Origin of the sequence: Streptomyces sp. PsTaAH-124 (genome assembly GCF_000373685.1) — a bacterium.
Classification (GTDB): Bacteria; Actinomycetota; Actinomycetes; order Streptomycetales; family Streptomycetaceae; genus Streptomyces; species Streptomyces andamanensis.
Map to the genome: position 1 here is coordinate 1 of NZ_KB892159.1, position 57,009 is coordinate 57,009.

Genomic DNA, 57,009 nt, shown 5'->3' on the forward strand with positions numbered 1-57,009 from the left:
GAGCGGCTGTCCGACGCGCGGCGCAACGGCCACCCCGTCCGCGCCGTCCTGCGCGGCACCGCCGTCAACCAGGACGGCGCCTCCAACGGACTCACCGCACCCAACGGCCGCTCACAAGAAGCCGTCATCCGCCAAGCCCTCACCGACGCCCACCTCACCCCCCACGACATCGACGCCGTCGAAGCCCACGGCACCGGCACCCGACTCGGCGACCCCATCGAAGCCCAAGCCCTCATCAACACCTACGGAACCGCACACACCACCGAACAACCCCTGTACCTCGGCTCACTGAAGTCCAACATCGGACACTCACAAGCGGCAGCCGGGATCGGCGGACTCATCAAAATGACCCAGGCCATGCGCCACGGCATCCTCCCCCGGACCCTGCACGTCACCGAACCCACCACACACGTCGACTGGAACGACGGCAGCGTCGAACTCCTCACCGAAGCCCGCCCCTGGCCCCACACCGACCACCCACGCCGCGCCGCCATCTCCTCCTTCGGCATCAGCGGCACCAACGCCCACATCATCATCGAGGAGCCGCCCGCGCCCGGCCCCCGTCCGGCCCCCGAGTCCCTGCCGGTCACCCCCTGGGTCCTGTCGGGCCGTACCCCGCAGGCGCTCCAGGACCAGGCCGAACGCCTCCACGACCATCTCACCCGCACCCCCGGCTGGCACCCCGCCGACATCGGACTCTCCCTCGCCACCACCCGCACCCACTTCGAGCACCGCGCCGTCGTCACCGCCACCGACCCCGACACCCTCCTCGACCACCTCACCCGGGTGCAGGCCGACGAGGCCGCCCCGGCCCCGGCGGCGCGCGGCCGGGACAAGGTCGTCCTCGTCTTCCCCGGGCAGGGGTCGCAGTGGGCGGGCATGGCGTCCGAACTCCTGGGCCAGTCACCGCGGTTCGCGGCGGCGATGGCCCGGTGCGAGCGGGCCCTCGCCGCGCACACCGACTGGAACCTGACCGATGTGGTGCGGGGCGCGCCCGGCGCGCCGGGTCTGGACCGGGTCGACGTCGTCCAGCCCGTCCTGTTCGCGGTGATGGTCTCGCTCGCCGAGACATGGCGGGCGCTGGGTGTCACGCCGTCGGCGGTGGTGGGCCACTCGCAGGGCGAGATCGCCGCCGCGCACGTGGCGGGTGCGCTCTCCCTCGACGACGCCGCGCGCATCGTGGCGCTGCGCAGCCGGGCCCTGCACTCGATTACCGGGCGCGGCGGCATGCTGTCCGTGCCGCTCCCGCGGGACCGGGTGGACACGCTCCTGAAGCCGTGGGCCGGCCGGCTGTCGGTGGCGGCGGTCAACGGACCGGCCGCGACCGTGCTGTCCGGTGACGCCGACGCGATCGAGGAGGCGCGCGCGCAACTGGTCGCCGACGGGGTGCGCGCCCGGACGGTGCCGGTCGACTTCGCCTCGCACTCGTCCCATGTGGAGGCGGTGCGCGAGGAGTTGACGTCCCGGCTGGCCGGAGTACGGCCGCGGGCCTCGCGGATCCCGTTCTATTCGACGGTCACCGCGCAGCGCCTCGACACCCGGGAGCTCGACGAGGAGTACTGGTACCGCAACCTGCGCGGTACCGTCCGTTTCGAGGAGACCACACGGGCGCTGCTGGAGAGCAGGCACACGGTGTTCGTCGAGGTGAGTCCGCATCCGGTGCTGACCATCGGCATCCAGGACACGGTGGACGCCGCGGACGCCATGGCCGTCGTCTCGGGCACTTTGCGCAGGGACAAGGGCGACCTGGCCCAGCTGTTCGCCTCCGCCGGGCGGTTGTTCGCCGCCGGTGTGCACGTCGACTGGGCCGGGGTGTTCGCCGGGACCGGCGCCGCCCCGGTCGAGCTGCCGCCGTACGTCTTCCAGCGTGAGCGCTACTGGCTGGACCGCGACGGCGTCCACGTCCCCTCGGGCGCACCGCGGGGCGCCGGGGCGGCGCGGCGGTTCGCGGAGCTTTCCGGCGCCGAGCGGGCCGGGCTGATCTCCGAGGTCATCACCGAGGAACTGGCGCTGGCGCTCGGCCGGGGCGAGGGCGGCTCCGTGGCGCCGACGGAGACGTTCACCGAGTTGGGGCTCAACTCGCTGTCGGCCATGGAACTGCGCGGCCGGCTCGCGTCGGTGACGGGTGTCAGGCTCCCGGTGACCGTCCTGTTCGACCATCCGACGGTCGAGCAACTGACCAAGGTCGTGGACGAGTTGATGGAGGAGGCGGAGACAGAGGCGGAGACGGAGGCGGGGCAGGGCGGAGTGGTCTCGGCCGGTGCCGCCGTGCGGAACGTCCCGGTGCCCGCCTCGGCGACCGCCGCGCCGACACCGCTGATGGCGCTGTTCCGCTCGGCCTGCGCGTCCGGCCGGATCAGCGAGGGGCTGCGCCTCCTGGGCGCCGCCGCCCACTTGCGCGAGGAAGCGGCTTCCCCTGCCGCGCCCCGGCCGCCGATCCGCTTCGCGCGCGGCGCCGGGCAGGCCGCCCTCGTGTGCCTGCCGTCGTTCGTGGCCCCGGCGAGCCCGTACCAGTTCGCCCGGTTCGCCTCAGCGTTCCGTGGCGAGCGGGACGTGTACGCGCTGACCGCCGCCGGATACGCCGACGGCGAGCCGCTGCCCGGGACCGTCGCGTCCCTCGTACGCGCCCAGGCGGACGCCGTACGCGCCTGCGCGGACGGCCGGCCGTTCGTCCTGGTCGGCTACTCCTCGGGCGGCTGGCTCGCCCAGGCGGTGGCGGAGGAGCTGGCCGCGGGCGACCGGCCCGAGCGCGTCGTGCTCCTGGACAGCTATCTGCCCGACGACCCGGAGATCCTGCGGATCCAGTCGACGCTCTTCGACGAGCTGGCCACCAAGCCGGAGGTCGCCGACCTGGTCGACGACGCCAATCTGACCGCCATGGGCCGCCATCTCGACCTGTTCCGGGGCTGGACGCCCCGGCGGGCCGCCGCCCCGACGCTGATGGTCCGGGCCGAGGAGCTGCCCGGCGGCGACGACGGCGCGCGGTCGCGCTGGCCGCTGGCGCACACCGAGATCTCCGTGCCGGGCAGTCACGTCTCGATGATCGACGCGTTCGCCGACACGACGGCGCGGGCGGTCGCGTCCTGGCTCCGCCCGTCGCGCTGATCCGGTGCGCCGTGCCTCGCCGCCCCTCCGGACGGCGGGGCACGGCGCGCGCTGCGAACACCGGCGTACGGAGGGCGCGTCGGCCCGTTCCCGTACGCGGCGGCACACGATTCCCGATGCTCACGATGCCGGAAGGAGCAGATGCATGCTGATCGTCCAGAAGTACGGCGGGTCCTCGTTGCAGGACGCGGACCGGATCAGGCAGATCGCCGCACGTGTCCTCAAGACCCAGCGCAGCGGTCACGAAGTCGTCGTCGTCTGTTCGGCGATGGGGGACAGCAGCGACGAACTGATCGACCTGGCCGAGGAGGTGAGCGGCAACCGTCCGGCGCGGGAGATGGACATGCTGCTGACCTCGGGGGAACGGGTGTCCAACGCGCTGATGGCGATGGCCGTCCACGATCTGGGCGGCAGCGCCCACTCGCTGTCCGGCGCCCAGGCGGGCATCTTCACGGACGCCGACCACGGCGCGGCCGGCATCGTCGAGGTGGCGCCGGTCCGGGTGCGGGAGGTGCTGGCGCGGGGCGCGGTGGCGCTGGTCGCCGGGTTCCAGGGGCTGTGCAGGGAGACCGGTGACATCACGACGCTGGGGCGGGGCGGCTCGGACGTGACGGCGGTGGCGCTGGCCGCCGCGCTCGACGCCGATGTGTGCGAGATCTACACGGACGTCGACGGGGTGTTCTCGGCCGACCCCCGGGTCGTGGCCGGGGCGCGGCTGCTGGAGACCGTCAGCTCCACCGACATGCTCGAAATGGCGGCCACCGGCGCGAAGGTGCTGATGCCGCGCTGTGTGGAGTACGCCCGGCGGCACGGGGTGGAGATATGTGTCCGTTCCTCGTTCACGGACGGCCCCGGGACACTCGTCTCGCGGACGCCGCCGCCCGCCGGGACGGGGCCTCGTGTCACGGGTGTGACCCACACCGGGGCGATGGAGCTGGTCACGGTGGCGGACCCGGCCGCCGGTCCCGCGGCCGGAACCCGTTTCTCCGTGCTGCTCGCCGAGGTGTCCACGCTGCTCGCCGAGGCCCGGACACCGGCCGACATGGTGCAGGCCGTCGCGACCCCGGCGGGGAGCGAGGTCGCCTTCACGGTGCCCGCAGCGGACGCCCCGCGCACCGTCGGTCTCCTGGAGCGCCATCGTGACCGCCTCGGGTACGGGCCGGTGCGCCGCCTGTCCGGCTTCGGCCGGGTCTCTCTGGTGGGCGCCGGGCACCCCGGCGCCGCCGGGGTGGCGGCGGCGCTGGCCGGGGCGGGCATCGGCGTCCGGCTGACCGCCGCCTCCGGGCTGCGCGTCTCGGCGCTGTGCGCCGCCGACCGGCTCCACGACGCGGTGCGCGCCCTGCACAGCGCCTGTGACCTCGACACCGCCACCGAGGCCGTCGTCCACGCCGGGACGGGACGTTGAGCGCGCCGCGCTCCCCGGCGACCGCGAAGAAGGCGACCGCTAAGAACCACCGAGAACCACCGGAAACCGCCCGGAAACCGCCCGGAACCGCCGGGAACCACGAAGACCACGGAGTACCCCGGAAATGAGGCCCTGATGAACACCGCCCCCCTGAAGGTGGCCGTGCTCGGCTGCGGAGTGGTGGGAACCGAAGTCGTACGGCGTCTGCACACCTCGGCGCCGGACCTGGCCGCACGGATCGGCGCCCCCGTCGAACTGGCCGGTGTCGCGGTGCGCGACACCCGGCGGCCCCGCGGTCTCGGCCTGGACCCCGGCCTGTGGACCGACGACCCGCTGGCGCTCGTCAAACGCGGCGACATCGACATCGTCGTCGAACTCCTCGGCGGCACCGAACCGGCGCGCTCGCTGGCCGTCGCCGCCATGGAGCAGGGCGCCTCGGTGGTGAGCGCCAACAAGGCGCTGCTGGCCGAGCACGGGCCGCTGCTGCACGAGAGTGCCGCCCGCCACGGCGTGGACCTGCTGTACGAGGCGTCCGTGGCCGGGGCGGTCCCGCTGCTGAGACCGCTGCGCGACTCGCTCGGCGGTGACCGGATCACCCGGATCACCGGTGTCGTCAACGGTACGACCAACTACATCCTGGACCGGATGACCGAGACGGGCGGCGGCTTCGGGGCGGCGCTGCGCGAGGCCGTCGACCACGGGTACGCCGAGGCCGACCCGACCGCCGACGTGGAGGGGCTGGACGCGGCGGCCAAGGCCGTCGTCCTCGCCGCGCTCGCCTTCGGCGTCCGGGTGCCCCCGGCGGACGTGCGCCGCGAGGGCATCACCGGGGTGACCGCGGCGGACGTGGCCGACGCCCGCGCCCTCGGCCGGGTCGTCAAACCGGTCACCGTGCTGGAGCGGCCCGCCGGCCGGGACGGCGTGCTGCTGCGGGTCCATCCCGCGATGGTGGCCCGTGCGCATCCTCTCGCCGAGGTGCGCGGCGCCGACAACGCGGTGCTCGTGGAGGCCGCCGACGCCGGGCCGCTGCTGTTCCGCGGCGCCGGGGCCGGTGGTGTGCCCACCGCGGGCGCGGTCCTCGGCGATGTCGTGGCGGCGGCCCGCAGGAGGGTGCTCGGGCACCGCGGCGCCGCGCCCCAGACCTTGGTGGCGCGGAGCGGCGCCGTCCCGGGCGCCCGCTCCCGCCACCACCTGCGTGTCCCGGTGACCGACACCGCGGCGGCGCTCGCCGACGTGGCCGCCGCGCTGCGGGACGGGGGCGTGCGCGTCGACGGCGCCCACCGGCGGCGCGCGGCGGGGCGGGAGGCGCTCGTCCTGCTGACGGAGGACACCGACGACGCGGCGCTGAGCTCCGCGCTCGCGGCCGTCGCCGCGCTGCCGTGTGTGAGCGGCGCACCGCGCGGCATGCGGCTGCTCGACGCGGAGGAGCACCGGTGACCGCCGGGCCCGCGTCGGCGGTCGTGGACTCCTTCGCCCTGTACCGGATCGTCACCGGTCACGGTCCGGAGGCCGCCGCCGTCCGCGTCGCGGCGCTGACCGGAAGGCTGAAGCTGCTCGCGCCGTCCGTCGCGGTGGCGGTCACCGCGGGGATGCGCGACTGCTGGGACGAGACATGTGTGCAACGGCACGGCTTCCTCGGCGGCAAACTGACGGCCTTCTGCCGGCGCAGCTCGCTGGACAGCGCCCCGCACGACGCCTCGGCGGCCGTCGAGGCGGGCCGGCTGTACGCGGCGTCCACCACGCTGCGTATCGACGGGCCCGAGGTGCTGGCCGCCTGCCACGCCGCCCGGCTGGCCGATCGCAGCGGCTGCGAACTGCTGACGGCGGCGCGGGCGTCGTACTGCTACCGGGCGGCGCGGGAGGCCGGACTGCGGGTGTCCCTTCGCACGGTCTGAAGCGGTCGGCGCCATCCGGTGCGACGGCCGGTCCCCGGGTGTTCGAATTTCCGGGCAAGAGGCTCTCAGCAGCCGGTCAGAGGCAGTACACATTTTGTCCCCAGGGACAAGAAATACCGTACTTGTCCTGCCCCGTCGGCGATCTGCACGATGAACTCATGACAGAAGATAAGTCGGACCCCCGCCGCTGGGCAGTGCTTGTCGTCCTGCTGGCCGGAATGCTCATGGGAGGCATGGACCTCACCATCCTCAATGTCGCGCTGCCCACGGTGGGCCGGGAATTACTGCCGTCCAGCTCCGAACTGCTCTGGATCACGGACGGTTACGCGCTCACCGTGGCGGCGACGCTGGTGGTCTGCTCCACCCTGGGAGACCGGCTGGGGCGCAAGCGGATCCTGATGGCGGGGCTGGCCGTCTTCGCGCTCTCCTCGCTCGCGGCGGCCGCGTCCTCGGCGCCCGGTCAGCTCATCGCGGCCAGGGCCGTGCAGGGCCTCGGCTACTCGATGATGCTGTCGAGCACCGTGGTCATCATCCGCGTCGTCTTCCCCGTCGCCCGCGAGCGGTCGCTGGCGTACGGGCTGTGGGTGGCCAGTTCCAGCACCGGCGCCGCGCTCGGGCCGGTGCTCGGCGGCGTCCTGGTGGAGCGGTACTCGTGGGGGGCGGTGTTCCTGGTCAACGTGCCGATCGCGGCGCTCGCGCTGCTGGCCGGCGGGGTGCTGGTCCCCGAGTCGCGCAATCCGGCGCCGCGCCGCTTCGACGGCGTCAGCGCGCTGATCTCGATCCTCGGCCTCGCGGGGGCCGTGTACGCGCTCCAGCACATCGGGCAGCCCGGGGCCGTCTCGCCGGTCACCGTGGCGGCCGGTGTCCTGGGCGCGGCGCTGCTGGTCGCCTTCACCCTGCGCCAGCGCCGCATCCCGAACCCGCTGCTCGACATGCGGCTCTTCGCCGACCGCCGGTTCTCGGTCTCCACGGTGGCGATCCTGCTGTGCTACGGCGCCTACACCGGGCTGCTGTTCCTGCTGACCCAGCAGCTCCAGCTGGTCGACGGCTACTCGCCGCTGAGAGCGGGCCTGTCGCTGGTGCCGGTGGCGGTGGCCAGCGCGATCGGCGGGGTGCTGGCCCCGCGGCTGGCCTCGGCCGTCGGCAACCGGTGGGGGGTGACGGCGGGCGTGTGCCTGCTCGCCCTGGCGCTGCTCGCGCTCTCGCTGTTCGGGGCGGCCGGGAACCTCGCGGCGCTGATCGCGGTGGGCCTCGGCGCGGGCACCGTCATGACGCTGGGCGCGGACTCGATGATGAGTGCGGCGCCGCCCGAGCGGGCCGCGGAGGCCGGTGCGGTCCAGGAGGTCGGGTTCTCGCTCGGCGCCGGGCTCGGCGTCGCGGCCATGGGCATCATCACGACGGTGGCGTACGGCGCGTACATCGAGCCCGTCGACGGGCTGACGCCCCCTCAGTCGGACGCGGTATCGGGGTCGTTGAGCGCCGCGACGGACCTGGCGGCCCAGCTGTCGGGCAGGACGGGCGAGGCGCTGCGCGACAGCGCGCAGCACGCCTTCGAGCGGGGCTTCTCCGTCAGTACGGCGACAGTGGCGGCGGTCCTGCTCGTACTCGCCGGACTGACCGCCCTGCTCCTGCGCCCCGGCAAAGCGCGGCCCGCGGCGGACACCCCGCGGCACGCCCCGGCGGAGAACGAGCCGTCGGTCTGAGGCCGCGGCCGCGCGGGCGTCCGTGGCAGGCGGACGTCCGGGAACCGGCCGTCTCGTGGAGCGGCGTACGCCCCTACGAGACGGCCTTCACGCGTCGGTCCGGCGGCTCGCAGGCCGCCACGGTGTCCGGGACGGTGCTGCGGATCTGCTCCCGGTAGTAGTTGCCCCACTCCTCCAGCTGGGTCACCAGACCCCGCAGGCTCATACCGATCTCGGTCAGCGAGTACTCCACGCGCGGCGGGATCTCCTGGTAGACGGTGCGCCGTACGAGGCCGTCCTCCTCCAGGTCGCGCAACTGACGGGTGAGCATCCGCGGAGTGATATCGGGCATCGCCCGGTTCAATTCACCAAAACGTAACGTTCCACCGAAGAGGTATTTGAGAATGCTGAGCTTCCACACACCCCCGCAGACGGTCATCGCGACCTCAAGAGTGCAGTAGTCGAGCATCTCATCCACGCGCGGCCGCATGTTCCTCCTACTATTCGCCCGCCGGTCTCTGCTCGGCATCCTAATATCCCCATGCTAACCACACCTGTCTGAACGGGCATTGACCGAATCAGACATCTTGTCGCACCGTGAAAAGCTGTCCGCCGGGGCCGACGGGTCACGCCGAGGCGGTCGCGGCGCGCGGGAGGAGGACGGTGCGGTCGAACGGGCCGCTGTGTACGGCGGCGTACGCGACGGCGTCGTTGACGGCGTCGAGGCCGAACGACCGGACGCGTTCGGGGGCGAGGTCCAGCGTGCCCGCGGCGAGCAGCCGGATCAGGCCGGTGTTCGCGGTGCGCGGGTACATCCACTGGCCGCGCACGGTCACCGAGTTGCGCATGATCCAGCGGTACGGGAGCGCGAGCGCGGCGCCGTCGGGCATGCCGACGCCGCCCATGAGGACGACGCGTCCGTACTCGCGCACGGTCATGGCCGCGACCCGCACCGCGGAGACGGGCGCGCTCGGCGGGAGCAGGTCGATCACCATGTCGATCGGGCCGTCGGCCGCCGCGCACATCGCCGCGCCGTCGGCCGCCTCGTCGCCGGTCAGCGGCACCGGGCGCACCCGTGGGCCGAACCGGTCGGCGAGCAGGCCGAGCGCCGCCCGGTTGCGGCCCGGCGCGACCACGCGGCCCGCTCCCAGCGCGAGCGCGACGGCGACGGCGCTGCTGCCGAGGTTGCCGGTGGCCCCGCTGACGAGCAGCGTCTCACCGGCCGCGAGTCCGCCGGCGAGCAGTCCGCCGTAGGCGATGGTGTGCACGGAGAGCGCGGACCAGCGGGCCGGGTCGTCCCCGGCGGCGGCCGGGAGCGGGAAGACGTTCTCCGTGGGCACCCGCATGAGTTCGGCGAACGCCCCGTCGTGCAGGTGCCGGGCGAGCTTCGCGCCGCCCTCGCCGCGGGAGCTCCAGCCCTGGAGGGTGATGTCGGGCGTCAGCGCGTCGTCGCGCGAGCGCACCGTGCAGTCGCACCACACCAGGTCCCCGGCGCGCAGCCGGGTGGCGTCCGGGCCGACGTGGACGATCCGGCCCACCGCGCCGACCCCGGGCACGACGGGCGGGACGAGGGGGTAGTTCCGTGCGCCGCCGAAGACCTCGGCCGCGTACGGGGCGACGCAGGTGGCCAGGACCTCGACCAGCACCTCACCGCCGCCCGCCTCGGGGTCGGGCAGCTCGCGCACCGTGAGCGGGGCTCCGAACCGGGTCAGTACCGCTGCTCGCATGTGAGGGCCTCCAGGGTCGTCGGGACCGGTCGGCATCGACACTAGGAGTGCGCGCGGTCATGCGGGAAGCGACGATCGGGCATATGTGGTATGCGTAGGCCGCATGGACATCTCCAGTACGGGGCTGCGGGTCCTCCGGCAGATCGCGGAATCCGGCAGCTTCACGGCGGCCGCCGCCCGGCTCGGCTACACGCAGTCGGCGGTCTCGCGGCAGGCCGTCTCGCTCGAACGGAGCGCGGGCGTCACGCTGTTCGACCGGCGTCCCGACGGGGTGCGGCTCACCCCCGCCGGGCTGACCCTGCTGCGCCACGCCCGCACCATGCTGGACTGCCTTGCGGCGGCCGAAGCCGACCTCACCGGCACGGTCCCCCGGTCCACGACGGTGCGGCTCGGGCTGTTCCTGAGCGCGGGCGCGGTCGTCCTGCCCGCGGCGCTCACCCGGCTCGCGGCGACCGACCCGCAGATCACGGTCACCACGACCGAGGGCACCTCACCGGCCCTGGTCCGGGCGCTGCGGGCGGGCTCGATCGACCTGGCCGTGCTGAGTTCCCGGCCGCCGCACCGGCCGTTGGACGGCGAGTCACCGCGCCTGCACGTGGAGACCGCCGTGGACACCGAACTCGTCCTGGCGACGGCTTCGGCCGGGACGTTCGCCGGGCGCACGGCGGTGCATGTCGACGAACTGGTCGACGCCGCGTGGATCGCCGCCCCGTCGTCGCACTCCGAACCGCTGCTGGGTGTCTGGCCGGGCCTGCCCGGACGGCCGCGTATCGCCCACCGGGCACGCGACTGGCTCACGAAGCTCCACCTGGTCGCGGGCGGCTTCGGGGTGACGACGGTACCGTCCCGGCTCGCGCCGGTGCTCCCGCCCGGGGTGAGCCTGCTCCGCGTCGAAGGCGCGCCCGCGGAGCTCCGCCGTGTGCTCGTGGCGCGCCTTCCCGGCCGCTGCTCCCCGGCGGTCACGGCCGTCACCCGGGCGATCACCTCGTCCGTCTGACCCCGGCCGCCGGGGCGGGCGGGCGCCGTGCGAAGAGGTTGGCCCACAGGCTGCCGTCGCCGCCGACGTCGCTGATGCCGAACTCGAAGTTGCCCCGGCCCAGTTGTCCGACCCTGATGCCGCTCTGCCACTTCCCGCCCAGCGAGGACCAGTTGCTCCAGGTATCGGTGGGGTTCCGGGTGCGGGCATCGGCGGCGCGGTCGGTGCCGATCTCGCAGTAGCTGAGCGCGTGCGCCGGGGTGGCGGCGAGGGCCGTGCCTGCGACGACCGCGGCCGTCAGGACGGCAGCCTGATTCTGTTCATGGTGGGGTTCTCTCTGCACGTGGACGATTGCACGGATGCTGCGCCCGCCCGGCCCGGAACGGGGTCCGGACCGGATCCAGGGGCGGTCCCCACCTTGGAACAGGCCGCTGCCGTCCCGCTGGCGTCCCGCTGGCGTCCCGTTCCAGCTGCCGAGACGTGATGTGACGTACTGTCATGTAACGCCAGGAGCCGCGTGCCGCGATGTGATACGGCTGCGCGTGCAATGGTGCGTTCCTGGTTCAGGGTCGGGCAGGGGATTCGGGTACGGGGTTCGGGTCCGACGCCGGTCCAGATACCTGGCTGGGGCTGCGACCGCACGACGTCGACGCGGTCACCCGCGCCCTCCCCGGGCACTGCCGTGTCGTCGCGGTCGATCTCGCCGAACACGGCGGGTCGCGGTCCGCGCGGGACGTCCGGCGGCTTCCCGGCACGGTCTCCCAGGTGGCCGCGCTCGACGCCCTGCACCACCTCGGCCTCTTTCCCGCGCAGGACGCGCGGGACATGGCCGCCGCGCTGGCCGACACCGCCCCGCCGGTCCCGGTGTTCGCGGTGCGCTCGGTCCTCGCGCGGACTCCGAGGCGTGCCGCGCTCGGGACTGTTCCGTCCTCCCGCCCCGGCTCCGGTCGCCTCCGGGCGACCTCCGCCTCACGGGTTCACGGGAAGGCCGCCGGATATGGGTATAGGCCGTACACCGGCCCGGTTCCCGAGGGCCGGTGAGCAACTCGTCAGCCGGACCGAGGGCATCGGTGAGATGCGCCGGACATTCGTCCGCACAGGAGGACCGACATGGGCATGCATCGGCTCACCCGGGTCACGATGGGCGTCCCGAACGTCGCGGAAACCATCGCCTACTACTCCGATTTCGGGCTCACCCACCACGGCGGCGGGTCCTTCGGCACCCGCGACGGCGGGGAGCAGTTACGCGTCCGGTACGCCCCCCGCCGCCGGTTGACCGAACTCGGCGTGGGAGTCGACGACGCCGACGACATCGCGCGGACGGCGTCGCGGCTGGAGCGCCTCGGCGTGTCCGGCGGCCCGGACGGCTCCGCCGTCACCGCGGTCGAGCCGGTCTCCGGCTTCGTCGTCCGCGTCGAGATCGCGCCGCGGATCACCCAGCGGCCCGTCCCGGCCACTCCGTACAACGGGCCCGGCCGCGTCGAGCGGCTCGGCCGCGCGCCCGGCGTGCTGCGCGCGGACCCGATCCGGCCCGCCAAGCTCGGCCACTGCGTGGTGGGCACCACCGATCTCGCGGCCACCACGCGGTTCTTCACCGAGGCACTCGGTTTCCGGATCAGTGACCACATCGGGGACCGGGGCACCTTCATGCGCTGCTCGGTCGACCACCACAATGTGCTCGCGCTCGCGGCACCGGTGAACTTCCTGCACCACACGTCCTGGCAGCTCGACGACATCGACGACATCGGACGGGGCGCGGCGGCGATGCTGGACGGCCATCCCGACCGGCATGTCTGGGGCCTCGGCCGGCACCACGCGGGCTCCAACTTCTTCTGGTACCTCAAGGACCCGGCGGGCACCTTCAGCGAGTACTACGCCGACATGGACTGCATCCCCGAGGACGAACTCTGGACCCCGGAGGTCTTCGACGCCGCCCGGGGCCTGTTCAGCTGGGGCCCGCCCCCGCCACCGTCCTTCCTGGAACCGGACGACCTGGCCGCCCTCATGACCGGCCAGCACGCACCGTCCCGGTGACAGCGGCCGCCCGTGCCCGCCCGGTCGGCACCGGGGGGCACGGGCGGCCCGCAGCACAGGGTGCGGTTTGACTTCGAGTGTGCTCCAGCTCGTAGCGTCGCGGATGTCCGGCGTGCCGGGGGCCCCGGAGCGGGTCGGCTGGCGGAGGATGCAGGGGGCGGCAACCGTCAGCGGACGGGAACAGCCCTCGTGCCGGACGGACGGCGAACGAAAGTGCGAGAAAGGACCCTCATGCAGGAACGCAGTCTTCGGGACCTCACGGTATCGGCCATCGGGCTCGGATGCATGGGGATGTCCGCCTTCTACGGCACCACCGACCAGGACGAGGGCGTCGCGACCATCCGGCGGGCCCTCGACCTGGGCATCACGTTCCTCGACACCGCCCAGATGTACGGCCCGCTCACCAACGAGTCGCTGGTCGGCGAGGCGATCAGGGGGCATCGCGACGAGTACGTCATCGCAACCAAGTTCAACTACCGGATGGACAACGCCGTACCGGGCGACATGGACAGCATCGGCCGCCAGGACGGCTCGGCCGAGCATGTGCGCAGCTCCGTCCACGGCTCGCTGGAGCGGCTGGGCACCGACCACATCGACCTCTACTACCAGCACCGGGTCGACCCGGACGTCCCCATCGAGGAGACGGTCGGCGCGCTCGGCGAGCTGGTCGCCGAGGGCAAGGTGCGGCACATCGGGCTGAGCGAGGCGAGCGCGGCCACGATCCGGCGGGCCCATGCCGTGCACCCGGTCACCGCCGTGCAGAGCGAGTACTCGCTGTGGTCGCGGGACGTGGAGGCCGAGGTACTGCCGGCCTGCCGGGAGCTGGGCATCGGCTTCGTGCCGTACTCGCCGCTGGGCCGCGGCTTCCTGGCGGGCCGCTTCAGCTCCCCCGACGAGCTGGACGAGAACGACTTCCGCCGCGGCAACCCCCGCTTCACGGACGCCAATCTGGAGGCGAACCTGCGGCTGGCGGCGAAGGTCAAGGAGATCGCCGCCGAGAAGGACGTCACCCCGGCCCAGCTCGCCATCGCCTGGGTGCTGGCGCAGGGCGAGCACCTGGTGCCGATCCCCGGCACCAAGCGCCGTACCTATCTGGAGCAGAACGCCGCCGCGGTCGGCATCGAGCTGACCGCCGAGGACCTGAGCCGTATCGACGCGGAGCTGCCGAAGGTGGCGGGCGAGCGGTACGACGAGGCGGGGATGCGGTCGGTCAACCGCTAGGCCGGTCAGCGGGGCCACTCCCAGAACATGCCGTGGACACCGGGCGGGCACTTGTGCAGCAGGATGTGCGCGGCGTGCGACACGTCCAGGGCGATACCGCGCTCGTAGCGCATGGGTGCGTCGATCCGCTCCTTGAAGAAGCGGTGGCAGCTCGTCGGCAGCGCGTCGGGGTGGAAGCAGATGTGGAGCAGGTACTCGTGCGGGCTGGTGCGCATCCGCCGCTCGTAGTGCGGGCACTGGGCCGGTTCGGGACCGTACTCCAGTGTGTAGGCGATCAGCGCGGTCTCGTCGCGGGCGAGCGGCCGTCCGAACTCCATCTCGGCCACGACGGTGCGCAGTTCGGGGATGCGGCGGACCGTGCCGAGGCGGCCGAAGTGAGGGGTGACGGTGGCGTGCTCGGCGGATATCTCGTCGTGCACCACCGTGATGTGGCGCGCTCCGTCCCGGGTCGCCCGCATCACCTGCTTCACGGCGACGGCCCGGCAGCGGCGGCGCGCGTCGATGCGTACCGTCTCGTGGATGCTCAGCGCGACGAGGTCGTTGTTGAACTGGGCGAAGTCCGTGCCCAGGGCGAGTTCGACGTGGGAGCGTTCGCCGAACACCTGCCGTGAGTCGTCGAGTCCGGGGCCCTCGCTGGTGATCCGGCCGCGCGGACGGCTCGGTCCGATGAGGGAGCGCAGGGCGCCGGTCGGGAGGTCGAGGATGCTTTCGAGGGCGTCCACGGCGCGCAGGGAACGCGCCTGTTCCGGCTGGCTGCGTCCGCGCTGCCAGTAGCTCAGGGTGGCGAGGCTGACGCCGATGCCCTGGGCGGCCAGCCGTTCGCGCACCCGGTCCAGGGAGAGTCCGCGGCGCTGGACGGCGTCCCGGAAGACGGCGGCGAAGGGCCCGGTCGTGTCCGGCGCCGCGGTGCGCCGGGAGGAGGGGCGGCCGTCGTCGTCGGGTTCGGCCCGGTGGGGTCCTCCCATGGCTCCTCCTCGTCGCTGCCGGGCGGCCGGGGACGCGGGTGCGTACGCCCGGCGGGGCGGGCCCGCCGTCGGCGGACCCGCCCTCTTGGTCCAGGACCCGGTGGTCAGTTGGTGTTCAGGGTCAGACCGTAGTACGACAGAGCGTCGTCGAGGGGCTGGAAGTACGAAGAGCCGGAGGAGTTGGTGCCTGAGCACTGCTGGCCGATGGGACCGCCCGAGGTCATGCCCTGCGCCTGGTTGCCGGAGATGTACGCGCCGCCGCTGTCACCGCCCTCCGTGCACACCGACGAGGTGGCCAGACCGGTGACCACCGTGTCGGGACCGCCGTGCTCGTCCTTGTAGGTGACGGAGACGTTGTACGACTTCACCGCGCCGCAGGTCCACCCGGTGGTCTGGCCCGACTTGCACAGCGAGGCGCCGGAGGCCGCGCGCTTGCTGCCCTTGACGGCGACGTTCGAACCCTGGCCCCAGGTGCCGACCTGAGTGGCGACCGAGTCGTCCGAGTCGACCTGGGCGATGCCCATGTCGACGCTCTGGCGGCCCAGCGCGTAGCGGCTGTGGACGCCCTTGGCGAAGTGCGACTTGTTGACGTACAGATCGGTGAGGTCGGCCACGCAGTGTCCCGCGCTCACCAGGTACTGACGGCCCGAGGAGTCATGGGCGCCGTAGCCGACGGAACAGACCCAGCTGCCCGAGTTGTTGGTCCAGGACATGCTGCTGCCCGGGTACACGGTCGCCTGCGTGGTGAGGCCCTGCCCGTCCCGGACGATGCGCACGGCGCTGCCGTGCGCGGCGGCCGACTTGAGGAACGACTTCGCCGCGGCGGAGGTGCGGTCCGGGTCGACGTGCACGGTGACGGTGTCGCTCGGCAGGTCCACCGACCACGAGGTGACGCCGTCGGGGGCCTCGCGGAGGGCCTGGGCGTCGAGCGACGCCTTGACGCGGTCCAGGGCGTGCTCGCCGCGCTGCGGTACGCGGGCCGCCAGGCCGTGCTGTCTGACCTGCGCGGCGGCGGCAGCGGAGGAGACGTTCACCGTCAGCCTGCCGTCCGCGGTGAAGTAGGCGCCGTCCGTCGCCACGCCCGCGCGGCCGAGGTCGGACAGCTCGCCTTCCTGGGCGGCCTGCCGGTCGAGCCGGGCCACGGCGGCGTCCTCGCTGACGCCGAGGGAGTGGGCCAGCGCCGTGACCATCTCCGGCTGGTACCGGGCCGCGGTGGGGGCGGCGGTGGCCTGGGCGGCGCCTGTGACGACAGCGGCCGAGAGCAGCGTGCCGACGGCGGTGACCACCATGGATATACGGGAAACGCGCACAGCTTTCCTTTCTGCATGGGCATGACACATACGCGGCTGGGGAAGCCGGCAGATCTCCTCAAGGCAGGAGACAGCCGTCCGCGGTATGGGGAATGCCGGTCCAGCGGCGTATTGGGGGGTGCGCCGCTGCCCGAACTCTGGCCCGGCCCGGCCGGGTTGTTCAAGGTGCGTTCACCGTTCCGTTTTCCACAGAGGTACGCATAACTGTTGACCTCGGCGGGCGGACGCCCGTGCCGCCACCGGGTTCCGGTCCGGCTGCCGGAAGCGGGCGGCGCGGGAGGGCCGGCGTCGGCTCGCGCGGCGGGGCCGGGGCAGGACGCGGGCGGACCGGGGCAGGACGCAGGCGGGACCGGGGCAGGCGCGGAGGGGGGCCGACCTCAAGCGCGGCCTTGGGCGGGCGCGAGATCACCGATGTCCCGCATCGGCGGCGGGACTCCGCGAGCGGCGGTCGCCGTCCGGCGGCGCGCCGCTGTGACCGGGCGGAGCATCGGGTCCGCCCGGGTCACGGCGCCGTGTAAGGCGCCGTGTCATGAGCCGTATCACGCCGTCGCCCTGCTCCCCCCCGAGGGGAAGTCCAAGAGGGGCCGACGGGGAGGCGGGCGGGCCTGCCCGGGTGAGGTGCCGAAGGGTGGTCAGGTGCGGGTCGGCACCGGGCCGCAGAGTTGGTTGCCCGGGTCGGACGGGTCGGCGCTGGTCCAGAACTGGATCCAGAGGATGGTGAACTCCGCGCGGCTCAGCCAGCCGTCGCCGTCCTGGTCGAGGCGGTCGAAGACACCGGCGGTGTCGACACTCTCACCGTGCCACGTGTCGACCAGCCGCCGGTGCTCGGCGGGGGAGATGCGGCCGTCGCCGTTCTCGTCGACGGCGTCGAAGACGGTCTCGGCGGTCGCGGCGACGACCTCGCGCATCGTGGGCAGCAGGTCCACCATGGCGAGGACCCCGTCCAGATCGACCTTGCCGTCGTGGTCCGCGTCCACGTGGGCCGCGAGCAGGTCCCACCAGCCCCGGACGACCGTGTCCACGCGCATGGCCAGTTCGGACCCCTCCCGCACCCGGGGCAGCTCCTTCCAGCGTTCCGCGAGGGCCTGGAAGTCGCGCTCGTCGAGGTAGCCGTTGTCGTCGGCGTCGAACGCGCGGAACACGTTGGCGAGCTTGTCGCGCTGGAACTCGGTAGCCACGGCCGGCCCTTTCTGCCAGTGGTCGGGGACCCACGGCGATCCTGCCCACGGCCGGGCACGCTCCAACGGCGCCTGGTGGCTCGGGACGGCGCGCCCCGAGCCCCGTCGCGCTCCCCGTGCTTCGCGCGCCCCGCCTGTTCCCGATCGACCGATTGTCGCGGACACAGAAAGCGGTTCCCGTGGCACACTGGCTGTGGCGCCCGCCTCGCATCCCCCGTCGAGGCGGGCGCTGCCGATCGTGGACGCACGGGTTCCGGAAGACGGGAGGGATCCGGGAAGAGCCGACGCCCTCGACGCTCCCGTACCGAGTCGGCCCTCTCAGCGGCGTCCGCTCGCCTCGTTCCGCTTCCTCGCCTCGCCGAGGATCCGGCCGCGCTCCAGGAAACCCGTCCCGCGCTCCCGGAGCATCCGGTCGGCCGCGCCCTGTCCACGGCCTGCGGCGAGCAGCCGCGCCGCCTCCGCCACCAGCTCCTCCGGCGGCGGTGCGGGCGGCGCGGACGGGCCGCCGGTGCGGTTCGAGGGCGTACGGTCCCGGGCGAGGCGTACCCGCACGGGACCGGTCCCCGCCCGGACGCGCCTGCCGCCCCGGGTGGCCAGCAGATACGCGCCCACCAGCCAGCAGGCGGCCAGGATGCCGACGAACTTGAGCACGTCCAGGGCGGGCGGCCCGGTGTACGTCTCCTCGTCGCCGATCGAGCCCAGCGGGGCCATCAGCAGCAGGACCCCGGCGACCACCCGCCAGTTGCGCCGCCAGAAGCCCCGGTCCGCGGCCGGGGCCCGCCCGGAGCGCCCGGCGGCCGGTGGGGCGGCGGCCGGGCCGGGGACACGGGCGGCGGCGGTCCGGCGGTGGACGCGGCGGGCGGTGTCGTTGGCCGGGGTCATCGTGCCGTCGAGTCGGTAGCGGAACAGGGCGATGTCCCACTCCTGCGCGTAGGCGAGGGCGGTCGTCGTGTAGTCGCTGCCCGTGAAGAAGATCAACTGGGCCGTCGACCCCTTCGGCCGCGCGCCGACGAACCGTTGCAGCTCCGGCCGTCCGGCCTGGGCGGCCTGGTACTTCACCTGGCCCAGCGCACCTCGTGCCCGGATGTCGATGCCCGCGTCGGGGCCGCCGGGACGCGCGACGGCGTCGGCGTACCCCCAGTGCCGCATCCAGCGGGCCGCGTTGTGCTCCGCCTGCTGCCACGACGAGATCCGCATCGGCCGGGGTGTCCCGGCCCCGCGCTCCGCCCCGCTCACTTCGTCCCCCTGTGTCCGTACCCGCCGCCTCATCGTATGCCGCGCCCGAGGACGTACGGACGCCTCGGCGGCCCGCACCGCGTCACGGGCGGCCGGACGGCGGGTGCGGGGCGCGACGGCGCCGGGCCGGGGCCGGGGCGTCCGCGGGGCCGGAGGACAGGGCGGTGCGGGTCCAGGCGGTGATCTGCTCGATCAGGATCTGCCAGCGGTTCGGGCCGTCGGGCGTGAACGACGTCACCAGCAGGGCCGGCAGGCTGGCCAGCACGACCGGCGCGATGAGCAGCGCGCCCAGCACGGCGACGAGGCTCCGGGCCGGCAGGGCGGCCAGGCGGAGGACAGTGGTCATCGGCTCGTCCCATCAGTATCAGTGGAAGGGGCAGCCCCGGTGGGGGCCTGCCGATACCGTGGTCCGCGCTCGAACTCTTCCCTCCCGGGCACAACGTGTTTCGGGGCGGGAAACTTCTCGGTCGATGTGTGATGCCTTGGGGGAACAGTGGCTGAGCTGGGCGGGGACGCGAACACACCGGAGAACGGGCGGCGTCGGGGGCCGGGTGTGCCGGCCAGGGCGTCGGCGCCCCGGGAGGCGCCGGACGGCTCTCCCGAGGCGGCGGCGCTGCTGGGCGAGCAGTTACGGGCCCTGCGGGAGCGCACCGGTCTGGTGATGCGGGCGTTCGTCTCCAAGTACGGGTACAGCCAGACGACCATCTCCCGCTATGAACGAGGGGGCCGGCTTCCGCGCAAGGCCTATCTGGACTGCCTCCTCGGGGAGGTCTCCCGGCGCGGGAATCCCCCGCTGGCACCGGAGGACGTCCAGGCGACGTACGACTTGTACCGCAAGGCCCTGGGCCCCGCGGGGGGACGCAACGCCCTCCTGCTCGAAGTCTTCGAACTGGAGCTGCGCAATGAGCAGTTGTCCGTCCAGACGACCGGGCTGTACACGGAGGCCGCCGCCTACAAGGCCCGCGTCGGGGAGTTGGAGGCGCGCCTCGCGGCCGGCGGTGCCGCGCGGCCGGGCGAGGAGGAGCAACTGCGCCGCCAGGGCGCGGAGCTGGCGCGGCGTCGGACGGAACTGGAGGCCGAACAGCGCACCGTCCAGCAGCGGATCAACCGGCTGGAGCAGCTCTTGCCCCTCGACGACGAGGACACGGCGCTCGCCCCACCGCCGCCGCCCGTGGTCCCGCCCTTCGTTCCCCCGGGGGAACACGGCGGCCGCCGGGGGCGCCGGGTCAGCGTCACGCAGTGGATCCTCGGCGCCGGACTGGCCGTCGCGCTCGCGCTGCTCACCGTGATCGCCGTCCACCTCTGGTCCCCGGGCTCCGCCGATTCGCCCGTCTCCTCCGCTTCCTCGGATTCCTCTGATCCCGCTGATTCCGCTGGTTCCGCTGGTTCCTCCGGCGGAGACGGGCGGACGGCGCCGTCTTCCGACTCCGGTACGGACGCCGCCTCCGACCCCGCCGCCGGGGCGGACGGCGGTGGCGACGGAGACGGGGCCTCGACCGCGCCGTCCGCGAGCGCCACCAGCTGGACCAGGCAGTACCACGACACCTCCATCACGCTGCCCCCGGTGGAGGACGTCGGCTGCCAGCTCGCCTCGATGGACTTCGACCCGCCACGGGGCTACGAGGGTTCGGCCGACGCCGTCAGCGGCACCCCCGACGACCTCACCGTGCAGACCGCGTGCGTCGGCATGCCCACCAACATCACCCTCTACGCCGTCGCCTGGGGGACGTCCTCCGCCCGTGAACCCGGCCCCGCCCAGTGCCTCGACGACGCGAACCGGAACGCCCTTCCCCGCAAACAGGCCCTCTCCAAGATCACCGTCGGGTCGGCGTACTGCCTCGTCACCCGCAAGCAGTCACTGGCCTGGTTCAAGGTGACCGCGAAGCCCGGCAGCCAGCAGCAGGGGCTCACCGTCGTCGCCACGCTGTGGACCCCGCCGGAAGGAAGCTGAACGCGAGCGCGCCGCCGGAATTTCTGGCTCGATCATTGGTCCAGTCCACTACCGGCCAGAGGTTGGCGGGTTACGGGCGGGTCTTTCACAGGGTGGCCACAGGCGGCGTTTCTAGTGTCGCGTACATGCCCACTTTCACTGGTGAAGCGCCAGAAGGACCAGAAGAGCCCGACAACGCCGCCGTCTCCCGGCTCCTGTCCCGCCGCCGCATGCTGGTCCTGGGCGGCGCGGCCGGAGCCGCCGCCCTCGCCGGGGCGGGCGCCGTCGCACACGCCGCCGACCGGCAGTCCGCCACCGGCGCCGGAGCGCTCGACGCCGTCAAGGCCGCCGCCTCGGCGTCCGACGCGTGCATGCGGCTGACCACCGAGCAGATCGAAGGCCCCTACTACATCGACCACGCACTCTTCCGCACGGACGTGACCGAGGACCGTACCGGCATCCCGCTCGTCCTCGTCCTGCGCGCGATCGACAGCGCCACCTGCAAGCCCCTCCGCGACTCGGCCGTCGAGATCTGGCACTGCGACGCGTCCGGCGTCTACTCCGGCTACACGCAGACCGGCAACGGAGGCGGGGGCGGTACGCCTCCCGGGCCGCCGCCGTCCGGCCCGCCGACGCCTCCGCCGGGCGGCGGCGGGGGCGGTCACCAGACCCCGACGGACGACCTCACCTGGCTGCGCGGCATCCAGATGACCGACCACCAGGGGTTCGTCACCTTCCGGACGGTCTTCCCCGGCTGGTACACCGGACGCGCCGTCCATGTCCACACCAAGGTGCACACCGGCGGTGCACGAACCCGCGACGGCTACTCGGGCGGACACACCTGCCACACCGGCCAGTTCTACTTCGCCGAGGACGCGGTGCGGGCCACCGAGGGCATCGCACCGTACTCGGCGAACACCACGGCACGGGTCACCCTCGACAAGGACATGCTCTATCCCGGAACCGGCACGCAGGGTGGGCTGCTCAAGCTCGTCCACGACCGCCGGCACATCGAGCGCGGTGTCATCGGCTACCTCACGATGGCCGTCGACCCCGCCGCCACCCACGACGGCGACGGCCCGCCGCCCGGCGGCCCCGCGCCCTCCGCCCCGCCCTCCCCCGCCGCCTGACGGTGCCGCGGCCGCCGGTCAGGTGCCGAGCAGCCGGGCGCGCAGTGCGGCGACCGTGCCGGGCCCGGCGAGCCAGTCCGCCAGGGTACGCAGTCCGGGATGGACGACCCGCAGCACTTCGATGTCGGCGCGCCAGCGCGAGCCGGAGATCCACTGCTGCCGGATCCGGGCGATCTGCGGGCCCAGCGCGGCCGCCTCGTCGTGGGTGAGCTGTTCGTAGCGCACCACGATGCCGGTCGCGGCGCCGATGGCGGCGGCGGCCTCGGCCGGGGTGGGGTCGTCACCGGCCAGTTCCAGGGTCCGGCCGGCGAAGCGGTCCGGCTGCTCGAAGGCCAGGGCGGCGAACTCGGCGATGTCCTCGAGGGTGATGACCTGGAGGGGCTCGTCCGGCGGGAAGATGTGCCGGTGAACACCGTCGGCGAGCCCGTCCAGGCCGATGCCGGGCACCCCGAGGTAGTTCGTCATGAACCGCACCGGGCGCAGCACGGTCACCAGGGGGATCCGCTCGCGCAGGTACTGCTCGACACGGCGCTTGGCCGGGGCCGCGAACGCGTCGCCGGTGGTCGAGGCGACGCCGGTGAACACCACCTGGCGGACTCCCGTGGCCGCTGCCGCGTCGGCCAAAGCCCGGCCGCGGGTGAACTCCGGTTCCGGGTCGCCGCCGGCCGGGCCGTAGGTGACCGGTGGCACCGCGAACAGAGCGGTGGCGCCCTCCAGGGCCGGGGCCAGGCCGGCCGGTTCGTCGAGGTCCGCGAGGGCCAGTTCGGCGCCCGCGTGCGCGAGTGCGACGGCGGCGGGCGCCGCGGTGTCCCGCACCAGCGCGCGTACCGGACGTCCGGCGGCCAGCAGGCGGCGCGCGGTGGCGCCGCCCTGCTTGCCGGTCGCCCCGGTCACGGCGACGAGGCCGTCGGCGGGGGGCCGGGCCGGACCGGCGATGGAACGGACGGGTTCGGCGGTCATGTCGTTCTCCTCCTTCTTCCCCGGGCGCCGGTTGCCGCGGACAGGTGCGGCAGACTCGACAGGTGCGGCAGGTTCGACAGGTTCGACAGGTTCAAGTGATGTGACACGTATGACAGATGTGACACGTATGACAGGTGTGGCGGATCAGGAGCGTCAGGGACGAGCCTGGTCCGACAGGTGAGCGCACCGGGGAGCATCTGGAAAACTCCAACCCGTTTGGGGCGGGCGCACAAGGGGTTTCGTGACATGACCACAGTGATCAGCGGCGGTGACCGGGCCGATGCCCGACGCAACCGGGCCAGGGTGCTGGCCGCCGCGGGGAAGGCGTTCACCGAGCGCGGGCTCGACGTCCCGCTCGGCGAGATCGCGCGCCGGGCGGGCGTCGGCGCGGGCACGGTCTACCGGCACTTCCCGAGCAAACAGGCCCTGCTGGAGGCGGTGTTCGTACAGCATCTGAACGACCTGGTCGCCTCCGGTGAACGACGGATGGCCCGGCTCGCGCCCACCGAGGCGTTCTTCACGTTTCTGCTGGACGTCGTCGAGAGGACGCACGGGCGCGGGCACCTGTGCGATGTGGTGGCCGCCGACGCGAGCTGGCCCCGCCCGGTGCTCGCGGCGTCCGCGCTGCGCTTCCGGCAGGTGCTGACCGCGCTGCTCCACGCCGCGCAGCGGGCCGGTGGTGTCCGGGCCGGGATCGCTCCCGACGATGTCGTCTCACTCACCGTGGGGTGCGCCGCGATGCTCGCGGCCCGCCGGGACCGGCCGGCCGGTCTCGTGCTCGTCCGGCTGACCCTGGACGGTCTGCGGCCGTCCTCCGACGTCACGGAACCGGCCGAGTTCCGTGACATCTCCGGGGTCCGCCGGGCGGCCGCCGCGTCCTGCGAGGAGTGCGGCGCCGCGCTCACGGTCCGGCCCACCGGCCGCCCGGTCCGCTACTGCGGCGCCACGTGCCGCCAGCGGGCCCGGCGCCGACGCCTCGCGGACTGAGCACCGATCGCCGGGCCAGGGCCTGAACGGAGCGGCTTGGCGCACGAGTTGGTGCGGCCGGACGCGGGACCCGTCCCGTGTCCGGCCGGACCGGGGTGGCTATGCTCTTACGGGGGGTTCGATGCGAGCATGGTTCGACACCGAGGGTGTGCCGCCCGCGGATCGTCTGGCGGCCCTGGACGAGTTGTTCGTCGGCAGCGACCATCCGATGGGTGTGCGCAGTCCGGACGCGGCGGGGTTCCGCGCCTCGATCAGGGCAGTCGATCTCGCCGCGGTGAACGTGGTCGACATGGCGATCTCGTCGTCGGAGGTCCTGCGGACCGCCCGGATGGTCCGGCAGGCCGACCCCGGGCTGCTGTGCGTCGTGATGGGGACGACGGGACGGCTGCTGCTGCACCAGGGCGGACGGGAAGTGGTTCTCGGGGCGTCCGACCTCGCGCTCTACGACAGCTCGCGCCCCTTCGGTCTGCGCATCGGCGCGGACGGCGGGCAGGCCACACTGATCCGGGCGCACATTCCCACGGCGCTGCTGGGCAAGTCGGCCGGAAAGCTCGGTGAGCTGACCGCCCGGCCCCTCTCCGGGCGCGGCGGATTCGCCGGGCTGCTCGGGCACTTCCTCACCGGGCTCCGTGATGATTCCGCCGTGCACGGCCCCAACGACCTCGCCCGGCTCGCCGTGATCGCCGAGGACCTGCTGCGGGCGCTGGTCGCCCATCACCTCGACGCGGACGCGGGTCTGCTCGAAGAGCCCCGGCAGGGAGGGCTGCTGCCGCGGGTCGAGGCGTTCGTCCAGCGGAACCTGCACGACCCGGAGCTGTCGCCGCGCGTCATCGCCGACGCCCTCCACCTCTCGGTGGGCTATCTGCACCGCCTGTTCAGCGACCGCGAGACCACTGTCGCCGCCTGGGTCCGCCAGTTGCGCCTCGAACGCGCCCGCCGCGATCTGCGCGACGCGGACCTGCGGGACGTGCCGGTCCGCCAGATCGCGGAGCGCTGGGGGTTCAAGGACCACTCGACGTTCACCCGGAGCTTCCGCGCCGCCTACGGCATGCCGCCGCGGGACTACCGGCACGGACTCCCCACCGCCGCCTCCTGAGACGGGGACGGCACCGCCCCCGGCCCCTCCCGCGCTCCTCCCGGGTCGTACGGAACCGGCCGCGGTCCGGGGGGAGCCGGACCGCGGCCGCTGCCGTGCCGTACAGGGGTGCGTGTGCGGACGAACGTCAGCGCACCGGCTGCAACTTGTAGGTGAAGGTGCTGATGCCCCCGCAGTCGGCCGGGCCGCCGGTGCGGCCGAGGCTGAAGTAGGACCAGAAGGTGATGGAGGACTTGCCGTCCAGCGGCACCGTCTTGTTGATCGCGTACGTCTCGCTGCGGTCGTGGGTGTCGCCGGGCACGTCACCCGAAGCCGCCTTCGCCCACACCGACTTGTTGTTGCCCCGCAGCAGGTACTGCTCGCCCACGTACGAGGTGACGCCCGCCCGGTAGTACACCTGGATGCTCTTGACCACGATGCTGGTCGCCGTGACGTTGCCGAGCGTCCAGGTCGCGTGCCCCTGGATCCAGGCGTTGTCGAGGCAGCCCTTCAGCTCGGTCTGGTCCAGTTCGGTGTGGCCGGTGTACACCGTCCGCGTACCGCTGCCGATCTTCACCTTGTTGACGAACCCCGGGATGTCCTCGGCGTGTGCCGTGCCGGTGCTCATCATCATGGCGAGGACCGCGGTGCCCGCGGCCAGCGCCGCCGACGTGGCCCGCTTCTTCATCATCCGTTCCCCCGTACTCGGTTCGGGCGCCCGCCGGGTACGGGCCGCCTCCACCGCCGACGCTACGACCGGCCCCCGGGCGTCCGCCTTGACCTCGGGTGTCCTGCCCTTGCCGCTGCGTGCTACGCCGACTCCCGTACGCCGATGGTGTGTTCGCGGGAGGCCAGCAGGCCAGCGGCGAGCTGGACGGCCAGTACGGCTCCCAGGGCGAGCAGGGGTGTCGTCCAGTTGCCGGTGAGGCTGTGGACCGCGCCGAGGCCGAAGGGGCCCAGCGCGGCGACGAGGTAGCCCGTGCCCTGGGCGAGGGTGGACAGCGCGGAGGCGTGCGCGGCGTCGGGTGTGCACCAGACGATGAGGCTGAGCGCCAGGCTGATCGCGGCGCCCTGGCCGAGGCCGAGCAGGGTCATCCACAGATAGGCCAGGGAGACCGGGGCGGTGGCGAGGCCCGCGTAGGCCACCGCGCACACGACGACCGTGGCGACCACGGCCGGGGCGCGGCCCGCGGGGCGCCTGCCGAGCGCGGGGGTGAGCAGGGAGGCGACGATGCCCGGGAAGGTGGAGAAGGAGAGCATCCAGCCGGACCGGCCGTCGGACATGCCCGAGTCCTGGAGCAGGGACGGTATCCAGGACAGCAGCGCGTAGTAGCCGAGGCTCTGGGTGCCCATGAAGACGGTCACGGCCCAGGCGGTCCGGTCGTGGACCAGTGCGCGCAGGCCGGGCCCGCGCAGGCCCGTCGCGCCCGCGGCGGGCGCCCCTGCCCCGGCGGGCGCGTCGCCGCCGGGGGCGAGCCGGTGGTCGGCGGCCTGGGCGGCGCGGCGGCTGCCGGTCTGCGGCAGCCAGAGCAGGAACGCGGCGAGGGCCGGCAGCGCCCACAGCGCGAGTGTGTGGCGCCAGCCGGTCCCCAGGGCGTTCTCCAGCGGGACGGTCAGTCCGGAGGCCGCCGCCGCGCCGACGAACAGGGAGGTCGTGTAGAGGCCCATCATCAGGCCCGAGCGGTGGGCGAAGTCGTGCTTGATCAGACCGGGCATCAGCACGTTGGCGACGGCGATCGAGGCTCCGGCGACCACGGTCCCGGTGAACAGCGCGGCGGTGGACGGCTGGAGCCGGACCAGTACGCCCGCCGTGAGCAGCAGCATCGTCGCGCCCAGCAGCCGGTGCATGCCCCACCGGCGGACCAGCGCGGGGGTGGCGAAGGCGAAGCCGCCGAAGCACAGGACCGGGATGGTGGTGAGCGCGCCGGCGGCCGTGGACGACAGCGGCTGGCCGTGCTCGATGCCGTCCAGGACGGGGCCGACGCTCGCGATGGCGATCCGCAGATTGAGCGCGGCCAGCAGCAGTCCCGCCGCCAGCAGCACCGGGCCGCCACGGCGGACGCGGCCGTCCGGGGCGGCGGCCGGGGCGGCGGCCGGGGCGATGGATGCGGCGCCGGTCGCAGCGGGCCGTGCGGGTGGGGCCGGGGCGGTCGCGGCCACAGCGGCGGCCGGTGCGGCGGGCCGGGGCGCGGGTCCGGAGGCGGTTCCGGGGGCGGTTCCGGAGGTGATTCCGGGGTCGGGGTTCGAGGGCTGTTCGTGCATGGGACCAGTTCACCCGCGACCGCGATCAGCGGTCGACCGATATTCTGCTTCATTATGCCGATTTTCCGCCAAGGCGCCGGGGGGCAGACCCACGACGGGGAGCAGACCCACGACCTGGAGCACCGGGAGCGCACACCGGTCCACCGTCACGCCCAGGGCCATCTGATCTATCCGGCGCGCGGAGTGCTGTCCGCCTCCGTGTCCGGGCAGACCTGGATCATCCCGGCCAACCGCACCGCCTGGATCCCCGCGCACGTCGACCACTACCACCGGGCGCACGGACGTACCGACATGCGGGTCGTCTTCGTCACCGCGTCGCTCGCGGCGCAGCTCCCGGACCGGGCGGCCGTCCTGTCGACCACGGCGCTGGCCCGCGAGGCGCTGCTGGCGCTCACCGGTCCGGACGCCGTACCGCGTTCCCGGGAGGCACGGGACCGGCTGCGGCATGTGGTGGTGGACGAACTGGGTCCCGCGCCCGAGGAGCCGCTGCATCTGCCCGAGCCGCAGGACCCGCGCCTGCGCGAACTGGCGCGGATCATGGAGGAGGACCCGGCGACCACGGCCACGCTCGCCGAACTGGGGCGGCTCATCGGGGTCGGTGAGCGGACCCTGAGCCGGCTCTTCCGCGAGGAGATGAGCACCGGGTTCACCCGCTGGCGCACCCAACTCCGCGTCCACCGCGCCCTGGTGATGCTCACCGGGGGCGCGGGCGTGCTGGAGACCGCGCATGCCTGCGGCTGGTCCAACCCGAGCACGTTCATCAACAGCTTCACCGCCCTGGTGGGCCAGACCCCGGGCCGGTACCGCCGCAACCTGCCCCAGGCGTGAGGGGGTGCCCCGCTCCCGCGCGCGGGGTCACGGGTGCAGCACGAGCCGTCCGCGGAGCCCGCCGCTCTCCAGCCGCCGGTGCGCCTCCGCGGCCCGGGACAGCGGCAGGCGGTCCGCGATGCGCGGGCGCCAGGCGGTGCCGGTGAGCAGCCGGACGACGCCGTCCGCGGCGGCGGCGAGGTCGGTGGCGGAGGCGTTGCTGAGGGCGAAGCCGACGATGCTCGCGTCCCGCGTGTAGAGCCGGCCGACCGGCAGCGCCGGTGTCCGGTCCATACCGGCCATCGCCACCAGGCGCCCGCCGTGCGCGAGCAGGCCGACGGCGTCGGCGAGTCCGCCGCGTCCGGAGGTGTCGAGGTGGACGTCGAAGCCGCCGGGCGCGGCCCGGCGCAGCCGGTCGGCGAGGTCCGGGGCCCGGTGGTCGACGATCTCGGCGGCGCCGAGGTCCCTCAGCCGGTCGTGGTCGCCGGGGCGGGCGGTGCTCACCACCCGCGCCCCGGCCCCGGCGGCGAGGGTCACGGCGGCGGATCCGACGTTGCCGCCCCCGCCGCCGACGTAGACGTGCTGCCCGGCGCTCAGCCGCCCGTGGCGGAACAGGGCGAGCCAGGCGGTGGCCGCCGGGTGGGCCGCCGCCACCAGGTCGTCCGGGTCGATGCCGTCGGGTGCCGGGTAGAGGCGGTCGGCGGCGACCACGGCGTACTCCGCGAAGGACCCCTGACGGCCCGCGTGCCCGAGGCTGTTGCACCACACCGCCTGCCCGGGGGTGTGTCCGGCCGCGCCGGGGCCGGCGGCGGCGACCTCGCCGACCAGGTCGCGGCCGATCACGAAGGGCGTCGGCATCGGGGTCGGGTAGGCCCCGGACCGTACGAGGGTGTCCACCGGGTCGGCGGCCACGGCACGGACGCGCACCAGGACGTCGGTGGGTCCGGGGACCGGCACGGGCAGGGTGCCCCAGCGGATGGAACCGGCGGGGCCGGGGCCCGGCACATGGGCCGCGCGCATGGCGTCGGGCAGGGCCATCGAGGGGGCAACTCCCTTGCGCTGATGGGTTGTCGGGGCCGGATTCCGGCCGGGGCCGTCCGCGGCCGGGGACGCACCGTCAGGGTGCGGGGAGGGCGGACGGCGGGTGCTGCCCGGCGGGGCGCGGCAGCGGCGTTCCGTCCACGTACAGGTCGACGTGCTCGTTGTAGAACGCCACCAGACCGGCGATGCGGTGCACCTGGACCGTGGGGAAGTCGTAGGCCCAGGCGATGTCCTCGTGGGTCCCGGCGGGGCCGTCGAAGGACCAGTAGCCGCTCGTCGTGCCCTTGTAGGGGCAGGCGGTCACCGTGCCGGAGGCGCGCAGCCGGGTCCAGTCGATGTGCGTGCGGTCGAGGTAGTACCGGGTCGGCAGGCCCGTCTCGAAGAGCTTCACGCACTGCGGCGCGTCGGCCAGCAGCACCCCGTCCCGTTCCACCCGCACGGTGCTGGACGAACGCAGCGCGTCCACACGGGAGTAGGGGCTGCGCGGATGGACGAAGACGGGCTCGTCCTCCTCGAACCACGCGTCCAGCGCGTCCCACTCGAAGCGTACGGTGCCGTGCAGCGCCCCGGGTGCGCCGTCCTGCCACACCCATGCCGCGCCGTCGCGCACCTCGGATCCGACCCGCAGCGCATGGCGCCGCGCGGGGCCGGCGCCCAGGGTCTCGGTGCGGTGCTCGTCGATCAGCACACCGTCGGCCAGGTCCTCGACGGGGATGCTGAACTGCGGGTACGCGGGCCACTCCCACACGTACACGGCGCGCCGGGTGTCGAAGACGGTGCGGCCGCCGACCAGCGCCCGGACCCGCCGGGGCACCGGTTCGACATGCCCGGCCGGCACGATCAGGGCGGGATACGACACGCTTTCCTCTGCCATGGGACACCTCTGTCGACTCGTTCCGCACGCCTTCGGCGGCCGCGGGTCCGGCCCCGGGCGCGGGTGCGGGCGCGGGCGCGGGAGCGCCGGGCCGGGGTTCCGGTCTGCCGTCCGCATGCTACCGACCCGGACCGGACATACCCTGCCGGAACGGTCTCGCGTCCCGCCCCCTTGCCCCAAGTGGCGCGGGTCCGGCCGACCGTATTCCGGCCGGCCGGACCCGCGCTCCTGGGCTTCCCGGCGCCGGGCCGGGACGTGTCAGCCGAGGCCCAGCGAGAAGACGTGCAGGTTGCCGTCCTTCGGCAGGGTCACCGACTTGAGCTGCTTGCCGTCGGGGATCTCGTAGGGGCGGGTGGCGAAGACGTACACCGGCTCGCCCTTGCCGTGCGGGGTGTTGCGGTACTCCGTCCTGGCCACCACCGTGTTGCCGTACACGGGGTCGGAGCCGCCGCCCGGCTTGGTCCAGTCGCCGAAGGCGAGGCCGGTCTGCGCCGTGGTGCCGTCGGTGAAGGTGAGCGTGGCGGTGCCCTGGTGGTCGCCGTTGGTGGCCGAGCCGACGAAGACGAGCCGCCGGGCGCCGCCGGTGTCGGCGGCGATGTCGAGCGTCTGGCCGTCCGCCACCGCGTTGTCGGGGCGCCCGGCGGGCGGGCCGGGCCACACGAAGCGGGTCCCGGACGCCTCCAGCCGCTGCCCTCCGACGAGTCCGGCGGCGGCCAGCGCCTCACGGGAGTAACTGTTGCCCGCGCCGTCGAAGTCGCCTTCGGCCGGGTTGCCGTCGGCGGCGACGCCGGTGCCCGTGTACGCACCGGCGAGCGCCGCGCTCACACCGCCCTCCGGGGCGACGAGGACGATCGCGGTGCCGCGCACCGGCTCCGTGCCGCGGCCGCCGGTGACAGTCAACGGCACGGCGTAGTAGCCCTGTTGCGTGCCCGCCGCGGCCTTGACCGTGAGCTGTGCGGTGCCCGAGCCGGTGCCGGGGGCGAGCCGGATCCGCCGGTCGCCGGAGACCGTCAGCCCGGCCGGGGCCTTCGCCGTGACGGTCAGGGTGCGGTCGGTGCCGCCCAGCCGCTGTCCGTGCACGGTGAGCGTGCCGCCCTTGCCGCCCGGCGCGACGACGGCCTGGGTGGGCGTCGCGGAGGCCAGGAAGGCGTGTTCGCCGGTGCGGTAGGACGGCGGCGCCGCCTTCGCACCGGTCGCCCAGGAGGTGTCGGGCTTCGCGGCCAGCGTGAAGTCCAGCCGGCCGCCCTCGCGCACCACCGAGCGCGGCAGGTAGGTGCGGTCCCAGGTGCGTCCGTCCAGCCGCAGCCCGTGCACGTAGGGGGTGCCCGCGGCGGCCCGGGGCGCGCGGATGTCCAGGTCGCGGCCGGTGCCGGGCAGGTCGAGCAGCACCCGCGGGAACAGCGGGCTGTGCACGGTCAGGTCGGCGGTGCCCGGGGTGGAGGGGTAGAGGCCGAGCGCGGCCCAGACGTACCAGGAGGACTGGGCGCCGAGGTCGTCGTTGCCGGGTTCGCCGTCCGGGGTGGGGCTGAAGAGGGTGGTGGCGATCTCGCGCACGTGCTGCTGGGTCTTCCAGGGCTGCCCGAGGTGGTTGTAGACCCAGGGGACGCCGAAGTCGACCTCGTTGCCCGCCCACATGTACGGCTGGTTCGGTCCCGCGTTGAGCTGGGTGAAGAAGGTGTCCAGGCGGGCGGCGGCGGCCGTGCGTCCGCCCATCGCCTCGATCAGGCCCGCGGTGTTCTGCGGCACCAGCCAGTTGTACTGTGCGGCGTTGCCCTCGTCGAAGCCGTCCTGCCCGAACGTGCCCTGCGGCGGCGGCCGGTAGCCCGGTCCGTCCTGGAAGCGGCCGTCGGCGCCGCGCGGCGACAGATAGCCGGTCGCGGGGTTGAGGATGTTCTGCCAGTTCTGGCCGCGCCGGGTGAAGGTGCGGGCCGTGGCCTTGTCCCCCGCGGCGGCGGCGAGCTGGGCGATGGCGAAGTCGTCGATCGCCCATTCCAGGGTGACCGAGGCGCCGACGCGCGAGTGGTCTCCGCGCACGGCGTCGTTGTCGGCGTAGCCGCGCTCCATGTACGCCTCGACGCCCGGCCGTTCCTGGTAGGCGCCCGGGGTGTGGTCCACCGAGGTCGCGCCCTTGACCAGGTACGTGAGCGCACTCTTGAGGTCGAAGTCGCGGGCCCCGTAGGCATAGAGGCTGGCGATGAACGGGACGGAGCTGTCGCCGGTCATCTGCCCGGTGTAGCCGTTGGCGACGGGCCAGCGCGGCCACCAGCCGCCCTGTTCGGCGTCGTGCACGAGGGACTGCGCCATGTCACCGGCCTGCCGGGGGAACAGCATGGCCTGGAGCGGGGCGAGGCTGCGGTAGGTGTCCCAGTCGGAGAAGTTGGCGTACTGGGTGTGTCCTGACGGCAGGGTGCGGATCTCGTCGTCGAAGCCGATGTAGCGGCCGTCGGCGTCGTTGAAGGTGTTGGGGTGCAGCAGTGAGTGGTAGAGGAAGGTGTAGAACATCTTCCGCTCGTCCGTGGTGCCGCCGCCGACGCGGATCTTGCGCAGGGCCTGCGTCCACTGGTCCCGGGTGCGGGCGCGGACGTCGCTCAGGCTCCAGCCGGGCATCTCGGCAGCCATGTTGGCCTGCGCTCCGGCAACCGAGACGTACGACATGGAGACCTTGGCGCGGACCGTGCGCCCCTGGCTGGTGTCGAAGGTCAGGTAGGCCCCGGCCTTGGGGGCGTTCGCCGTGTCGGCGCCGGCGGTCACCGAGGTGCCGTCCCAGGTGCCATGGGCGACGAAGGGGCGGTCGAAGGTGATGGCGTAGTGCAGGGTGTACTCGTTGCCCTTGCCGCAGAAGTTGCCGGTGGTCACCGAACCGCTGACCTGCCGGTCGCCGGTGACCGCGAGGTCGGCCTTCCTGGCGCCGGCCAGGCTGCCGCCGCCCTTGACCAGCACCTGGGCCTGGGTGCTGCCGCCGGTGGCGGCGGGGAAGGTGAAGGCGGCGAGACCCGTGCGGGTGGTGGCGGTGAGTTCGGTGCGCACCGGTGCGTCGCCGCCGGTGGTCACGGCGTAGTAACCGGCCTCGGCCCGCTCGTCGGTGTGGGTGAACGCTTCGGTGCGGTCCCACGGGGCGGATCCGACGGCGCCCGCGACGGGCAGCAGCGGCACATCACCGAAGGCGGTGCAGCCGACCGAGGCGTGGTCGAGGCTGAAGCCCTTGATCTTTCCGCTGTGGTACTGGTAACCGGCGTACGAGCCCTCGGTGTCGGGCGAGAACTGCATCATGCCGAACGGGGCCGCCGGACCGGGGAAGTTGTTGATCTCCCCCACCGACTCGCCGCCCCGGCCGGTGCCGATGAGCGGGTCGACGTAGGCGGCGGGATCGGAGACCAGCGCGGTCTCCCCGGCACCTCGCGACATGGACAACGTTGTCATATCGTCGGAGGAAGCGGACGCTCCCGCACCCGCGACCAGCGCCGCCGCGACCACGGCGACGACTGCCGACTGCCTTCTCTTGTGTCTCACATGCGACTCCTGTGCAACGACGTCCGAGCCACCACACGGTCGGTCATGACCGCGCCGGGGTCAAGAGCCGTGCCGCAACCGGTGTGCGGAGCGGCACGGCGGTGGCCCGTTCGGACGCACGCGAGAGCCGTACGCCGGTCGGTGGCGCGCCCGGTCAGGGCCTCCCCCGCCCCCGCTGCTCCCCCGGCTCCAGCAACTTGTCGCGGAGGGCGTTGAGTTGGTGGGAGTGCTCGACGGCCGAGGTGTCGTCCAGGGTGGTGAGGGCGAGGACCAGGACGTCGGCGAGGACCAGGCCGGTCAGTGACTCGTTGGTGGTGCCGGTGGGGGTGTAGGGGGCGAGCAGGACCGCCTCGGCGCGGTCGGCGAACGCCTCGCTCAGTTCGTCGGTGATGAACACGACCCGGGCGCCGACCGCGCGGGCGCGTTCGACCAGCACGGTGAGTTCGGCGAGCGGGCGGCCCGGCTGGAAGACGACGACCGCGTCGCCCCGGCCCAGCGGGAGCAGCGCGTCGGCGAGGGCGAAGCCGGTGTCGCCGGCGAAGCGGGCCCGGCGCCCGATCCGGCCGAGCGCGCGGGCGAGGTGGCGGGCGGCGAGTTCGCAGGCGGCGACGCCGTAGCAGAACACCTCGCGGGCCTCGGCGAGCACGGTGACGGCCCGGCCGAGCGCCTCGGTGTCGACGAGCCCGCGGCACTGGTCGAGGCGTTCGCGGGTCTCGTCGAAGACGTCGTTGCAGATCTTGTCGAGGTCCTTGCCGACATGGGCGATGCGCTGGGCGAGCCGGACGTCGGGGGCCTGGGCGGCGGTGAAGTCGGCGGCCAGTTCCCGCTTGAGGGCCGGGAGTCCGGCGTAGCCGAGGCGCTGGAGGGCGCGGACGACGGTGGCGTTGCTGGTGCCGCTGGCCGTGCCCAGCTCCTGGGTGCTGGCGAACATCACCTGCTCGACGGGGGTGCTGATCAGGTACTGCGCGACGGTCCGCTCGGAGGCGGGCAGCTCGTCCCACAGGTCGCGGACGGTGGCGCGGAGGCGGGTGAGGCCCCCGGGGGCGGCACTGCCCGCTCGTGAAATATCCATTACGCCTCTTGACTCCTACGGTACCGGCGTTACGCTGCTGAACAATTCATTCCGAGGACACCGAACTTCGGAACAGATGTTACAGCGCCTTCGTCCGGGCGCCCCCTCACCCCACCGCTCTGCCGCCCTGTCCTCCCCTGCCCCGTCCCTGTGCCACCCCCGTCCCCGCCCCCCGTCCCCCTTCGTCCCACCCCACGCCCTGCCGAGGAGCCTCCCCATGAAACGCAGCCTTCCGGTCGTCGAGATCTCCGGGACCCCGTCCCAGCGGGGCCGGCAGTACGGAGAGGCCGTCACCGAACAGTTGCGGACCGCCCTCGGCTACTACGCGGAGGCGTTCGGCGCCTCCTCCGGTCTGACCTGGGACCAGGTCACCGCGCGCGCCGCCCGCTGGCTTGAGCCCGTCCGCGCCCACGCCCCCGACCTGGTGGAGGAGATGCAGGGCATCGCCGACGGCGCCGGTGTCGGCCTGCTCGACGTGCTCGCGCTCAACGCCCGCGGCGAGGTCATCTACGACGACTCCTTCTCCCGGATGCGGGCCCAGGGCGCCGCACCGGAGGAACCCGCCGAGGGCTGCACCTCCTTCGCCGCCTACGGCCCCGCCAGCGGCGACGGCCATGTGTGGGCCGGGCAGAACTGGGACTGGCGGGCGGGCGTCGGCGAAACCGTCGTCATGCTGCGTATCGTGCAGCCGCCCAAGCCCACCCTGATCATGCAGGTGGAGGCCGGGCAGATCGGCCGCCAGGGCGCCAACTCCGCCGGGATCGCGCTCAACGCCAACGGCCTCGGCGGCCGGTTCGACGACGCCGTGGGACTGCCGCAGACCGTGATCCGGCGCACCGTCCTCGACCAGTCGAGCATCACCGACGCGCTGGACGTGCTGTGCACCGCCCGTGCCCACATCGCCAGCAACGCCCTGCTGACCTGCCGGGAGGGCTTCGCCATCGACGTGGAGACCACCCCCGCCGGGCACGGCTGGCTGTACCCGTCGGACGGGCTGCTCGTGCACGGCAACCACTACCAGGCGGGGGTGCCCGCCCGGCTGGCCGCCACCGGCTACCGGCCGCTGTCCCCCGACTCCCTCGTCCGGGTGCCGCGCGCCGAGGAGGGGCTGCGGCTGCTGCGCGAGGCCGCCGCCCCGGAGGAGTCCCGCAAGCTGATCAAGCAGGCGATGTCGGACCACCTCGGCTTCCCGGAGTCGCTGTGCACCCACGCCGATCCGCGCAAGCCCCCGGTCAGGCACTGGTCGACGCTGGTCTCCTCCTGCGTGGACCTGACCGCGGGCGACTACCACGTCACGGCCGGCACCCCCTGCGACCGCGAGTACCAGCACCTCCCCTGGAATCTCTACGACGGCCCCCACGCCTCCGCCTGAACCCCTTGTGAAACCCCTCCCCTTAGCCTCAGCCCCGTCCAGGAGCCCGCCATGAAGCTCACGTCCCGTCTCGCGCCCCTCGGCATCGCCGGCGCGCTGACCCTCACCGCCGCCTGTGCCGGCGCCGACACCGGATCGTCCGAGAAGGCCGCCGGGGTCGACGTCTCCAGGCTCAAGCTCACTCCCACCACCGCACGCGCCGCCGGAGCCGTCGACTCGGTGAACTGGCTGCTGGAGGACGAGCCCGACTCCCTCGACCTCGACACCCAGGGCGGCAGCGCCGGACGCACCGTCCTCAGCAACGTCTGCGAGCGCCTCTACCAGCTCCAGCCCGACATGTCCGTACAGCCGTCCCTGGTGGCGAAGGAGACCAGACCCGACGCCAGGACGCTCGTGCTGACCCTGCGCGACGGCGTCACCTTCCATGACGGCTCCACCATGACCGCCGACGACGTCCTGTTCTCCCTGCGCCGCCACGCCGCCCCGGAGATGGAGCAGTCCGACGAGTTCGAGAACGTCAGCGCGATGGCGAAGACCGGCGCCCGCGAGATCACCGTCCGCTTCAAGCAGCCCGACGCCCTGTTCACCAAGGCCCTCGCGGGCGACGCGGGGCTCGTCTACGACAAGGAGCAGGTGGAGAAGGCCGGGAAGGACTTCGGCACCCCCGGGCAGAAGGACGCGTGCTCGGGGCCGTACGAACTGTCCTCCTGGAAGTCCGGCGACTCCCTCACCCTCACCCGCTACGACGGCTACCACGGCGAGAAGCCGCTGACCGGGCGGGTCGTCTTCCGGTGGGCCGAGGACAGCGCCATGGTCAACGCGCTCAGCACCCACGCCGCCGACGGCGCCTACCTCGACACCGTCAGCACGGCCGCCGCCCTCCTCGGCAAGCCCGGCCTGAAGCAGTACTACGGGCCGAGCACGGCCACCCTCGCACTGATCCCCACCGAACGCGGCGGCCTCGCCGACCCCGACATCCGCCGGGCCCTCTCGCTGGCCCTGGACCGCACCGGCATCGCCAGGTCCGGCTACGGCGGACTGGTCGAACCCTGGGCCAGCCCGGTCGGCTCCGGCGCCTGGGGCTATGAGAAGGCGACCTTCGAGGCCGCGCAGAAGCAGCTCACCGACGCCCCGGCCAAGCCCGACCTCGCCGCCGCCAAGGACCTGGTGAAGAAGGCGAAGGCCAGGCCCGACAGCCCGATCGTGATCGGCACCGACAGCACCCAGGGCCGGCTCGTCATCGCCAACGCCGTCCGCGCCGCCCTCACCCAGCTCGGCCTGAAGGCACAGATCAAGACCGTCCCGAGCGCCACCTACGGGGAGTTCTACGGCGACAAGGAGGCCCGCTCGGGCATCGACGTCCTGGTCGCCGACTGGTACATCTCCAAGAGCGACCCGCTCGGCTTCTACGACAACGGGCTCTCCACCAGCTCCAACAACTGGGTCGGGTACAAGAGTTCCGACTACGACGCCGAGGTGGAGCGGGCGCTGCGCACCATCGACGACGCCGAACGCGCCGCGCTGGTCGTCGACATCCAGAAGCGGTTCAGCCGGGCGGCGGTGTGGATCCCCGTCGCGCAGATGCCGACCGTCCTCGTCCTGAACGGCGACCTCACCGGACCGCCCGCCTCGATGGCCTACCTCTACTCGCCCTGGGCCGCCCGCCTCGGCACGAAGAAGGGCTGAACCGCCATGCTCACCGCTGTGCTGCGGCGGACCGGACGGCGGCTCGCGGGTCTCGCGGCCACCCTCCTCGCGGCCTCGTTCGTGATCTTCGCCGCCGTCTACGCCGCCCCCGGCGACCCCGCCGTCTTCCTGGCCGGGGGCCGCGACAAACTCACCCCGGAGCGGCTGGCCACCGTACGCGCCCAGTACCACCTGGACGAACCGCTCGTCGTCCAGTACGGGCGCTGGCTGCTGGACTGCCTCCATCTCGACCTCGGCCGCTCCTTCCAGTACGGCGACCAGGTCTCCGACCTGCTGGCCGCCCGCTTCCCCACCACCTTGTTCCTCGTCGCCTACGCCACCGTGCTGTTCGTGGTGCTCGGCGTGGGCGCCGGTGTCCTCGCGGCGGTGCGGCGCGGCACCTGGGTCGACTCGGCCGTGGTCGGCGCCACCACCCTCACCGCGTCCGTGCCCTCCTTCGTCGGCGGCATCGCCCTGGTCGCCCTGTTCGGTGTGCGGCTCGGCTGGTTCCCGGTGACCGGCGGCGGCGAGGGCTTCACCGGCAGCGTCCACCACCTCACGCTGCCCGCCGTCGCCATGGCCCTCGGCGCGCTCGCCGTGATCAGCCGGGTCACCCGGCAGGCCATGACCGACGCGGGCGCCGCCGAACACGTGGCGGTGGCACGGGCGGCGGGCCTGCCCGAACGGGAGATCGTCCGCCGGCATGTGCTGCGCAACGCCCTCGGCCCCATCGTCACCATGTGCGGCCTGGTCACCGCGGGCATGCTCGCCGGGACCGTCGCCATCGAGACCGTCTTCGGGATCAGCGGCATCGGCTCGCTGCTGGTCGGCGCCATCAACAGCCACGACTTCCCCGTGGCCCAGGCCGTCCTGCTGCTGATGGTCACCTCCTACGTCGTCGTCACCACCGCCGTGGACCTCGCGCACCCGCTGCTCGACCCGCGCCTGAAAGCCATGAGGAGCACCGCATGACCGCCGCCGTCCCCGCCGGCGTCCTCCTCCCCGGGCCCCGGCGGCCCCGCCGCCCCTGGGGCGTGAGCGTCGCCGGGACCTTCCTCGGACTCGTCGTCCTGGCCGCCGCCCTCGCCCCGCTGCTCGCGCCCTACGCGCCCGACGCAGTCGACCTGTCGTCCTCGCTGGTCGGCACCACCGGCGCGCACCCGCTCGGCACCGACGCCTCGGGACAGGACCTGCTCTCCCGGGTGCTGTACGGCGCCCGGACCAGCCTGCTCGCACCGCTGCTGCTGCTCCTGCTCGCCGCCGTCCTCGGCGTCACCCTGGGCACGCTCGCCGCCTGGCGCGGCGGCTGGACGGACGCGCTGGTCTCCCGGATCACCGACGTCATGTACGCCTTCCCCGGGCTGCTGTTCGTCGTCCTGATCATCGCCGTGTTCGGCACCGGGATGACCACGTCCGTGGTCGCCCTCGGGCTGGCCTTCGCCCCGACCATCGCCAAGTACACCCGCAGCGTGGCCCTCGCCGAGCGGTCCAAGTCGTACATCGACGCCTACCGCGTCCAGGGCATGGGCGGGCCGCGCATCTGCGTCTCCTACCTGGTGCCCAACCTCGCCCGCTCGATCGTCGGTTACCTCGTCGTCCTGTTCGGCGAGGCGCTGATGAGCCTCGCCACCCTCAGCTACCTCGGCTTCGGCGCCCAGCCGCCCAGCTCCGACTGGGGGCTGATGGTGCAGGAGGGCCAGGCCGCCATCGTCCAAGGTGCCCTGCTGCCCGCACTCGTGCCGGGCACCGCCGTCGCCGCCGTCGTGGTGGCCTTCAACGTGGTCGGCGTCTGGGCCGCCGACCGGCTCGGCGCCAGGAGGTAACCCCCGTGCTGCTCGACATCGAGAACCTCACCCTGACCCTGCCCGGCACCGCCCGGCCGCTGCTGGCCGACGTCCGCCTCAGGGTCGGCGCCGGGGAGGTCGTCGGCCTCGTCGGAGAGTCCGGCTCCGGCAAGTCCACCACCGCCAAGGCCGTGCTGGGCCTGCACCCCGAGGACGCGCACGCCGAGGGGCAGGTCCGGGTCAACGGCACCGACGTGCTGTCGCTGACCGGCGCGCGGCTGCGCGAACACCGCTCCCGCAGCGTCGCCATGGTCCACCAGGACCCGCGCTCGGCCCTCAACCCCGTACGCCGCATCGGCGACTTCCTGCTCGAACGGCTCGCCCGCACCGGCCGCCGGGACAAGCGCGCCGACCGCGACCGCGCCGTCGAACTCCTCGGCGCCGTCGGCCTGCCGGACCCCGCCGGGCAACTGCGCCGGCACCCCCACGAACTCTCCGGCGGCATGCTGCAACGTGTCGTCATCGCGGGCGCGCTCGCCGCCGAACCGGAGCTGCTCCTCGCCGACGAGGCCACCAGCGCCCTGGACGTCACCACCCAGGCCGACATCCTCGCCCTGCTGCGCACCCTGCGCGAACAGCGCGGACTGGGACTGCTGTTCATCACGCACGATCTGCATCTGGCCGCCGCCTACTGCGACCGCGTGTACGTCATGTACGCGGGCCGCGTGGTGGAGGAGCAGCGCGGCGGCAGGCTGTTCGCCGACGCCCGGCACCCCTACACCCAGGGCCTGCTGGCCTGCTCGCCCGAACTGGGCGATACGAAGCGGGCGTTGCGCCCGATCCCCGGCCGCCCGCCGTCCCTCGCCGACGCGTTCCCCGGCTGCCCGTTCACCGCGCGCTGCCCGCACACCGAGCCCGACTGCGAGACCTGGCGGCCGGAGCCGGTGGCGGTGGCCGGCGGCGGTACGGCGGCCTGCCGACTCCTCCCCCTCCAGAGCACCGGGAGCGCCCGATGACCCATGCCACCACGACGGCGCCCGACACCGTCCCGCTGCTCGCCGTGGCCGGTCTGCGCAAGACCTACCGGCTGCCCGGCGGCGGCCGGCTCACCGCCGCCGACGACGTGTCCTTCACGGTGCCCCGGGGCGGATCGCTTGGGATCGTGGGCGAGTCGGGATCGGGCAAGAGCACCGTCGCCCGCACCCTCGTCGGGCTGGTGCGGCCCGACCGGGGCACGGTCGCGGTGGACGGCGCGGACCGTACCCCGGGCCGCCGCGGGCGCGCCCGGCGCGACCGGCTGGTGCGGGCCCGGGAGATCCAGATGGTGTTCCAGGACCCGTACGTCTCGCTCGACCCGCGCCTGACGGCACGTCACTGTCTGCGTGTGGCACTGCGGTTGCACGGTCATCCCGCGGAGGATCCGCACATCGAGTCCCTGCTCGACCAGGTCGGGCTCGGCGCCCGGGAGGCGGACGCCCGGCCGCACGCGCTCTCCGGCGGCCAGCGCCAGCGCCTCGCCATCGCACGGGCGCTCGCCGTGCGGCCGCGGATCCTGGTCCTGGACGAGGCGGTCGCCGCGCTCGACGTCTCCGTGCAGGCGCAGATCCTCCAGCTCCTCGCCGAGATCCGGCGGGACACCGGTGTCGCCCTCGTCTTCGTCAGCCACGACCTGTCCGTGGTGCAGCACATCACCGACGAGACGCTGGTGATGCGCCGCGGCACGGTGGTGGAACAGGGGCCGACCGGCCGCGTCCTGACCGATCCGGAGCACGCGTACACGCGGCTGCTGCTGGCCTCCGTACCGCGCGAGGGCTGGGACCCGGCGGCGGCGTCCGGGGCCGGGCGGACGGCGGTGCCGGTGCCCGAGGTGTGATCCGTCGGGTGCCGGGCGGTGCGGGCGGCCGGACCCGCACGCGCCGCCCGACCGGACATTCCCCTTCACCCGGGCGCGGCGCGGAATCATGAAAAACCGTTTCGGCGCATCGGGCGGCACTCCAGATATGTTCCGCCCCAGGAGGCGGAACAAAAGATATCCAGCCGAAATCGCGAAAGTTCCCCTTTAAGCGACCGATACATTTACCATCGAGCGAGTGTGCTCGGGTGACGAGGGGGGGACCTGATGGCACCGTTCGTGACGCAGCATGTCCTGTTCCAGGGCGGACAGGTGGACGGCCCTTCGCTGCCCGCGGGTACGCAGCGGAACGCCGAGCTGCTGGCGAAGGCGCTGACCGGGCCCGATGCCGCCGGAGTGGATCCGGACACCTGCCACACGGTCGTCCCCCGGTCCGGCGCGGACGCCCTCGGCCAGGTCGCGGACAACGCGGCCTCGGGAGACGGGCTGCTGGTCTACTGGACAGGGCACTGCCGCCTCGGTCCGGAGGGCCGGCTGCAACTGGCCCTGGACCCGGGCGACGGCCGCCCCACCGAATGGCTGCCCGCCCGCGAACTGGTGAGCACCATGACCCGGTCGCCCGGCCGGGACCGGCTGCTGATCCTGGACACCTGCCTGGTCCCGGGCGCGGCCGAGAGCGCGCGCCGCAAGCTGCTCCAGCGTGAGATCGACCGGTTGAGCAGGGACCGTGTCGCGGTGCTCTCGTCCATCGGCACCTCGCCGTTCGCGTTCGCCGCCGACAGCCACGCGCCGTCCGTCTTCACCCAGCATCTGGCCTCGCTGCTGCGGGCGGAGCCCCACGAGCGCCGCGCGCGCATGCGCCTGCCGGAGCTGTACCGGCTGCTGGCGGCGGCCATGCGCGGCAGCGGCTATCTGCGGCCCATGCTGCGCAACGCACAGGGTTTCGACCGGCCGCTGATCCCCTCCGCCCTGCTGGGCCACGCACAGGGGCAGCCTGACCTGCTGCCGGCCCGGCGGCACTCCGCGGAGCTGGACCAGGCCCTCTCCCGTTACGCCCTGGCCATCGGGGGCCGGCTGCGGCAGACCCTCGGCACCTGGGACACACCCGCGTACGAGCCGAGCGCCGACGCCGAGACGGTGTACCGGGCCCTGCTGCGCAGCCACTGCGGTTTCACCCGTGACAGCGCCTCGCTGCTCAGGGCCCCGACGTCGCGGCAGCACCTCTTCGACGCGGTGGACGAACTCGTCGAACACGGCCGGAACATGGTCCTGGTCTATCTGGCCTGCCACGGCACGGTGAGAAGTTCCGGCACGGTGCTCGATCTGGCCCTGGAACTGCTGGACGGGGAGACCGTCCTGGCCAGCGATCTGGTGGGGGAGTTACGCAAGACCCGGGCCGAGAAGGTGATGATGATGTTCGACGTCTGCTCGTCGTCCCCGTCGTCGCCTCCGGCCCCGCTCGCCGAGCACTTCGCGCCGCAGGAGCCACGGCCCGGCTTCAGCAGACTCCTGGTGGAGTGGGACACCTCCGCGCAACTCGACGCGGCAAAGCCGGAGTTCCTGACCGGGACGGACACCGGGGACGACGACCGGTGCCCCGTGCCGTGGATGCCCGACCGCCTCCGGGGCAGCGTGGCCCCCTCCGCCGGGAACTGGCGTTTCGACTTCCCCGGCGCCGCCATCACGTGCCTGGACGACGCCGGGCCCGTACGGACCTGGGCGAGCCTCCTGCGGGACAGCATCCCCGGCGATCTGCCCACCTCGCCCGGGGAGGCGCTCTCCTCGATCCTCGACCCCGTACTGCTGGACGAACCCGAGGGCGGCACGGACGAGTCCGGCACACCGCAGTCCCCGGACGCCGGTGTACGGCTGCCGCGCGCACCGCGGCCCCCCGCCCCGGCCCCCGCCCCCTCGCCCGCCGCCGGCCGCCAGGAGTCCGGATCCGGCGGCGAGGGCCCCGCGCCCCGGCGCGGACCGGTGCACCGGGGCCACCGGGTCCGGCTGCGGGTCGCCGAGGGCTCCATGCCGCTGCGGGTCGGACGGCGCTTCCGGGTGACGTTCAACTACCAGCCGGACGGCAGGGACTGGGTCCCCCGGCCGGACGACGCCACCGACGACAACCCCCTCGACCTCACGCTGCGCATAGGAGCCGGCTCGGCGAAGGTCAGTCCGTCCGTCATCCACACCCGGCTGACGGACGACCGCGGAACTCCGCCGGAGGACTTCCGGATCACTCCCCGTACCGCCGAACCGCTGACGCTGCGCATCGACGTGGTGCGCAGTGCCGACGGGGCCGTGATCCAGCGCATCAAGAGCACGCTGGATGTCACCGACGGGGACGGTGCGGAACACTGAACATGCCATCTGACGTCGAACTCGATTTTGAGCTGGACGACGCGTACGAGAACCTTGAGCGACTCCCGCGGTCGCACCCGGGGCGGTTACAGGAAAGAACCATATTCCTGGAATTCGAGGCGACACACGGCGGATACAATGTGCGGGCCCACGGGCCCGCGCTGCCCTACGACGGCAACGCGCCGTACAAGGGACTCCTGAAGTGCAGCCAGCGGGACATAGCGGCGGGCGTCGCGAACCTGCACGACCAGTGGGTCGACAAGGTCGTGCGGCGAAAGGTCGCCAGCCGCTACGTCTACGACGGCTTTCCCGCCCAGACCGTCGGCGCGCGGGACGCGGAGAGCGAACTCGCCGCGGTCTGCACCGAACTGGCCCTTGCGGGGCAGTCGTTGTACCGGCTGCTGTTCCGCAAGGGGGACAACGGCCTGAAGCGCCTGGAAGAGGCCCTGGCCCAGGCCCTGCGCAGCGGCCCGCAGACCATCACCGTCACCTCCGAGGACCTCTTCGTCCCGTGGGGCATGCTCTATCTGCACCCCGATCCCGGCGCGCTCCTGAACGCCGGTGCTCCGGGCCAGTGGACCGGCTTCCTCGGCTACACGCATATCGTGGAGCACAACCTCGGCTGCGTCCCGGACTACGACCCCTTCATCCACTACGGGACGGAGCGGCCCAGGGCCAGTCTGCACTTCGACACCCGGCTGGAGAACAGGGACCAGCCGGACGCCTGTCCGCTCCAGCCGGTGCGCAACGTCGTCGAGACCCATGCCGACTGCCAGGAGCACCACACGAAGCCGCAGACCTCCGCGTCGCTGATCGCACGGGACTCGGACCACCACGTACTCGTCTTCGGCGCGCACGGCACCGGGGTCCGTACCGACCGCAGAGGGGACCATCAGGCCAAGGTCGTCCTCAGCGACAACGAGCCCATCTACGCCGACGACATCAACAGCTGGGCCTGCGACCGGGGCGAACGGCTGAGCAACCCGCTGTGTTTCATGATGGTCTGCGAGGGCGGCCGCGTCGGCATGTACTTCCAGGAGGGCCTGGCGCGACCGTTCTTCGAGCTCGGCGTGGGGTGTGTCATCGGCCCGCAGATAGAGGTCAGCACACAGTTCGCCAGCCGTTTCACCTGCCGGTTCTTCGAGGAGTTCTTCAAGGGCGAGTGCGCGGCCCCGGTGATGCGCCATCTCACCCAGGAGTTCATCTCCCAGCACGCCACGCCGCTCGGTCTGGCGTTCACCCTGGTACGGGGTATCGACAGCCGCCTGATAGCCGAGACGGGGAGCCCATGACCGGCGCCGGACCGCAGTGGAACGTGATCGACCTGGACGCGGACGGGCACCTGCTGCGGCCCGGCGGCCGCGGCCGCGTCACCGCCGACGACGTACCCGAGCATCTGGAGCAGCGGCTGGGACTGCGCGAGGACACCACCGACATCTTCCTCTACGTCCACGGCTGGCGGACCTCCGCCGAGCGGGCCGAGGACGACGCCCGGAGGCTGTTCTCCCTGGTCGAGTCGGTGTGGGACGAGCAGCCCGGCGCGTATCCGCGCATCGACGGGTTCCGCCCGCAGTTCGTGTGCGTACGCTGGCCGTCGGCCGACAGGCGCCTGCCGCTGGACTACCGCACGGTCCGCGACCGCACGGCGTCGATGTCCCTGGACGGCCAGGTGCCGCGGATCCTGGGAGCCGTGCTCGGGTACTTCAACGACCACCGGGACATGCCCGAGCCCGGCCCGGACGTCCTGGCCGGCTCCTACGGGCAGTATCTGCACTGCGTGGGCCACTCCTTCGGCAGCCGCTTCCTGCTGCACGGCATCCTGGAGGCGACCGAACGCCTGGCCCGGGGCGGCCCCGACACCCTCGCCTGGGACTGGGGGGACAGCGCCTACCCGTGGACCCTGGACAGCCTCACCCTCTTCCAGGCGGCGCTGCCCGCCGACGCCTTCGCACGGGAGCCGTACGGCGCGATCCTCGGGCCGAGCGTGCTCAACGCGCCGGTCGCGATGACCTACTCCCCCTCCGACACGGCCCTCGGCTTCTACCACCGCCGCAGCGAGAAGCAGAACGCCGTCGGGCACCTCGGGGCGACCGCCCCGGCCGGGCAGATCGGACGGCTGCCCGTCCACGGCGTCGGCACCCCGTATGTGTTCCCCGAGGGCAAGCGGCTCGTGAACATCGACGCCACGGAGCTGTTCGTCGAGGGCAACCGCGTCACGGGCGGCGCCCATTCGGACTTCTACCGGCCGGAGTCCGCGCACCTCCTGCTCTCGCTGGCGGACGCCGCGCGCTGAGCCGGGAGGGGCGGGCCCCGGCCGGTGCCGGGCCGCCGGGAACGCCGGTGCGGTGTCAGCGGGCGCTGCCCAGCGTCCGGTCGTCCTCGGCGCCCTGGAGCATCAGGGTGGTCTCCTCGATACGGCGGAAGCGTCCGTCGGCGGCGAGTTCGGCGAACAGATAGACCTCCATGGCCACGGCCGAGCCGTCCTTCTTGGTGATGTGCACCGTGTGCCGGTCGGCGTAGCGGGTGCCGTCGCGCAGCTCCTCGTGCACCTCGATACGGCCGCCGTCGACGACGGTACGCAGGTGGGTGATGTGGTCCAGGAATGCGGCGCGGTCGGCCCAGTCGCCGTCGGTGCGCTGCCGGTAGTCGGGGGTGAAATGCCGCCCGGCCGCCTCCTCCACGGTGAGGCCGGGGGTGAGGAGCAGGTCGGTGAGTGCGGTGCGGATGTCGGTGCGGGACATGGGTCCACCTTTCCAGAATGCGTGCGCCGCGCACGCTCTTAAGAGGACCCTAGCACCAGAAGCGTGCACCGCGCACGCTATTGTTCCGAGGGTGGAGAACCGAGTGGGACAAGAGATCGCCGACGCGCTCGGCGTGCTGCTCAGGCGTACGACGCGCACGAAGCTGCACGGCCGGCTGACCGAGGGCATGGGCGAGGCGCTGGACGAGCTGACGTATCCGGTGCTCAGCGCGCTGGCCCGGACCGGGCCGCGCAGCGCGGCCGACCTGGCATCGGAGGTCGGTCTCGACCGCTCCGGCGTCACCCGGCGCGCGTCCCGTCTGGAGGCGGCCGGACTCGTCCGCCGGGAGCCGGATCCCGCCGACCGCCGCGCCTCGCTCCTGGTCCTCACCGAGGAGGGCGAACGGACCGTGGGCGAGCTGCGCGAGCGCCTGGTCCGGCACATCGCGCGCAGCCTCGACTCCTGGCCGCCCGGGGAGGCCGAGACCTTCGCCCGCCAGTTGCGCCGCTTCACCGCGGAGGGGCCGTTCTCCTGACGGCCCGTACTCCCGGAGGCCGGGTCCGGGCCTGCCCGGGGGCCCGGTCACGGGACCGGCCCGCCGGACGCGTACGGCGTCGGGCGGGCCGGGGACGGGCACGGGAGCGGGGGCCGGGTGTGCCCGGCCCTCGGGCGGTCAGGCGTCGGCGATCGGGCCGGTGCCCAGACGGATGTGGTCGATGGCCCAGAACCAGTTGTTGCCCGCGTTGAAGACGCGGAAGTTCGCCTTCACCGAGGTGGCGCCGGCCGGGACCGGGCAGGAGAGCGTGACGAGGCGGTTCTCCTGGTCCTTGCCCAGGTTGGTGTTGCCCGTGGCGGCGCTGCTGTAGTGCAGCAGCTGCACCTTCTCGCCGGAGTCGAACTCGACGGTGACCTCGGCCTCCTGCGGGCTCTCCTGCCGGTAGTGGGAGTCGAAGCCGAGGTGCAGGGTGGCGGTGCCCGCGGGCAGGGCCACCGCCGGGCTGGTCAGCGTCGAGTCGAAGCGGCCCCGGCCGGACGGGCTGCCGGTGTCGTCCCAGTCGTCAGGGTCGGCGACGGCGACGACGCCGAGCGAGCGGCTGAACGCGGGCCGGTCCTGCCCGCCGGGGAACCAGAACTGCTTGGACAGGAAGGTCCAGCCCTGGAGTTCCCGGGTGCCCTGCGGCATGCCGGGCGCGTTGGTGACCGTCCAGCCCTTGGGCGCGGTCGGGGTCCAGCCGAGCAGTCCGGGCCGGCTCAGGTCGGCGGCGGGTGCCAGCGCGGGAGCGAGGGACTCGAAGTCCTCCGCGAGCAGGTACCCGGTCAGGACGGGGCCGGTCCGCAGGGGCAGGGACGCCGACACCTGCGTGTCGGTGCCGCGCAGCTTCGCCTTCACGGCCGCCGTGAGCGTGCCGGAGGCGCGGGCCGCGGTGGCGGGGGCGGTCACGTCCCAGCTCAGGGTCGCCGACGAGCGGGCCGGTACCGAGGTGGGCGCGGTGCCCCGGACGGTGGCGCTCCAGCCCGCGGGAAGTGCCGGGGTGGCGGCCAGAGCGGTGAGCGGGGTGCCGCCGGCGTTGGTGACGGTGGCGGTCACCGTGGTGGGGCGGCCCGGCGAGAGCACGGTGCCGTCGGTGCCCGGCGAGGCGGCGGGCCCGGCGAGCGTGACGCTCATGGCGGGGGCGACCGCCGCCCGTACCCGTGCGTCGGCCCACCTGAGCAGGCCACCGCCCTCCGCGTGCGCGGCGACGGCCAGCCGGCCCGCGGTGGTCGTGTCGGAGGGCGTGACGGTGAAGCGCACCTCGGCCGACTCCCCGCCCGCGAGCCGCCTGGGGGCCGTACCGGTCTGCTTCACCGACCAGCCGGAGGGGGCGAGCAGCGCGACGGAGAGCGTGTCGAGCCGGCCCCGGTCCTGGTTGCGTACGGTGACGACGACCTCGGTCGGGTTCCCCTGGGTGAACGGCGTGTCCAGGGGCGGCAGCGCGGCGGGCAGGCCGATCGACGCGGTCAGCGCGGGGGCGGTGCCGGTCGCCGGGTCGGTGACACCGGGCTCGCCGTCCGCCAGCCGTCCGGTCATCCGGCGCAGGAAGGCCGGGTCGTCCCGGTCCAGGACGGCGATGTCGTACCAGCCGTGGTCCGCGAGGCGGAGCCGGACACTGCGGGACCTGCCGGGCGCGAGGGTGACGGTGTGCACCGCGCCGCCGTGCCGGTGGGAGTAGACCGACTCGCCGACGAGCAGGGTGCGGGTGCGGGAGGAGGAGTTGGTGCAGACGATCTCCGCCTGTCCGGCGGCCGGGTGCTCCACGAGATACGCGTCGGCGCCCACGCCCGTCCCGCGCAGCTCCCAGGTGGACCAGCCGGGGCCGCGGACCTGGAGGTCGTAGCCGTCGGCGCCGTACTCGACCGTGGTGTCGGTGCTCCTGCGGGCGGCCACCGTCCAGGTGCTCGGGGCGCTGCCGTCACCGGGATAGGCGGTGAACGGGGCGGCTACGGTGCCCTGGTTGCCCAGGTGCAGGCGCAGCCCGGAGCGGGTGAGGGAGGTCCGCAGCGAGAGCCGGTAGGGCAGGGGGCGCGTCCGGCGCGTGCCCTCCTCCTGCCGGGGCAGCGCCTGCTCCTTGGGCGGTACGGGGTTCCAGCGGCCGACGGCGGCGGGCACCGGTCCGGGCTGCTCGACCTGGGGCTGGCGTTGGCCGCGGTGGAAGTCGAAGGCGGAGGTCAGGTCGCCGAACACGCTGCGGCGCCAGTCGCTGATGTTGGGCTCGTGGACGCCGGTCCACTTCTCCAGGAAGCGGATGACGGAGGTGTGGTCGAACGCCTCCGAGCTGACGAACCCGCCCACGGTCCACGGCGACACGACGGTCATGGGCACGCGCGGGCCGGGACCGACGGGGTTGCCGTTGAACCAGTCGTCGCCGTTGCCGGAGGCCGGCTTGGGCGCGACGGGGGCGGGCACGTGGTCGAAGTAGCCGTCGTTCTCGTCGAAGTTGATGAACAGCGCCGTCTTCGACCAGGTCTTCGGGTCGCTCGCGATGGCGTCGAGGAGGTCGTAGACGAGGTTGGCGCTGCCGACCGGGGTGGAGCTGCTGGGGTGTTCGGACAGCGCCGCCGTCGGCACCACCCAGCTGACCTTCGGCAGGGTGCCCGCCTTGATGTCGGACCGGATCCGGTCGACGAGCGTGTCCGGCTCGGAGCGGTAGGCGCCGCGCCGGAAGAGCCGCCGCTCGGCCTCGGTCAGCGCGTCGACGCCCCGCTGGAACTCGGCCAGCGCGGTCGTGCGCTGCGCGGCGGTCATGCCCGGGAGGCTGTCGTAGAACTGCTCGGTGGTGGCGTACTTGCCGGTGACCTTGGCGAGGATCTTGCGGCCGATCTCCTTCCACGGCCGGAAGTACTCCACCGCGTTGTCGGTGAAGTTGTCCCACTCCTGGTAGATCTGCCAGGAGACACCGGCGGCCTCCAGACGCTCGGGGTACGTCGTCCAGTCGTAGCCGGCGTGGTTGTAGTCGTAGGCCGCGTTGGTGACGGCGCGGTTGACGCCGTCCGGCTCGTAGCCGGTCTTGCCGGACCACAGGTAGAGGCGGTTGGGGTTGGTCGAGCCGTAGACGGAGCAGAAGTAGGAGTCGCAGATGGTGAAGCGGTCGGCCAGTTCGTACTGGAGCGGGATATCCTGCCGGTCGTAGAAGGCCATGGTGCTCTGCGTCTTGGCGGCGACCCAGTCGTTCCACCAGCCCTTGCCGCGGGCCTGGTTGGCGTCGGAGAAGCCGTGCGCGAGCGATCCCAGGTACTGGATGTCGCTCTCCTTGCGGCCCGCGTCGACCGCCGCCCGGCGCGCGGAGAACGGCAGCACCTTGCCGCCCTGGGAGCGCGGCTGCTCGAAGACACTGTCCCCGCTGGGCAGGCGCAGCGGCGTACGGTCGCCGAAGCCGCGCACGCCCTTGAGCGTTCCGTAGTAGTTGTCGAAGGAACGATTCTCCTGCATCAGGACGATCACATGCTCGATGGCACGCAGGCCGCCCCGGGGCATGGGCGCGGCCATCGCCTGGTGCAGGGACGGGGGCAGGAGGGAGAGCGCGGCACCACCGGAGAGTGCGCCGAGAACCTTGCGGCGGGAAACATCAGACATGCGCGGAAGGCTAGATCGCCAATACCGCACCGCATAACCATGCGCGGCAGGATTTCTCCGACCGTTCAGTCAGCGACATCAGATGTTCGCCTGCCGCACCCGGTCCGGGGGAAGCGGCGGCGCCGGGTCCGGGGCCCCGTGCGGCCGGTCGGGGGCGGAGCCGTGGCCGGGGGCGGGGTCCTGGTCGAGGAGGGGGCGCAGGGCGCCGAGGACCGCGCCGACGCAGACGTCGCGCACCTGCTCACGGGTGCAGGTCTCCTGGGTGAGCCAGTCGACGCACAGGACCCGGACGAAGACCAGCCAGCTCTTCAGGACGCCGGACACGGCCGCGCGGGCGCCCTCGTCCGCGAGCGGGAGCACGGCGAGCAGCCGCGCCCGGAGCGCGTCCAGTTCGTCCGTCATGATCGTCTGGATCACCGGATCGCCCGCGAGGACCCGGTTGGCGGCGAGGACCGCGTTGCGGTTGGCCACGAAGTAGTCGAGGTGGACGTCCATGCCCTGGACGAGCTGTTCCGCCAGGGAGTCGGCGGGGTCGAGCCGCGTCTGCGCGAGCAGCCGGTCCGCCGCCTGCCGGTACACGGCCGCGAACAGGGCGTGCTTGCTGGGGAAATGGCGGTACAGCAGGGCGCGGGAGACACCCGCCTCGGCGGCGACCTGCTCCATCGGCACATCGTCGTACGGGTGCGCGGCGAAGAGCCGCGCGCCGACGGAGAGGAGCTGGGCGCGGCGGGCGTCGGGCGTGAGGCGCTGGCGAGGGGACACGCGCGCAGCTTAGTTGACACACGTCTACTAGTGCACCCACTGTAGGAGCCGCACGCCGACCGGATTCCACCGCGACGACGGGGAGGCCCCGATGGCCAGGACTCTGCGCGTACTCACCCGGCTGATGGGCTGGGCCTGTGTGGCGATCGGCCTGTATCACGTGGCCCTCGGCAACGCGGCGATCCCCGGGGCCGGTTCGGCGGGGGCGACGGTCGACAGCTGGGGCCGGTTCATGGGATCCAGTTTCGTCGGCTACGGACTGGCCTGGCTGTGGGCGGCGCGGCAGCGTCCGATCCCCGCCCAGGCGGTGCGATGGCTGGCCGGTGTGTTCCTGCTGGGCGGCGCGGGCCGACTGCTCTCGCTCGCCGTGGACGGCCGCCCGCACTGGTTCCAGCTCGTCCTGACGGTGCCCGAACTCGGCCTGCCGCCGGTGTTCTTCTGGCTGGCGGCGGCGGAGGAACGCGAACTGAGGGACGCCGCTCCGGCGGGGGCCGAACCGGTGTGAAGCAGCGACGGGGGCCGGAGGGGGCGGCGTACCGCCCCCTCCCCGGAGCAGGGGTGCCGGGACGCCACGATGCCGGGACGCTGGGTGAGCGGGTGAGCAGGTGAGCGGGTGAGCGGGTGAGCGGGACGCCGTGTCGCCTTCTTGGCAGGTCGCCGGTTTCGCCAGGGTATCGCTTCCGGCCCCGGGCTCCGTCGGGCAGACTCGTGGGCAGGCTCCGGACAGGAGGCACCGTCATGCGCATCCCCGGTCTCGCGCACCAGGAGGCGTCGCGCACCTGGACGAACGGCCGCCGGGACTGTTCGCGTTCCTGGACCCGCTGTGCGAGGCGGGCAATCCACAGGTGCTCGGTGCCGACGAACACACGCCCTGGCGCAGGGTGTTGCTCTTGGTGTTCGCCGGACGCGCGGCGCACGAGCGGCACTTCGCGGACTTCACCGAGGAGGCCGTCCTGCTCGCGGACCGCCTCGCCGCACAGCCCGAGGGTGAACCGGCGGAGCTCCAGCAGGAGTTGGCCGCACTGTCGCTCCGGATGATCTGCGGGTTCGCGCTCGGCGGCGCGGACGCCGGTACGGACGCGGCCCGTGTCGTCGCCGCGTTCGAGGAGGTGCTGACCGAGCACCTCGGCCGGCTCTACGGGGTGCCGCGGACCGACCCGCGCCCGGCCGCGCGGGCCGACGAGGCGCTGGGGTGACCCCGGTGGAACGGTTCGTCCTGTGGGCACGGGACGGGATCCGGATGACGGTACGGCCTCGGGGCCGGTGACCGGTCGTCCGCGGGCCGTTCAGGTCGCCGCGGCCTGCGGGGAGCCGGTACGGGTACGGAACGCCGCCGCCACGGAGTCGGTGAGGGTGACCATGGAGCAGGTGTCGGCCAGCCACTGGACGGCCATCGCGTGGTGGGCGGCGGTGCGGTCGGCCACGGCGTCGGCGACGACCACGGGGCGCAGATCCTGCATCCAGGCGTCGGCCGCGGTGAGCAGGACGTCCGTGCGTGCCGTCGCGCCGACGACCACCAACTGGTCGCGTCCCAGCTCCTTCAGGCGCGACCGCAGCCGGGTCCCGGCGAACGCGCTGTAGCGCTTGGCGGTCAGGACCGTGTCGCCGGTCTGCGGCTGGAGCACCTCGACGACCGCGCGCGCCTCCGCCTCGGCGAACTCTTCCTCCGGCGGGACCGGATCCGGCCGGGCGGCGACCCGTACGCCTTTCCCGGCCACCTGTCTGCCGGGCGCCGCGGTCACATAGAGGACGGGCACTCCGCCGGAGCGCGCGCAGTGCACCAATCTGCCTATGTTGGCGACGAGTTCACCGACCGGCGCGGTGTCGCGCAGGGCGCGCAGGACGGGCTTCTGCATGTGCTCCACGAGGAGCGCCGAGCGGTGCGGATCGATGGTCCAGCAGGGGCTGTCGTCCGGCACCGGCACCGCGTCGGGCATGCGGTACGGGACGACACTCGACGACGTCATGTCTCGGCCTTTCGGCTCAGGCCGGCATCCGGCCGGTGTGGGAGATGCGGCGCGAGGCCGCGAGCAGGGCGTGGATCTGGGTCCCGACGTGGTCGATGTGCCGTACCGGGGTCCGGAACGGCACACGGGCGTCGCGGTGGGTGCGCCGGTACTCCAGCCGCAAGGTCAGGCCGTAGCGGTCGACGGCCAGCGGGAGCACCCGCCGCACACCGCCCTCGGGGCGCGGGCGGACGAGCCGCAGCAGGCGGGGCACCAAGTCGGCGTGCTCGTCGACGAGATGGGTCAGCATGCCCGCCTCGCACATCGCCAGCGGGTCGAGTTCGGTCGTCTCCAGCTCCGGGAGCGTCACGTACGAGCGTCCGGCGGCGTCCTCCAGGACGGCCTGCCCGAACTCCATGCAGGTGCTCTCGGTGGCTTCGGCGTCATACGGGGCGCCCAGCACTCCGGTCAGCGTGACCCGGGCGCGCAGCCGGTCCCGCACGGGCGTGGGGGCGATGTCGGTGAGTTCGAGCCGGACCGGGACCCGCGTGCCGGTCGAGGCGCCGCCGCTCTCGCACGGGGCGTGGAGGTGGAAGTGCCCCATGGCGCCGAGGCCGTCCAGCCGGCGCACCTCGTGGCCGCGTCCGTCGCTGACCACGGTCATCGAGTGGGCGGCGGCCAGGATCGAGCGTACGCGCTCGGCGGCTGACGGCGCGCCGGCACGGCTGAGGAAGTGACGCATCCGGAGTCCTCCGCAACGAATAACTTAGGTTTGCCTAACCTAACCTACCGCACCTTGATCCCGAGGACCAGCGGCATCCCGTACCGGGGCGGCCCGAGGGGCGCGCGACCTCCCCACGCTTGACATGCGCGAGACAATGCGACGAGCGAAGCGGCACAGCCCGGCACCCCGGCACGGAGAACGAGAAGGCCGCAAAGACCACAGAGACCGCGGAGAACACGGAGAAGAGGCGGACATGACCCTGTTCGGAAGAAGGCGAACGGCGGCGGGACTGTCGCTCGCCGCCACCCTGCTCACCGCGGCACCCGCGGCTGCCACCGGAACCACCGCACCCGCCCCGGCGGCAGCCACCGCCGGTACGGCAGCGGCCGTCTGCGACCTCTACTGCGACGCGCGCGACCCCTCCGCCGCCACGTCGGAACGCGTCCCGGTGAGCAGCTCGCTCTACGGCCGCAGCATCCGTCTCCATCTCTCCGACAACGATGTCATGGGCTGGGCCTCGATCGACACGGGCGATCCCGGTGACGAGGTCTGGCTCGACCGCAGCTTCGACGGCGGCAGGTCATGGTCCTCCGGAAGCAAGCTCGGCGACACCCGGACACCGGACGGGGCACGTGGCTGGCGGACCCTGATGTACAACGTCGACGACTGGAACACCGCCGGGGTCGGGGCGCTGCGCGCCTGCGGCAAGGCCGGTGACCGGGCGGAGATCGCCTGCACGGCCTGGGCCCGGGTGGACCGCAACGCCTGGAGCCGGGGGACCGCGGCGGCGACGGCGCTGATGATGTCCTACGACCGCGGCACCGGGCTCTTCGGCGGCAACGGCTGGTGGACCGCCGCTAACGCGCTCACCGCCGTCATCGACAACGCCCGGGTCAGCGGTATGCCCAGCTACAAGTACGCCATCGCCACCACCTACGACAAGAACCTCCGTGCCCAGGGCGGCGACTTCACCAACGACTATCTGGACGACACCGGTTGGTGGGGGCTCGCCTGGGTCGCGGCGTACGACGCGACCGGTGACGGCCGCTACCTCGCCACCGCGCGCGCCGACGCGGACCACATGAACGCCTCCTGGTCGGGCGTGTGCGGGGGCGGGGTCCTGTGGAACAGGACCAAGACCTACAAGAACGCCATCACCAACGAGCTGTTCCTCCAGCTCAACGCGGCGCTCCACAACCGGATCCCCGGGGACACCGCCTATCTGGAGCGCGCGCAGCGGGAGTGGTCCTGGTTCCGGCAGAGCGGGATGATCAACAAGGACCACCTGATCAACGACGGTCTCACCGACGCGTGCGCCAACAACGGGCAGACCACGTGGACCTACAACCAGGGCGTCGTCCTCGGCGGCCTCACCGAGCTGTTCCGGGCGACCGGCGACAGCGGTCTGCTGAGCACGGCCCGTGAACTCGCCGATGCCTCCACCTCCCGGCTGGAGACCGACGGCGTCCTGCGCGAGCCCGGTGAGTCCGACGGCTGCACCGGCGACGGCCCGTCGTTCAAGGGCGCCTACGTCCGCGGACTCGGCAGGCTGGACGCCCAGTTGACCGACCACCCCTACGCCGCGACGCTCGACCGGTGGGCGGACGCGGCGTACGCCAAGGACCGCAACTCCCTCGACCAGTACGGCCCGCACTGGAACGGCGGGGCGGGCACCACCGACTACGGGTGCCAGCAGAGCGTCCTCGATCTGCTCAACGCCGCGGGGCAGTAGGCGCGCACCGGCGGTGCCCGGGAAGGCGGATGCCCGGGAAGGCGAGTGCCCGGACCGGGCATGCCGATCACCGCGCGGCGTACGCGTCCATGAACATGTCCAGCAGTCCGTCGACCGCGCTCTCGTCGACCGGCAGCGGCGTCAGCAGGTGGCGGTAGTACAGCGCCCCGCACAGCACCTCGGCGGCGAACGTCAGATCCGCGTCCGCGCGCAGTTCGCCGTCGCGCTGGGCGCGAGTGATCCGCTCCAGGGTGCGCTGTTCGGCGGTGCGCAGGAACCGCTCGTACAGCGTCGCCCGCAGCGCGGGGTCGGACTGGGCCTCGGCGATGACCGCGCGGTAGACCTGTCCGATCGGCGGATCGGCGAGGGCGGCGGTGGAGCGCAGGAACTGTTCGCGCAGGTCGGAGCGGATCTCACCGGTGTCGCCGTAGTCCAGGTCCGTCATCCAGGCGCGGTGGAGCGCGTCGAGGAGCAGCGCCGCCTTGCCCGGCCAGCGGCGGTAGACCGTGTGCTTGCCGACCCCGGCCCGGCGGGCGATGGCCTCGATGCTCAGGCCCGCGTACCCGACCTCCGCGGCCAGGTCGAGCGTCACCTGGAGCAGCGCTTCGGTGCGGGCGGCGCCCCGGCGCCGGGGGGCCGGGGGTTCGGTCGCCATGGGTCCGAACTCTAACGGCACGCGCCATGCCGTTGACAGGCCCGCGTCCGAGGCCACAGGATGGCGGTTCGATCGGCACGCCCCGTGCCGATCCGATCGATCTGACCGATCCGGGCGGGCTGACCGTTCCGAGCGCACCGGCCCGCAACCGGTCCGAGACCGACAGGGGACCTCTCCGCATGCCCGTACCCGCCGACCCGACGATTCTCCACCCGATGCCGGGACAGCCGCGGGTGGTGCTACTCAAGCCGCTGGTGAAGTCCCCGCTGATCGAGGTCGGGGAGTATTCCTACTACGACGACCCGGACGACGCCACCGCGTTCGAGACGCGCAACGTGCTCTACCACTACGGGCCGGAGAAGCTGGTCATCGGCAGGTTCTGCGCGCTGGGCACGGGGGTGCGGTTCCTCATGAACGGCGCCAACCACCGCATGGACGGCCCCTCGACCTTCCCCTTCCCCACCATGGGCGGCTCCTGGGCGGACCACTTCGACCTGCTCACCGGCCTGCCCGCACGGGGGGACACCGTCGTCGGCAACGACGTCTGGTTCGGCCACGGCGCCACCGTGCTGCCCGGTGTGCGGATCGGGCACGGCGCGATCGTCGCCGCCGGCGCGGTGGTCACCGCCGACGTCCCGGACTACGGCATCGTCGGCGGCAACCCGGCCCGTCTCATCCGCACCCGCTACGACGACCGCGACGTCGCCCGGCTGCTGGCGGTGGCCTGGTGGGACTGGCCCGCCGAGCACATCACCGCGCAGGTGCGGACGATCATGTCGGGCAGCATCGACGAGCTGGAGGCCGCCGCACCGCGCCAGTGACCTGTGCGGCGATGCGGCGGTGCGGCGGGGGCTCGCCGGAGTGGGAGCGAGCCCCCCCCCCGGTGAATCCGGCCGGGGGGCCGAGG

The 57,009-nt window shown here is 73.2% G+C and carries 48 protein-coding genes; 27 read left to right on the plus strand and 21 right to left on the minus strand.

What is annotated here, in order from left to right; translation table 11 throughout:
- The 5 genes from B086_RS39110 to B086_RS39115 all read left to right on the plus strand — a co-directional run.
- A partial coding sequence (locus tag B086_RS39110) for a type I polyketide synthase (protein ID WP_018565205.1) occupies positions 1-3,105 on the plus strand: 3,105 nt, incomplete at its 5' end.
- Between the two features lie 145 nt (positions 3,106-3,250).
- Positions 3,251-4,510, plus strand: a complete 1,260-nt coding sequence (locus tag B086_RS0104475; protein WP_018565206.1) for an aspartate kinase — start codon at positions 3,251-3,253, stop codon at positions 4,508-4,510.
- Between the two features lie 135 nt (positions 4,511-4,645).
- Positions 4,646-5,947, plus strand: a complete 1,302-nt coding sequence (locus tag B086_RS0104480) for a homoserine dehydrogenase (RefSeq protein ID WP_018565207.1) — start codon at positions 4,646-4,648, stop codon at positions 5,945-5,947.
- Positions 5,944-6,405, plus strand: coding sequence for a hypothetical protein (locus B086_RS0104485; protein ID WP_018565208.1), 462 nt, complete (start codon positions 5,944-5,946; stop codon positions 6,403-6,405). The genes B086_RS0104480 and B086_RS0104485 overlap by 4 nt, the downstream gene beginning before the upstream one ends.
- 158 nt (positions 6,406-6,563) lie before the next feature.
- Positions 6,564-8,108, plus strand: a complete 1,545-nt coding sequence (locus B086_RS39115) for an MFS transporter (RefSeq protein WP_051115760.1) — start codon at positions 6,564-6,566, stop codon at positions 8,106-8,108.
- A 73-nt stretch (positions 8,109-8,181) separates the two neighbouring features.
- On the opposite strand, the gene B086_RS0104495 is transcribed toward B086_RS39115, so the two are convergent.
- Together B086_RS0104495 and B086_RS0104500 are read right to left on the minus strand one after the other, a co-directional pair.
- Positions 8,182-8,616, minus strand: coding sequence for a winged helix-turn-helix transcriptional regulator (locus tag B086_RS0104495; protein ID WP_324604685.1), 435 nt, complete (start codon positions 8,614-8,616; stop codon positions 8,182-8,184).
- 97 nt (positions 8,617-8,713) lie between these two features.
- Positions 8,714-9,814, minus strand: a complete 1,101-nt coding sequence (locus B086_RS0104500; RefSeq protein ID WP_018565211.1) for an alcohol dehydrogenase catalytic domain-containing protein — start codon at positions 9,812-9,814, stop codon at positions 8,714-8,716.
- 103 nt (positions 9,815-9,917) lie between these two features.
- Between B086_RS0104500 and B086_RS0104505 the strand changes: the two genes are divergently transcribed.
- Positions 9,918-10,811: a LysR family transcriptional regulator gene (locus B086_RS0104505; protein WP_018565212.1), complete on the plus strand. Its 894-nt coding sequence runs from the start codon at positions 9,918-9,920 to the stop codon at positions 10,809-10,811.
- Here the strand turns inward: B086_RS0104505 and B086_RS0104510 are convergent.
- Positions 10,795-11,133 carry a hypothetical protein gene (locus B086_RS0104510; RefSeq protein WP_018565213.1) on the minus strand — a complete coding sequence of 113 codons (339 nt, stop codon included), beginning with the start codon at positions 11,131-11,133 and terminating at the stop codon, positions 10,795-10,797. The genes B086_RS0104505 and B086_RS0104510 overlap by 17 nt on opposite strands.
- A 767-nt stretch (positions 11,134-11,900) precedes the next feature.
- Between B086_RS0104510 and B086_RS0104520 the strand changes: the two genes are divergently transcribed.
- Both B086_RS0104520 and B086_RS0104525 read left to right on the plus strand, forming a co-directional pair.
- Entirely contained in the window at positions 11,901-12,824 is a 924-nt protein-coding gene (locus tag B086_RS0104520) for a VOC family protein (protein ID WP_018565215.1), read from the plus strand.
- Positions 12,825-13,055: 231 nt separating this feature from the next.
- Positions 13,056-14,045: an aldo/keto reductase gene (locus tag B086_RS0104525; protein ID WP_026252094.1), complete on the plus strand. Its 990-nt coding sequence runs from the start codon at positions 13,056-13,058 to the stop codon at positions 14,043-14,045.
- Between the two features lie 5 nt (positions 14,046-14,050).
- On the opposite strand, the gene B086_RS0104530 is transcribed toward B086_RS0104525, so the two are convergent.
- The 5 genes from B086_RS0104530 to B086_RS0104550 all read right to left on the minus strand — a co-directional run bounded on the left by B086_RS0104530 (position 14,051) and on the right by B086_RS0104550 (position 19,080).
- Entirely contained in the window at positions 14,051-15,010 is a 960-nt protein-coding gene (locus B086_RS0104530) for a helix-turn-helix domain-containing protein (RefSeq protein ID WP_018565217.1), read from the minus strand.
- A 104-nt stretch (positions 15,011-15,114) separates the two neighbouring features.
- The gene (locus B086_RS0104535; RefSeq protein WP_018565218.1) at positions 15,115-16,299 is read right to left on the minus strand and encodes a S1 family peptidase; all 1,185 of its coding nucleotides are present in this window, start codon (positions 16,297-16,299) and stop codon (positions 15,115-15,117) included.
- A 653-nt stretch (positions 16,300-16,952) separates the two neighbouring features.
- Positions 16,953-17,498 carry an EF-hand domain-containing protein gene (locus tag B086_RS0104540; RefSeq protein WP_018565219.1) on the minus strand — a complete coding sequence of 182 codons (546 nt, stop codon included), beginning with the start codon at positions 17,496-17,498 and terminating at the stop codon, positions 16,953-16,955.
- A gap of 318 nt (positions 17,499-17,816) precedes the next feature.
- Positions 17,817-18,695: a restriction endonuclease gene (locus B086_RS45290; protein WP_018565220.1), complete on the minus strand. Its 879-nt coding sequence runs from the start codon at positions 18,693-18,695 to the stop codon at positions 17,817-17,819.
- A 121-nt stretch (positions 18,696-18,816) separates the two neighbouring features.
- Positions 18,817-19,080: a hypothetical protein gene (locus B086_RS0104550; protein ID WP_018565221.1), complete on the minus strand. Its 264-nt coding sequence runs from the start codon at positions 19,078-19,080 to the stop codon at positions 18,817-18,819.
- A 207-nt stretch (positions 19,081-19,287) separates the two neighbouring features.
- On the opposite strand from B086_RS0104550, the gene B086_RS0104555 reads away from it, so the two are divergent.
- Both B086_RS0104555 and B086_RS0104560 read left to right on the plus strand, forming a co-directional pair.
- A complete protein-coding gene (locus B086_RS0104555) occupies positions 19,288-20,685 on the plus strand; it encodes a helix-turn-helix domain-containing protein (protein ID WP_026252096.1) in 1,398 nt (465 codons plus the stop codon).
- 209 nt (positions 20,686-20,894) lie between these two features.
- Positions 20,895-21,794, plus strand: a complete 900-nt coding sequence (locus tag B086_RS0104560) for an intradiol ring-cleavage dioxygenase (protein WP_018565222.1) — start codon at positions 20,895-20,897, stop codon at positions 21,792-21,794.
- Positions 21,795-21,812: 18 nt separating this feature from the next.
- On the opposite strand, the gene B086_RS0104565 is transcribed toward B086_RS0104560, so the two are convergent.
- Entirely contained in the window at positions 21,813-22,754 is a 942-nt protein-coding gene (locus tag B086_RS0104565; protein WP_018565223.1) for an NmrA family NAD(P)-binding protein, read from the minus strand.
- Positions 22,755-23,000: 246 nt separating this feature from the next.
- Between B086_RS0104565 and B086_RS0104570 the strand changes: the two genes are divergently transcribed.
- Positions 23,001-23,741, plus strand: a complete 741-nt coding sequence (locus B086_RS0104570) for a TetR/AcrR family transcriptional regulator (protein WP_234021063.1) — start codon at positions 23,001-23,003, stop codon at positions 23,739-23,741.
- A 121-nt stretch (positions 23,742-23,862) separates the two neighbouring features.
- Positions 23,863-24,837 carry a helix-turn-helix domain-containing protein gene (locus tag B086_RS0104575; protein ID WP_018565225.1) on the plus strand — a complete coding sequence of 325 codons (975 nt, stop codon included), beginning with the start codon at positions 23,863-23,865 and terminating at the stop codon, positions 24,835-24,837.
- Between the two features lie 127 nt (positions 24,838-24,964).
- On the opposite strand, the gene B086_RS0104580 is transcribed toward B086_RS0104575, so the two are convergent.
- On the minus strand, positions 24,965-25,507 hold the full coding sequence (locus B086_RS0104580) for a hypothetical protein (RefSeq protein WP_158690362.1): 543 nt from the start codon (positions 25,505-25,507) through the stop codon (positions 24,965-24,967).
- Between the two features lie 119 nt (positions 25,508-25,626).
- The gene (locus B086_RS0104585; RefSeq protein WP_018565227.1) at positions 25,627-27,078 is read right to left on the minus strand and encodes a CynX/NimT family MFS transporter; all 1,452 of its coding nucleotides are present in this window, start codon (positions 27,076-27,078) and stop codon (positions 25,627-25,629) included.
- 54 nt (positions 27,079-27,132) lie between these two features.
- On the opposite strand from B086_RS0104585, the gene B086_RS0104590 reads away from it, so the two are divergent.
- Positions 27,133-27,906 (plus strand): AraC family transcriptional regulator, encoded by a 774-nt coding sequence (locus B086_RS0104590; RefSeq protein WP_018565228.1) that lies wholly within the window; start codon positions 27,133-27,135, stop codon positions 27,904-27,906.
- Between the two features lie 27 nt (positions 27,907-27,933).
- Here B086_RS0104590 and B086_RS0104595 read toward each other — a convergent pair whose 3' ends face one another.
- The 4 genes from B086_RS0104595 to B086_RS0104610 form a co-directional block, all read right to left on the minus strand.
- Positions 27,934-28,923: an NADPH:quinone reductase gene (locus B086_RS0104595; protein ID WP_018565229.1), complete on the minus strand. Its 990-nt coding sequence runs from the start codon at positions 28,921-28,923 to the stop codon at positions 27,934-27,936.
- A 79-nt stretch (positions 28,924-29,002) separates the two neighbouring features.
- Positions 29,003-29,800 (minus strand): DUF427 domain-containing protein, encoded by a 798-nt coding sequence (locus B086_RS0104600; RefSeq protein WP_037872815.1) that lies wholly within the window; start codon positions 29,798-29,800, stop codon positions 29,003-29,005.
- A 258-nt stretch (positions 29,801-30,058) separates the two neighbouring features.
- Positions 30,059-33,205 (minus strand): GH92 family glycosyl hydrolase, encoded by a 3,147-nt coding sequence (locus tag B086_RS0104605; RefSeq protein ID WP_018565231.1) that lies wholly within the window; start codon positions 33,203-33,205, stop codon positions 30,059-30,061.
- 259 nt (positions 33,206-33,464) lie between these two features.
- Entirely contained in the window at positions 33,465-34,382 is a 918-nt protein-coding gene (locus tag B086_RS0104610; RefSeq protein ID WP_018565232.1) for a MurR/RpiR family transcriptional regulator, read from the minus strand.
- Between the two features lie 217 nt (positions 34,383-34,599).
- On the opposite strand from B086_RS0104610, the gene B086_RS0104615 reads away from it, so the two are divergent.
- From B086_RS0104615 to B086_RS0104655, 9 genes are all read left to right on the plus strand, one after another.
- Positions 34,600-35,754: a C45 family autoproteolytic acyltransferase/hydolase gene (locus B086_RS0104615; protein ID WP_018565233.1), complete on the plus strand. Its 1,155-nt coding sequence runs from the start codon at positions 34,600-34,602 to the stop codon at positions 35,752-35,754.
- Positions 35,755-35,805: 51 nt separating this feature from the next.
- A complete protein-coding gene (locus B086_RS0104620) occupies positions 35,806-37,440 on the plus strand; it encodes an ABC transporter substrate-binding protein (RefSeq protein WP_018565234.1) in 1,635 nt (544 codons plus the stop codon).
- A gap of 6 nt (positions 37,441-37,446) precedes the next feature.
- Positions 37,447-38,412 (plus strand): ABC transporter permease, encoded by a 966-nt coding sequence (locus tag B086_RS0104625; protein WP_018565235.1) that lies wholly within the window; start codon positions 37,447-37,449, stop codon positions 38,410-38,412.
- Positions 38,409-39,263, plus strand: coding sequence for an ABC transporter permease (locus tag B086_RS0104630; RefSeq protein WP_018565236.1), 855 nt, complete (start codon positions 38,409-38,411; stop codon positions 39,261-39,263). The genes B086_RS0104625 and B086_RS0104630 overlap by 4 nt, the downstream gene beginning before the upstream one ends.
- A gap of 5 nt (positions 39,264-39,268) precedes the next feature.
- Positions 39,269-40,240 carry an ABC transporter ATP-binding protein gene (locus B086_RS39125; protein ID WP_018565237.1) on the plus strand — a complete coding sequence of 324 codons (972 nt, stop codon included), beginning with the start codon at positions 39,269-39,271 and terminating at the stop codon, positions 40,238-40,240.
- Positions 40,237-41,097, plus strand: a complete 861-nt coding sequence (locus B086_RS0104640; RefSeq protein WP_018565238.1) for an ABC transporter ATP-binding protein — start codon at positions 40,237-40,239, stop codon at positions 41,095-41,097. The genes B086_RS39125 and B086_RS0104640 overlap by 4 nt, the downstream gene beginning before the upstream one ends.
- A 246-nt stretch (positions 41,098-41,343) precedes the next feature.
- Complete coding sequence (locus B086_RS0104645; protein WP_018565239.1) at positions 41,344-43,431, plus strand: hypothetical protein; 2,088 nt, start codon at positions 41,344-41,346, stop codon at positions 43,429-43,431.
- Positions 43,432-43,571: 140 nt separating this feature from the next.
- On the plus strand, positions 43,572-44,723 hold the full coding sequence (locus B086_RS0104650; RefSeq protein ID WP_018565240.1) for a CHAT domain-containing protein: 1,152 nt from the start codon (positions 43,572-43,574) through the stop codon (positions 44,721-44,723).
- Positions 44,720-45,724, plus strand: coding sequence for a hypothetical protein (locus tag B086_RS0104655; RefSeq protein WP_018565241.1), 1,005 nt, complete (start codon positions 44,720-44,722; stop codon positions 45,722-45,724). The genes B086_RS0104650 and B086_RS0104655 overlap by 4 nt, the downstream gene beginning before the upstream one ends.
- 55 nt (positions 45,725-45,779) lie before the next feature.
- Here B086_RS0104655 and B086_RS0104660 read toward each other — a convergent pair whose 3' ends face one another.
- Positions 45,780-46,172: a nuclear transport factor 2 family protein gene (locus tag B086_RS0104660; protein ID WP_018565242.1), complete on the minus strand. Its 393-nt coding sequence runs from the start codon at positions 46,170-46,172 to the stop codon at positions 45,780-45,782.
- A gap of 91 nt (positions 46,173-46,263) precedes the next feature.
- On the opposite strand from B086_RS0104660, the gene B086_RS0104665 reads away from it, so the two are divergent.
- Entirely contained in the window at positions 46,264-46,707 is a 444-nt protein-coding gene (locus B086_RS0104665) for a MarR family winged helix-turn-helix transcriptional regulator (RefSeq protein ID WP_026252101.1), read from the plus strand.
- Positions 46,708-46,845: 138 nt separating this feature from the next.
- On the opposite strand, the gene B086_RS41830 is transcribed toward B086_RS0104665, so the two are convergent.
- Positions 46,846-50,283: a phosphocholine-specific phospholipase C gene (locus B086_RS41830; RefSeq protein WP_051115761.1), complete on the minus strand. Its 3,438-nt coding sequence runs from the start codon at positions 50,281-50,283 to the stop codon at positions 46,846-46,848.
- A gap of 78 nt (positions 50,284-50,361) precedes the next feature.
- The gene (locus B086_RS0104675; RefSeq protein WP_018565245.1) at positions 50,362-51,045 is read right to left on the minus strand and encodes a TetR/AcrR family transcriptional regulator; all 684 of its coding nucleotides are present in this window, start codon (positions 51,043-51,045) and stop codon (positions 50,362-50,364) included.
- A gap of 91 nt (positions 51,046-51,136) precedes the next feature.
- Between B086_RS0104675 and B086_RS0104680 the strand changes: the two genes are divergently transcribed.
- Positions 51,137-51,550: a DUF4345 domain-containing protein gene (locus B086_RS0104680; RefSeq protein WP_018565246.1), complete on the plus strand. Its 414-nt coding sequence runs from the start codon at positions 51,137-51,139 to the stop codon at positions 51,548-51,550.
- A 385-nt stretch (positions 51,551-51,935) separates the two neighbouring features.
- Positions 51,936-52,241 carry a hypothetical protein gene (locus tag B086_RS0104685; RefSeq protein WP_026252103.1) on the plus strand — a complete coding sequence of 102 codons (306 nt, stop codon included), beginning with the start codon at positions 51,936-51,938 and terminating at the stop codon, positions 52,239-52,241.
- 90 nt (positions 52,242-52,331) lie between these two features.
- Here B086_RS0104685 and B086_RS39135 read toward each other — a convergent pair whose 3' ends face one another.
- Positions 52,332-53,012 (minus strand): isochorismatase family protein, encoded by a 681-nt coding sequence (locus B086_RS39135; RefSeq protein ID WP_063746751.1) that lies wholly within the window; start codon positions 53,010-53,012, stop codon positions 52,332-52,334.
- Positions 53,013-53,028: 16 nt separating this feature from the next.
- The gene (locus B086_RS0104695; protein WP_018565249.1) at positions 53,029-53,733 is read right to left on the minus strand and encodes a DUF2470 domain-containing protein; all 705 of its coding nucleotides are present in this window, start codon (positions 53,731-53,733) and stop codon (positions 53,029-53,031) included.
- A gap of 235 nt (positions 53,734-53,968) precedes the next feature.
- Between B086_RS0104695 and B086_RS0104700 the strand changes: the two genes are divergently transcribed.
- On the plus strand, positions 53,969-55,447 hold the full coding sequence (locus B086_RS0104700) for a glycoside hydrolase family 76 protein (protein ID WP_018565250.1): 1,479 nt from the start codon (positions 53,969-53,971) through the stop codon (positions 55,445-55,447).
- 67 nt (positions 55,448-55,514) lie between these two features.
- Here the strand turns inward: B086_RS0104700 and B086_RS0104705 are convergent, their stop codons facing one another.
- Complete coding sequence (locus tag B086_RS0104705) at positions 55,515-56,102, minus strand: TetR/AcrR family transcriptional regulator (RefSeq protein ID WP_018565251.1); 588 nt, start codon at positions 56,100-56,102, stop codon at positions 55,515-55,517.
- A 179-nt stretch (positions 56,103-56,281) separates the two neighbouring features.
- On the opposite strand from B086_RS0104705, the gene B086_RS0104710 reads away from it, so the two are divergent.
- Positions 56,282-56,923 carry a CatB-related O-acetyltransferase gene (locus tag B086_RS0104710; protein WP_018565252.1) on the plus strand — a complete coding sequence of 214 codons (642 nt, stop codon included), beginning with the start codon at positions 56,282-56,284 and terminating at the stop codon, positions 56,921-56,923.
- Positions 56,924-57,009: the final 86 nt, after the last annotated feature.

What these genes read in the sequence shown, in the direction of transcription:
- B086_RS0104645 (WP_018565239.1), top strand. Translation starts at nt 41,344, where the DNA reads ATGGCACCGTTCGTGACGCAGCATGTCCTGTTCCAGGGCGGACAGGTG.
- B086_RS0104660 (WP_018565242.1), bottom strand. Translation starts at nt 46,172, where the DNA reads ATGTCCCGCACCGACATCCGCACCGCACTCACCGACCTGCTCCTCACC.
- B086_RS0104495 (WP_324604685.1), bottom strand. Translation starts at nt 8,616, where the DNA reads ATGCCGAGCAGAGACCGGCGGGCGAATAGTAGGAGGAACATGCGGCCG.
- B086_RS45290 (WP_018565220.1), bottom strand. Translation starts at nt 18,695, where the DNA reads ATGCGGATCTCGTCGTGGCAGCAGGCGGAGCACAACGCGGCCCGCTGG.
- B086_RS0104590 (WP_018565228.1), top strand. Translation starts at nt 27,133, where the DNA reads ATGCCGATTTTCCGCCAAGGCGCCGGGGGGCAGACCCACGACGGGGAG.
- B086_RS0104520 (WP_018565215.1), top strand. Translation starts at nt 11,901, where the DNA reads ATGGGCATGCATCGGCTCACCCGGGTCACGATGGGCGTCCCGAACGTC.
- B086_RS0104655 (WP_018565241.1), top strand. Translation starts at nt 44,720, where the DNA reads ATGACCGGCGCCGGACCGCAGTGGAACGTGATCGACCTGGACGCGGAC.
- B086_RS0104530 (WP_018565217.1), bottom strand. Translation starts at nt 15,010, where the DNA reads ATGGGAGGACCCCACCGGGCCGAACCCGACGACGACGGCCGCCCCTCC.
- B086_RS0104695 (WP_018565249.1), bottom strand. Translation starts at nt 53,733, where the DNA reads ATGCGTCACTTCCTCAGCCGTGCCGGCGCGCCGTCAGCCGCCGAGCGC.
- B086_RS0104615 (WP_018565233.1), top strand. Translation starts at nt 34,600, where the DNA reads ATGAAACGCAGCCTTCCGGTCGTCGAGATCTCCGGGACCCCGTCCCAG.
- B086_RS0104625 (WP_018565235.1), top strand. Translation starts at nt 37,447, where the DNA reads ATGCTCACCGCTGTGCTGCGGCGGACCGGACGGCGGCTCGCGGGTCTC.
- B086_RS0104710 (WP_018565252.1), top strand. Translation starts at nt 56,282, where the DNA reads ATGCCCGTACCCGCCGACCCGACGATTCTCCACCCGATGCCGGGACAG.
- B086_RS39135 (WP_063746751.1), bottom strand. Translation starts at nt 53,012, where the DNA reads ATGACGTCGTCGAGTGTCGTCCCGTACCGCATGCCCGACGCGGTGCCG.
- B086_RS0104480 (WP_018565207.1), top strand. Translation starts at nt 4,646, where the DNA reads ATGAACACCGCCCCCCTGAAGGTGGCCGTGCTCGGCTGCGGAGTGGTG.
- B086_RS0104560 (WP_018565222.1), top strand. Translation starts at nt 20,895, where the DNA reads ATGCTGGTCCTGGGCGGCGCGGCCGGAGCCGCCGCCCTCGCCGGGGCG.
- B086_RS0104640 (WP_018565238.1), top strand. Translation starts at nt 40,237, where the DNA reads ATGACCCATGCCACCACGACGGCGCCCGACACCGTCCCGCTGCTCGCC.
- B086_RS0104580 (WP_158690362.1), bottom strand. Translation starts at nt 25,507, where the DNA reads ATGATGAAGAAGCGGGCCACGTCGGCGGCGCTGGCCGCGGGCACCGCG.
- B086_RS0104475 (WP_018565206.1), top strand. Translation starts at nt 3,251, where the DNA reads ATGCTGATCGTCCAGAAGTACGGCGGGTCCTCGTTGCAGGACGCGGAC.
- B086_RS0104630 (WP_018565236.1), top strand. Translation starts at nt 38,409, where the DNA reads ATGACCGCCGCCGTCCCCGCCGGCGTCCTCCTCCCCGGGCCCCGGCGG.
- B086_RS0104525 (WP_026252094.1), top strand. Translation starts at nt 13,056, where the DNA reads ATGCAGGAACGCAGTCTTCGGGACCTCACGGTATCGGCCATCGGGCTC.
- B086_RS39115 (WP_051115760.1), top strand. Translation starts at nt 6,564, where the DNA reads ATGACAGAAGATAAGTCGGACCCCCGCCGCTGGGCAGTGCTTGTCGTC.
- B086_RS0104550 (WP_018565221.1), bottom strand. Translation starts at nt 19,080, where the DNA reads ATGACCACTGTCCTCCGCCTGGCCGCCCTGCCGGCCCGGAGCCTCGTC.
- B086_RS0104595 (WP_018565229.1), bottom strand. Translation starts at nt 28,923, where the DNA reads ATGGCCCTGCCCGACGCCATGCGCGCGGCCCATGTGCCGGGCCCCGGC.
- B086_RS0104575 (WP_018565225.1), top strand. Translation starts at nt 23,863, where the DNA reads ATGCGAGCATGGTTCGACACCGAGGGTGTGCCGCCCGCGGATCGTCTG.
- B086_RS0104570 (WP_234021063.1), top strand. Translation starts at nt 23,001, where the DNA reads ATGACCACAGTGATCAGCGGCGGTGACCGGGCCGATGCCCGACGCAAC.
- B086_RS0104700 (WP_018565250.1), top strand. Translation starts at nt 53,969, where the DNA reads ATGACCCTGTTCGGAAGAAGGCGAACGGCGGCGGGACTGTCGCTCGCC.
- B086_RS0104610 (WP_018565232.1), bottom strand. Translation starts at nt 34,382, where the DNA reads ATGGATATTTCACGAGCGGGCAGTGCCGCCCCCGGGGGCCTCACCCGC.
- B086_RS0104620 (WP_018565234.1), top strand. Translation starts at nt 35,806, where the DNA reads ATGAAGCTCACGTCCCGTCTCGCGCCCCTCGGCATCGCCGGCGCGCTG.
- B086_RS0104505 (WP_018565212.1), top strand. Translation starts at nt 9,918, where the DNA reads ATGGACATCTCCAGTACGGGGCTGCGGGTCCTCCGGCAGATCGCGGAA.
- B086_RS0104680 (WP_018565246.1), top strand. Translation starts at nt 51,137, where the DNA reads ATGGCCAGGACTCTGCGCGTACTCACCCGGCTGATGGGCTGGGCCTGT.
- B086_RS0104585 (WP_018565227.1), bottom strand. Translation starts at nt 27,078, where the DNA reads ATGCACGAACAGCCCTCGAACCCCGACCCCGGAATCACCTCCGGAACC.
- B086_RS0104500 (WP_018565211.1), bottom strand. Translation starts at nt 9,814, where the DNA reads ATGCGAGCAGCGGTACTGACCCGGTTCGGAGCCCCGCTCACGGTGCGC.
- B086_RS0104600 (WP_037872815.1), bottom strand. Translation starts at nt 29,800, where the DNA reads ATGGCAGAGGAAAGCGTGTCGTATCCCGCCCTGATCGTGCCGGCCGGG.
- B086_RS0104705 (WP_018565251.1), bottom strand. Translation starts at nt 56,102, where the DNA reads ATGGCGACCGAACCCCCGGCCCCCCGGCGCCGGGGCGCCGCCCGCACC.
- B086_RS0104565 (WP_018565223.1), bottom strand. Translation starts at nt 22,754, where the DNA reads ATGACCGCCGAACCCGTCCGTTCCATCGCCGGTCCGGCCCGGCCCCCC.
- B086_RS0104605 (WP_018565231.1), bottom strand. Translation starts at nt 33,205, where the DNA reads ATGTCGCGAGGTGCCGGGGAGACCGCGCTGGTCTCCGATCCCGCCGCC.
- B086_RS0104535 (WP_018565218.1), bottom strand. Translation starts at nt 16,299, where the DNA reads ATGGTGGTCACCGCCGTCGGCACGCTGCTCTCGGCCGCTGTCGTCACA.
- B086_RS41830 (WP_051115761.1), bottom strand. Translation starts at nt 50,283, where the DNA reads ATGTCTGATGTTTCCCGCCGCAAGGTTCTCGGCGCACTCTCCGGTGGT.